Source organism: Arthrobacter sp. AIWTK1 (assembly GCF_056680535.1).
Map to the genome: position 1 here is coordinate 2447305 of NZ_CM155287.1, position 57671 is coordinate 2504975.

Sequence of the window (57671 nt, forward strand, 5' to 3'; positions counted from 1 at the left end):
CTGCTGGGGCGTGCGCGACCAGTTGCTGACCTCATACCAGCCAAGGCCTGCCGCGGTGATGAGTTCGTCGGCGAGTTCGTACTTGGCGGCGTGGTCGTCGTCGTCGATGCCGGGGACTTCGCCGCGGCGGATCTGGGCGGCCAGCTTGGTGCCGTCCTCCACGATCAGGGCGTAGGCGCTGATGTGGTCCGGGCCGTAGGAGAGGGCCGTCTCGAGCGAGTACCGCCAGTCCGCCAGCGACTCCCCCGGCGTTCCATAGATCAGGTCCAGGCTGACGGCGAGTCCGGCGTCCCTGGCCCACTGCACCACTTGCGGCACCCGGCTGGGGGTGTGCGTACGGTCAAGGACCTTCAGGACGTGCGGCACGGCCGACTGCATCCCGAAGGAAACACGGGTAAAGCCGGCATCCGCGAGCAGCTGCAGCGACTCGGGCGTGACGGAATCGGGGTTGGCTTCGGTGGTGACCTCGGCGCCCGGCTCCAGGCCCCATTCCGCTACTGCCGCGGTGAGGATGCGGGCAAGGTCCTCCGCGGGCAGCAGCGTTGGCGTGCCGCCGCCGAAGAAGACCGTACCCAGCCGGCGCGGGGGCAGTCCGCTGCCTTGCAGCACCTTCGCGGCAAACTCCATCTCGGCAATGGCAGTCGAGGCGTAGGCGTCCTGGGACGCGCCGCCACCGAGTTCGGTGGCGGTGTACGTGTTGAAGTCGCAATAACCGCAGCGGACGGCGCAGAAGGGAATGTGGACGTACAGTCCGAATCCCCGCTGCGCAGCGCCGTCAGCGGCCTGCGCGGGCAGCAGGCCGTCCGACGGCGCGGGGTCACCCAGGGGCAGGACGCTAGGCATGGGTGCGGCCTCCGGAGGTTCCGGCCACGGTCATCACTACTTCTTGGCCTTGTCCTTGGATTCGTCCGTGGTGAGCGCTGCGATGAAGGCTTCCTGCGGCACTTCCACGCGGCCCACCATCTTCATGCGCTTCTTGCCTTCCTTCTGCTTTTCCAGCAGTTTGCGCTTACGGGTGATGTCACCGCCGTAGCACTTGGCGAGGACGTCCTTGCGGATGGCACGGATGCTTTCCCGGGCGATGATGCGGGAGCCGATCGCAGCCTGGATCGGCACCTCGAACTGCTGGCGGGGAATGAGCTCGCGCAGCTTGCCCGTCATCATCACACCGTAGGCATAGGCCTTGTCCCGGTGGGTGATGGCGCTGAAGGCGTCCACCTGTTCGCCCTGGAGCATGATGTCCACCTTGACGAGGTCGGCAACCTGGTCGCCGTCGGCTTTCCAGTCCAGCGAGCCGTAGCCGCGGGTCTTGGACTTGAGGATGTCGAAGAAATCGAAGACGATCTCGGCCAGCGGGAGGCGGTAGCGGATTTCCACCCGGTCCTCGGACAGGTAGTCCATGCCGCCCATCACGCCGCGCCGGCTCTGGCACAGCTCCATGATGGCCCCGACAAACTCGTTCGGCGCCAGGATGGTGGCGGACACCATCGGCTCGCGGACTTCGGCGATTTTGCCGGTGGGGTACTCGCTGGGGTTGGTCACATGGACAACGCGCTTGTCCTCCAGGGTCACTTCGTATTCCACGTTGGGGGCTGTGGAAATCAGGTCCAGCTTGTACTCGCGTTCGAGCCGCTCCCGGGTGATTTCCAGGTGCAGCAGGCCCAGGAAGCCAACACGGAAGCCGAAGCCGAGCGCGGCCGAAGTTTCCGGCTGGTACACGAGCGCGGCGTCGTTGAGCATCAGCTTCTCCAGCGCATCGCGGAGCACCGGGTAGTCTGTGCCGTCCAGCGGGTAGAGGCCGGAGAAGACCATGGGTTTGGCGTCCGCATAACCCGGGAGGGATTCGGAGGCAGGCTTGGCCAGGTTGGTGACGGTGTCGCCCACCTTGGACAGGCGGACGTCCTTCACACCGGTAATGAGGTAGCCCACTTCGCCCACGCCCAGGCCCTTGGAGGGGGTGGGTTCCGGGGAACTGACGCCGATCTCAAGGAGCTCATGCGTGGCGCGGGTGGACATCATCTGGATGCGTTCGCGGGGGTGCAGCATGCCGTCCACCACCCGCACGTACGTGACCACGCCACGGTAGGTGTCGTAGACCGAGTCGAAGATCATGGCGCGGGCGGGAGCATCCGGGTCACCCACGGGGGCAGGCAGGTCGCGGACAATCTTGTCCAGCAGGACTTCGACGCCCATGCCGGTCTTGCCGGAGACACGCAGAACCTCGTCGGGGTCGCCGCCGATCAGGTTGGCGAGCTCCTCGGCGTACTTTTCGGGCTGGGCCGCCGGGAGGTCGATCTTGTTGAGGACCGGGATGATGGTGAGGTTGTTCTCCATCGCCAGGTACAGGTTGGCGAGGGTCTGCGCCTCGATGCCCTGGGCCGCGTCCACGAGGAGCACTGCACCTTCGCAGGCGGCCAGCGAACGGGAAACCTCATAGGTGAAGTCAACGTGCCCGGGGGTGTCGATCATGTTCAGCGCGTAGCTGGTGCCGTCAACTTCCCACGGCATGCGGACAGCCTGGGACTTGATGGTGATGCCGCGCTCACGTTCGATATCCATGCGGTCCAGATACTGGGCCTTCATGTCGCGGGACTGAACGACGCCGGTGTACTGCAACATGCGGTCGGCCAGAGTGGATTTACCGTGGTCAATGTGCGCAATGATGCAGAAGTTCCGGATGATGGCCGGATCTGTTGCGGCGGGCACCGGGGCGGTGCGGGCCATGGGAGACACGCAGGGTCCTTACTGTTGGCATTTCCGCGGCTGTGCTCAGGACGGCCGGAGCCGTCGCGGGACCTGCCGCACGTGAACTTATAGTGTCCCACGTCCTGCCGCCACTCGGTGCATTGTTTGCGCACCCGGACGGCGCGGCCGCCAAACGTCCGCCCCGGGCAGTCGAAGTATCGTTGCAGGATGGCATTTAACCTCCGCTCACTCGGCCGGGCTGTCCGCACCGCATTCCGTCTTCTGGAAGGGCGCCCCGGCACGGATCAACCGGCCCGCCCGGCGCCGTCCCGTTCCAAGCCCGCCCGCCCCAAGCCCGCCCGCTCGACGCCGCCGGCCACCGCCGCAGGGGGCATCGGTGGAAAATATCCGGGCGACTTCAAGGGTGCGACGACTATCAAGTACGCACCCTCCCCCAACGGCAAGCCGGAACCGGGCGAAGTTGTGTGGACCTGGGTCCCCTATGAGGAGGACCATTCGCAGGGCAAGGACCGGCCCGTGCTCCTGATCGGCAGCCGCGGGCAGTACCTGCTGGGGCTTATGCTCACCAGCAAGGACCACGACCAGGACCGGGACCGCCGGAACGACGATAGCTATGTGGACATCGGCACAGGCAGCTGGGACCGCCAGCGGCGCCCAAGTGAGGCCAAACTGGACCGCATCATCCAGATCAGCCCGGCGGACATCCGCAGGGAGGGCGCCGTCCTGGACCGGAAGCGCTTTGACAGCGTCGCTTCGGCACTCCGCGAACTTCACGGCTGGAGTTGACGAAGGACCGGCACAACCACAACGCAACGCCGCCTCAGCGGGGAGGCGGCAGCATTGCAGGGCGTCTGCTATTATTGACAGCTGTGTGTCCGTGCAGGTCGACGGCCACTGATGGTTGGCCGCCATAGGTATCCCCACGCCGCTCAGTCAATGGCCAATCTGAAAGCCCTCTAGACCATTTCCGCATTAAAAAAGAGAGTTCACACGTGGCTAATATCAAGTCCCAGAAGAAGCGCATCCTCACCAACGAGAAGGCTCGCCTGCGTAACAACGCAGTCAAGTCCGAGCTGAAGACGGCCATCCGCGCCGTCAACACCGCCGTTGAGTCCACCGACAAGGATGCTGCTGCTGCTGCGCTGGTTGCTGCAAGCCGTAAGCTGGATAAGGCTGTCAGCAAGGGCGTTCTTCACAAGAACAACGCTGCAAACCGCAAGTCGGCGATCTCCAAGAAGGTCAACGCACTCTAAGGTTTTCCAGTTCACCTGAACTGATGATCGTGGCCGGCACCCCCTGCGGGGTGCCGGCCACATCCAGTTAACGGACTATCGGCGGCGGCAGACCGGCGGCGGCTGCCGGCCGCCTGGCCCCTGCCCCGGACCGAACGCCGGCCTGCCGGGACTCAGTTGCGGCGGACCGACGTAGCGATGACGGTCACCGCATGCTCCACCGCGTAGACCGGATCCCGGGAGAGGCCTTTGACCTGGGCGTCCGCCTCGGCAGTCACCTGGATGGAGCGGACCAGGCCTTCAGGCGTCCAGCGCCGGACGTCCCGCTGCGCCTGTTCCACCAGCCAGGGCTGCATGCCAAGCTGGCGCGCTATCTGGGCCGAGGATCCCTGTGCACCGGCAACCTTGGCCACAGTGCGGAGTTTTGCGGCCAGTGCAGCGACGAGCGGGACGGGGTCAGCACCCGTTGCGAGGGCGTGGCGGAGAGTGGAGAGTGCCAGCGGACCGTTGCCGGCCAACGCGGCGTCGGCAACCTTGAACGCTGTTGCCTCGATCCGCCCCCCGTAGTACCGGTCCACCATGTCCGCATCAACAGCCGTGGCAGCGTCCGCGATGAGCTGGCTGCAGGCGGCAGCAAGTTCCGACAGGTTGGCTCCCACCGCATTGACCAGCGCATGGACGGCTTCGGGCTCGATGCGCCGCGAGGCAGCCTTGAATTCAGCTGCGACGAATGCCGATTTGTCCGCATCCTTCTTGAGCGGCTGGCAATCGACCACCGGCCAGCCGGCGGACTTGATGGCATCGAGCAGCTTCTTTCCCCGGACGCCTCCACCGTGGCGGACCACGAGGACGGCGTCGGGTTCAGGGTCCGCCAGATACTTGAGGGCGTCAGCGAGGAACGCGTCGTTCATTGCCTCGGCGGACTCCACCTCGATCAGCTTGGATTCCCCGAAGAGCGAAGGACTGACGTTCATGGCGAGGGCCCCGGGTTCATAGCTGCCTGCGTTGAGCCTGGTGATCTCGACATCCGGCTGGGCTGCGCGGACCTGGGCCCTGATGCGGTCCATGGCGCGGATGCCGAGGTATTCTTCGGGCCCGCCGATCAGCACGATGCGGGCCGGGGTCACATCGCGCCAGGTGGCGGTCGCTGACGTCGCCGGCTTGGATCGTGCTTTTTGCGCAGCGGCCACTCTTGGTTCCTCCCGGACATCGGATTAGTACTCCTAAGACTCCCACGGCCCGGGCGCTCATCCAAGCCAGTGAATCGCGGGCACAGTTCCAGCAGATCGATGGTTTTTCGATGCGCCGCCAGGACCAGCGCCCACACGGCCCGCGGGTGCAGCACAAGCCACAGCGCAAGCACGGTGCAGGCCGACAGTGCCACCATGGTGAAGGCGCCGAACGGCCCTTCCGGCCACGGCAGGGCAGCGCCGGGCAGGCCGGCGAAGAACCTGGCAACGGCCGCCACTCCGGCCGAGCAGCCGCCCGCAACCGCCATCGGAGCCACTGCTGCCCATGGGGCCAGCGGCACCACGGGGACGGCGGCCGTGCCGAGGATGGTCACCGGTGCCACGAGGGGGGCCGCCACCATGTTCGCGAGCAGGGCGTAGGTCGAAAACTGTGGTTGCAGCAGGACGATCACCGGGCCGCAGAAGAGCTGGGCCGAGAGCGGAACGGCAAGGCCGGCAGCCAGCCACCGTGGCACTACCGGCGGCAGCCATTCCATGATCGGGGCGCCGGCCACGACGATGCCGAGGGTTGCCAGCACGGACAACAGGAAGCTGAAGCTGGTCCCGAGTGCCGGATCGGCCATGAGAAGCCCGACCACAGCAAGGCAAAGGAAGCTCAGGCCGCGTCCGGCCCGTCCGCCGGACAGGGACACCAGCCCGATCGCCCCCATGAGTGCTGCCCTGAGGACGCTGGCGTCGGGTCCCACCATCAGGACGAACAGGCACAGGCCCGCGACTGCGGCCGCAGCGGCAGGAGCCCGGGGCAGGCGGAAACTCCGGGCGGCGAGCAGCAGCGCCCCCAGGATGAGGCTGCAGTTTGCCCCGCTGACTGCGGTCAGGTGGGTCATGCCGACAGTCTTCATGGCGCTTTCCAGCTGGTCATCCAGGTGGCTGGTGTCACCCGTCACCATTCCCGGCAGGAGACCGCGGGCATCGCCGCCAATCCATTCGGCAGCATCTGCAAACCCGCTGCGCAGGGCGCCGGGGCCCTCCTGCCATGTCGAGGGACCGACCGTCGTCGCGGGGCCCGTGGTGGCGGAGAGGGTGCCCGCCTGCGTTTGGCCCCCATCGGCCGGCTTCAGTTTTCCCGTCGTCCGGATCCGCTCTCCGGGCACCACGTGCTGCCAGTCGGCACCGCCCACAATCAACAAGCGGGCGTCCCCCTTGATGAGGCCGCCGTTGGCAGTAATCGCGAAGGCGGTGGCCTGGACTGCCCAACGGTCCGACCCGGCGCGGCCGGGAACCTTCAGCTGGCGCGGCGCACCAGTGATTTCCGCTTCGACCACCACAGCGGAACGGGCCGTGACGGCATCCGCAACCGGCCCGTCATGCTTCTGGGATGCGGCGATGGCAGAGTGGGAGGCAATGGCTGCCGACAGCACCGCGGAAATGGCGAGCGTGGTCAGGAAACTGCGGGGTGCCCGCCCGGCCCCAGGGCTCCGGAAGCGGCGACGGCGTATCGCCACGAACAGCACCACGGCAGCAAGGAGCAATCCCGCCACCAAGCCACCGAGCGCGGGCAACGGCATCCAGACACCGGCAACGGCTGCCGCCCAGGCGAGGAGGGCAGGAGCCGTCAGGCGCAGGTCGGTCCGGCGCCGGGGCCTGTCACCGGTCGAGGACGCAGCGGGTTGCCGGGCAGCGTGGGCCCGGCCCTCGGGGGCAGGAAGGAGTCGGGCTGCCAGCAGTTCACGGACGCCCGATGCGGTTCGCGGCAGGATGCCCCGGATGCCGGCGGCGCGGACGTCCGATGCGGCACGAGGGGCCGTCGCTGAGTCCCCGGGAGCGAGGGTCGGCGATCGTTGGGCCACATCCGTTTCGCCCCGGACAGCTGCGTCGACGAATCGATGCCAGGGACTCGGACTGCCCATCTCAGGACACCCGCACGAGTGGCAGCAGTGTTTCCAGCATCTTGGGGCCGACGCCGTCCACGGCGTCGAGTTCCTCAACCGTGCTGAACCGGCCGTGTTCCTTGCGCCAGTCGACGATCCGCTGGGCAAGTACCGGACCTACCCGGGGCAAGGCGCCCAGTTCCTCCGCGGACGCCGAATTCAGATCGATTTTCGCGGCGCCTGCTCCCGTGTGGCCGGTTCCTGCTTCACCAGCTCCCGCGGGGCCGGATCCGGATTCGCCGGCCCCGGTCCCGGAGGCATCCAGCGGTTCGCCGATCTGCGGAACGTGGAGCTTCTGGCCGTCGGCCAGGACGGCGGCCAGGTTCAGCCGGTCCAGATCCGCCGCCGGCGTACTGCCTCCGGCGGCCGCAATGGCTTCGTGGACCCGGCTGCCTTCCGGCAGTTCCACGACGCCCGCCCTGTTGACGGCTCCCGCTACATGGACCACGATTTTCGCACCCGCGGCGTCATCCGGCGGCTTGTCCGCTGACGGGCCGCCGGACTCCGCCGGCGGCTCCGCGCCCTGTTCTCCCCCGGGCTGCCCGCGCGCCTCCGGGCTGCTGACCTCGCTGAGCGGCACCACGTGCGGACGATTGGCTGCAACGTCCCACCAGAACCAGCCGCCCAGCAGGAGACTGAGCAGTCCCAGCAGCACGGCAACGCGGAGCCCCGTGCGCCACCGGACTTTCGCGGGTCCCGGCGTCCCGCCGCCGGCAGGGCCGTCAACCACGTGCGGTTCCGGCCGCGGGCCGCCGTCGTACGTAAAAGTTCCTTGGCCGGGAACATCGGCACCGTGCTGCAGCAGCCCCGGAAACCCTGCGTCCCCGGTTCCGTGACCATCGCTCCCGTCACCCTCATCGTCGCGCCCAAGGGAGGCCGTGAGGCGCCGCCGCGCACGGCTGGCCGCGGCAGGGGCTCCCGCTTCCGCGTTCCGGCGTGACATACCCATCACGCTAGGCAAGTGCGCGCAGGACGGACAGCACCAATGGCTGTATGTGGAAACTGCGGCCAGCGGGTGTTCCGGCGACGACGCCGGGCGGGACGGCTACTTCTGGTAGGTGATGTAAGCCTCGTATTGGACCCGCCAGGCCTCGGGTGCCTTCGGATCGGGAACCGTCGTCGTCAGGAACTGGACGCTGGTCACCTGGCCCTTGAGGTACTTCAGCCAGTTGGTGACTTCTTCGGATACGTCCTTGTCGAGCTGGGCAACGTGGTGCACTTGCATTGTCATGGGAGCCTCCTTGCTTGGTGGGGAGACTGTACTACCGGCGCCGCTATTGGGCCAGAGGGGGATCGTTCTGCGGGGTACTGCTCTCCCCCACGATCACCGCCAGGACCCCCAGTCCCGCGTGGGCAGCCAGCACGGCCGGCAGCGAACTGATTTGCGCCGGGGGCACGTCCGGAAGCGCGGCGGCCAGCCGGTGCGCAAGCTCCGCTGCCTCACCGGGGTTGCCAAAATGGTGGACGGCCAGCCTGGCCTGGCCGGCGGGCCGCGCTGCTGCATCGGCAACGACGATTTCCTCGAGCCGTGCCACGGCCCTCGCCGCGGACCTGACCTTCTCCAGCGGGACGATCTTCCCGTCGTCCACGGCAAGGATCGGCTTGATGGCAAACATCGTTCCCCACAGCGACGCCGCCGCCCCGATCCGGCCGCCGCGGCGCAGCTGTTCCAGGCTGGGTACATAGAAATAGACTTTGGTACGGGCCATGCGTTCTTCGGCAAAGGCGCGCACTTCGGCTGCCGGGCGGCCGTCCGCGGCAGCTACCACGGCGCTTTGCACGCCCATTCCCAGCGCCATGCCGACGGTTTTCGAATCGACCACTTCCACCGGGATGCCTACGCGGGATGCGGCGAGCCTGGCGGAGTCGGCAGTGCCGGACAGTGCCCCGGAGATATGCACGGAGACCACTGCCTCGAAGCCGCGGTGCAGCGCGGCGGAATACGCCTGTTCGAACTGGCCCGGGGATGGCCGCGACGTCTTGACCGGCGTTCCGCTGGCCAGCGCCACCGCGATCGTGTCCGTGATGTCGTCTTCGCCTTCGCCGTAAATCTCCGCCCCCACCATCACCGGCATGGGCACCACCGTCAGCCGCCCGTCGGCGGCGAAGTCCCTGACCCAGTCCGCAGGCAGCGCGGCAGCGGAATCGGTCACCACCGCGGTGCGCACGACGGCGGCAGGAACCACTGCTTCCGGCGCAGCCCCCGGCCTGGAAACCTGCCGCAGGCGGACAAGCCGTTCCTTTAGCCACGGCCATCCGGCCGGCTCCCGGTCGTTCACGGCGTCCCCCTGCTGCTGCGGTCAAACATCATGGCCGGCCGCCGGCGATACCGGCTGCCGGTGTCCCGGCTAGGCCGGGACGATGTTGACCAGTTTAGGGGCACGCACGATGACCGTGCGGATACCCCGCCCGTCGAGGGCGCGCTGGACGTTCTCCGACGCCAGGGCCAGTTCACGCAGTTCGTCCTCGCCAATGCCCGGGGAGACCTCCAGCCGGTCGCGGACTTTGCCCTGCACCTGGACCACGGCGGTCACGGTTTCCTGCACCAGGAGTGCTTCGTCATGCGCGGGCCAGCCGGCGTTCGCCACCGAGGCGGGATGCCCCAGCACGTTCCACATGTCCTCGGCCGTGTACGGCGCAAAGAGGCTCAAGATGACCGCAACGGCTTCCGCCGCTTCGCGGACTGCGGGATCCGCCCCGCCTGCACCCGAGTCGATGGTCTTGCGGGTCGCGTTGACCAGCTCCATCAGTTTGGCCACCACCACGTTGAACTTATTGCTGTCCAGCAGGGTGGCGGCGTCGGCAATGGTGCGGTGCGTGACGGAGCGCAGCGCCCGGTCGCCCTGCGCGGCGTCCGCGCCGGGCACGCTGGTGACGTCCTGCGCCAGGCGCCAGGCCCGGGCCAGGAACTTTGCAGAGCCCGACGGCGAAACATCCGCCCAGTCGACGTCGTCCTCCGGCGGCGAGGCGAAGATCATCGTCAGGCGCACGGCGTCCACGCCGTACTTGTCCAGCTGCTCGCCGAGGTCGACACCGTTACCCAGGGACTTGCTCATGGCTTTGCCCCCGTTGAGGACCTGGCCCTGGTTCAGCAGCGCACTGAACGGCTCGTCGGCGTCGATCATGCCGAGGTCGTGGATGACCTTGGTGAAGAACCGCGCGTACAGCAGGTGCAGGATGGCATGTTCCACGCCGCCCACGTACTGGCCGACGGGCATCCAGTCGTTGATCTTCTCGGGGTCGAACGGACCCTCGGTGTACTGCGGGGATACGAACCGCAGGAAGTACCAGGACGAGTCAACGAACGTGTCCATGGTGTCGGTGTCGCGTTTGGCAGGACCGTGGCAGTTGGGGCACTCAACGTTGACCCAGGCTTCGGCGGCGGCGAGCGGCGATGTGCCCTTCGGGGACAGGTCTTCGCCGCGCAGGTCGGCCGGCAGGGTGACGGGCAGCTGATCGTCGGGAACAGGAACCTCGCCGCAGGCAGGGCAGTGGATGATCGGGATGGGCGTGCCCCAGAAGCGCTGGCGGCTGAGCAGCCAGTCACGCAGGCGGAAGTTGACGAACTTTTCACCGGTGCCCTGCTTCTCCAGCATGTCGATCGCGGCCGGAATGGCCTCGGTCTTGGGCAGGCCGTCCAGGACGCCGGAGTTGATCAGGGTGCCTTCTCCTGCAGTCGCCGTGCCGGTCACGGCGGGGTCGTCCTCCCCCGTGTCCAGTACGGCGCGGACGGGCAGGTCGAAGGTCCTGGCAAAGTCGAGGTCGCGCTGGTCGTGGGCCGGGACCGCCATGATGGCGCCCGTTCCGTAGTCCGCCAGCACGTAGTCCGCAGCCCAGACCGGCAGCTTTTCGCCGTTCAGGGGGTTAACGGCGTACCGGCCGGTGAACACGCCGGTCTTCTCCCGCTCGGTGGACTGGCGTTCGATTTCGGAGAGTGCCTTGACCTGTTCGCGGTAGGCGTCCAGGGCAGCGGCGTGCTCGTCCGTGACCAGCTCCACTGCCAGCGGCGCATCTGCTGCCACCACGAAGAAGGTGGCACCGTACAGGGTGTCGGGGCGCGTGGTGAAGACGGTGACATCCTTGGCGGGCTTGTCGCCGGCGGCCTCGATCACGAAGTTGACGTGGGCCCCTTCGGACCGGCCGATCCAGTTCTTCTGCATGGCCAGGACGCGTTCGGGCCAGTGGCCGCGCAGTTCGTCCATGTCGTCCAGCAGGCGGTCGGCGTAGTCGGTGATCTTGAAGTACCACTGGTTCAGGGACTTCTTGGTCACCGCGGTGCCGCATCGTTCGCAGGCACCGTTGACCACCTGTTCATTGGCCAGCACCGTCTGGTCCTTGGGGCACCAGTTGACCGGGGAATCCTTCCGGTACGCCAGGCCGCGCTCGTAGAAGCGCTTGAAGAGCCACTGCGTCCAGCGGTAGTACTCCGGGTCAGAGGTGTGCAGGCGGCGTGACCAGTCAGCCGAGATCGCGTAGCGCTTGAAGGACGCCGCCTGGGTGTCGATGTTGGCGTAGGTCCACTCGCTGGGGTGCGCGTTGCGCTTGATGGCGGCGTTCTCGGCGGGCAGGCCGAAGGAGTCCCAGCCGATCGGGTGCAGGACGTCAAAGCCCTTCTGGCGCAGGTAGCGCGCGACGACGTCTCCCATGGCGAACGCTTCGGCGTGGCCCATGTGCAGGTCGCCTGAGGGGTAGGGGAACATGTCGAGGACGTAGCGGCGCTCGCGCGAGCCGTCGTCGACGGGGGTGAACACCTTGAGGTCTTCCCACACCTGCGGCCACTTGGCCTCCATCGCGGCGAAGCTGTAGGTGCCCTCCTCGGGACCTTCCGTTGCGACTGCTGCTGTTCCGGTCTCTGTCTCCGGCTGAACGCTCACTGCTGCCCTCTTCTGTTCTGTACCGCTTTTCGTACGGCCGGGCTTTCTGTTTCAGCCCCGGCCCCTGATCCCCTGCTGCCGGCCCCGAGGGGCTCCAGACACACAAAAGCCCCTCGACATGGAGGGGCTGCCGCGCGGTAATCCGAGATGGTTCCGGGATACCGGGCGGCTAGCTAAGCAGAAGGATCGCACGCATAGAACTACTTTAGCGCACCTCCACCATCACCTAAACGTAAGTCGCCACGAGCGGCTGAATAGCTGACGGATGAGTTGATGGCAGTCGCACCTCGCCCGGGTGTGGTGGGCACCCGTGCAGGGGACGGGCGGGGCAGGTGCGGCTGCCATCAACGACAGGTCAGGCTACTTCACGTCCTCGTCGACCCAGTCCATGGACTTCGTCACTGCCTTCTTCCAGAGGCGCATCTGGCGGTCCCGCTCGGCGTCGTCCATCTGCGGTTCCCAGCGCTTGTCTTCGGACCAGTTGGCCGAGCACTCGCCGAGGTCCTTCCAGAAGCCGACGGCCAGGCCGGCAGCGTAGGCGGCACCGAGCGCCGTGGTTTCCACGACCTTCGGCCGGATCACCGGAACGCCCAGGATGTCCGCCTGGAACTGCATGAGGGCGTCGTTGGCAACCATGCCGCCGTCGACCTTCAACTCCGTCAGCGGAACACCGGAGTCGGCGTTGACGGCGTCGAGCACCTCACGCGTCTGGAAGGCGGTGGCCTCCAGCGCCGCACGGGCGATGTGGTTCTTGTTCACGAAACGCGTCAGGCCAACGATGGCACCGCGGGCATCCGACCGCCAGTACGGTGCAAACAGACCGGAGAACGCCGGGACGATGTAAACGCCGCCGTTGTCCTTGACCGAGGCGGCGAGAGTCTCCACTTCAGGGGCGCTGCTGATCATGCCGAGGTTGTCCCGCAGCCACTGGATCAGGGAGCCCGTTACGGCGATGGAGCCTTCCAGCGCGTAGTGCGGTGCAGCGTCCCCCAGCTTGTAACCAACCGTGGTCAGCAGGCCGTTCTTGGAGTGGACGATTTCCTCGCCGGTGTTGAAGATCAGGAAGCAGCCTGTGCCGTAGGTGTTCTTGGCTTCGCCGGCATCAAACGCCGCCTGGCCGAACGTAGCTGCCTGCTGGTCGCCGAGGATGCCGGCAACCGGCACTTCCCGGAGCAACTGTGAGGTGTGCACGGTGCCGTACACCTCGGAGGAGGACTTGATGGCGGGCATCATGGAGGCGGGAACGCCGAATGCGTCCAGGATCTCCTGGTCCCAGGACAGCGTGTCGAGGTCCATGAACATGGTCCGGGAGGCGTTGGTGACGTCCGTGACGTGCACGCCGCCGTCCACTCCGCCGGTGAGGTTCCACAGCACCCAGCAGTCCGTGTTGCCAAAGACCAGGTCGCCGGCTTCGGCTTTGGCGCGGGCGCCTTCCACGTTATCCAGGATCCACTTGATCTTGGTGCCGGAGAAGTACGTGGCCAGCGGCAGGCCCACCTTCTGCTTGAAACGCTCCGGTCCGCCGTCCTTGGCCAGTTCATCCACGATGTCCTGGGTCCGGGTGTCCTGCCAGACGATGGCGTTGTAGACCGCCTTGCCCGTTGTCTTGTCCCAGACAACGGCCGTTTCGCGCTGGTTGGTGATGCCGACCGCGGCGATGTCGTGCCGGGTCAGGTTCGCCTTGGACAGTGCGGAGGCAATGACCTCGCGGGTGTTGTTCCAGATTTCGGCGGGGTCGTGCTCCACCCAGCCGGCCTGCGGAAAGATCTGCTCGTGTTCCATTTGGCCGGAGGAGACGATGCTGCCGCTGTGGTCGAAGACGATGGCGCGGGTGCTGGTGGTGCCCTGGTCGATGGCGATTACGTACTGGTTCATGTTGACGTCCTTGTCTGTTGTCTGAAGGGCTTGACGGGGGTGTTGAAACGCGGGGGGATCAGGAAGCTGCCGAGGCGATGATGGGCACGATTGCTGCGACAGCGCCGGCCAGGGTTCCGCCTACCAGCGGCCCGACAACCGGGATCCAGGAGTAGCTCCAGTCGCTGGAACCCTTGCCCTTGATGGGGAGCAGAGCGTGCGCAATGCGGGGACCAAGGTCACGGGCGGGGTTGATGGCGTAGCCGGTGGGACCGCCGAGGGATACGCCGATGCCAACAACCAGAAGGGCCACCGCGAGCGGGCCGAGGCCCGAGGGGGTGCCGCCGAACGTCAGGATGACGAAGACGAGCACGAACGTGCCGATGATCTCCGTGATCAGGTTCCATGGGGTGGAGCGGATGGCAGGGCCGGTGGAGAACACGGCGAGCTTGCTGGCGGGTTCCGGTTCGGCGTCAAAGTGCTGCTTGTGGGCCAGCCACATGACCACAGCGCCCAGGAACGCGCCCAGGAGTTCTCCGCCGAAGTAGGTCAGTGTGGATGCGAAGTCGACGCTAACGCCGGGAGCATATTCCGCCTTGCCGTTGACCAGCAGGCCAAGGGTCACAGCCGGGTTCAGGTGCGCGCCGGACCTGGCGGCAACATAGACGCCGGCGAAGACTGCGATGCCCCACCCCCATGTGACCATTAGGAATCCGCCGTTGTTGCCCTTGGTGCCTTTGAGCGCGACGTTTGCCACAACGCCGCAACCCAGCAGGGTCAGCATTGCGGTTCCGAATACTTCGGAAAGGAAAACAATTCCAAGAGACATCTTTGACTCCTCTATTTTCTGTTGTCAGCCCTTCGCGATTTGAAGGGCTGTTGGGCCGGCAACGCTGTTGCGTTGCCGGCCGGCTACTGCGCCGGCTGCTCCTCCAGCGGAACCGCGCAGTCCTTGCGCCCGTGCAAGTCCTCCCCGGGCACGCAAGCTTTCTAAGCGATCAGGCTGTGGACCTGGACGCCGTGGAAGCGTTCAAGCACCTCCTGGGCATAGTGGATTTCGGCTGACCTGGCTGCGGCGTCCCAGCCCAGCGGAGCAGCGAGGACCTCCGCCACCTCGTTGAGCAGTTCACCCGTGACCAGCCCCCGGAAGGCCAGGGAGGTGCGCCGGATCAGTACGTCGACGAGGTGCCCCACCTGCTCGTTCCGGGCCATGAACTCCAGTTCGCGGACACTGAGTTCACGGGTGGAGTGCAGGAGCCGGTCCGGGCCGGCGTCGAGGTACCGGAGAACTTCTTCGGCGCGGGTACCGTAGCGTGTCAGCAGTCCGGAGATCCGGTCAGCGTCGCGGCCGGCGGACATGTGGGCCTTGATCCACTGCTGGACTCCGGCCTGGCTGTCGGGGAACCCGGCGCCGCCGCCAATGGCGAGTTTCGCCGTCGAGACTTTCCGCTCCAGGCCCAGTTCCTTGAGCACGTCGTTCGTGAGGTGCTCGGCCAGCGCCCGGAACGTGGTCCATTTGCCGCCCACCAGGCTGAGTACGACGGCGCCGCTGCCGCCGGCGGCCGTTTCCTGCCCGCCGGCCCGGCGTTCGATGCGGTAGTCGCGGCTGACGAAGCCGGGCTGGGTGGCGTCGTGCTTCGGCAGCGGCCGAACACCGGCGAAGGTGTAGACGATCTGGTCCCTGTGCACTGTGACGTCCGGGAAGACGTGGCCGATCAGGTCGAAGAAGTAGTCGATCTCGGCGTCGGTGCAGACGGCGTCCTCTGCCATGTCCGCGTCCACATCGGTGGTGCCCACAAGGACGCGGTCGCCCATCGGGTAGATGAGCACGATCCTGCCGTCAGTGTGTTCGAAGAAGATTTCGCGGCCGTTGCAGGCTTCAAGCAGCTCGGGGTGGTCCAGCACGATGTGCGAGCCCTTGGTGCCGCCCATGAAGGTGGATGCGGCGCCCATGGCCTCGTTGGTCAGGTCCACCCACGCACCCGTGGTGTTGACGATGACGTCAGCCGTGAAGTCGAAGACCTCGCCGGTGAGCTCATCGCGCAGCTGGACTGTGCTGCCGCCGGTGGAACCGGCGGACGTCCCGGCAGTTCCGCCCATGGCGACGAGTGAGAGGTAGTTGCTGGCCCGCGCGTCGCTCTGGCCGCTGGCGCCGGCTTTCTCTCCGTCCTGGAGCACGTCCAGGGTGAGGCGTTCCGGGTTGTGGACCGAGGCGTCGAAGTACGTCGCCGCATATTTGATGCCGGGGTGCAGCCGCGGCAGCTCTGCCAAGGCGCGTTTGCGGCCGCGGAACTGGTGGCGGGGAACTGTGCCGCCGTCGCGTGAGAAGAAGTCGTACATGCTCAGGCCAAGCTTGATGAGGAAGGCTCCGCGTTCCTTCGGCTTGCCCTGCTGCTTGTGGGTGAGGAACCGCAGCGGCGCCGACAGCACGCCGGAGAAGGTGCTGAAGATGGGGATGGTGGTCTGGAGCGGTTTGACGTAGTGGGGAGCGATGCGCAGGAGCCTGTTGCGTTCGACGACGGACTCCTGGACCAGCCGGAACTCACCGTTTTCCAGGTAGCGGATTCCGCCGTGGATCATGTGCGACGACGCACCGCTGGCCCCCTGGCAGTAATCCCCCCGTTCAACGAGTGCAACGTCCACACCCTGCAGGGCCAGGTCGCGGAACGTGCCGACTCCGTTGATCCCGCCGCCGATGACCAGGACTTGTGCGCGGGGCCGCTTTCGCAGGCTCTGCACTGATGACCGCTGGTGGCTGGACGCCTGATGGCCGGATGAATCGTTGGTTCCCAAATCTGCTCCTTTGGGTTTGGTCCTGTGCGGCGCGCCTCACAGCGCGGCGCCGTTCATCACTATTGTTTGGAGTAATGGAAAATGGAGTCAAGCACTATGCACAAACGTGCAGAACGGAAGCCGAATGCCGCGCTCACGCCACTCAGAAGCCCTCAGGGCTGCACAACTGTATTACCTTCAGGACCTCACGATGGACGCCATAGCCAGGGAGCTCCGGACCTCCAGATCCACGGTTTCCCGCCTTCTTTCGGCTGCCCGGGAGACCGGCCTGGTGCAGATCCAGATCCGCAATCCGCTCGACACCGGACCGGAACTGGAAGACATGATCCGCGCCCAATACCGGGTAGATGTCCACGTCGTTCCGGTGGTGGACACACTGAATGAGGCGGAAACCCTTGACAGGGTGGCCATGCAGGCTGCAAGGACAATCGGGCCGCTGGTTGACTCCAACGCGATCATCGGTGTCGCCTGGGGATCCACGCTCAGTGCCGTCAGCCGCCACCTCACCCGCAAGATCACCCACGACAGCGTCATCGTCCAGCTCAACGGCGCCGGCAACATGCAGACCACCGGCATCACCTACGCGAGCGACATCATGCGCAGGTTCGGCAGCGCCTACGGTGCGCGCGTTGAACAGTTTCCCGTTCCGGCCTTCTTTGACCACGCCGCCACCAAAACCGCCATGTGGAATGAACGCAGCGTCCAGCGCATCCTTGAATTGCAGTCACGCATGAGCATTGCCATTTTCGGCGTGGGCTCGGTGGACGCCGACTACCCGAGCCACGTCTACGCGGGCGGCTACCTGGACGAAAGCGACCTCAACATCCTGGCCAACTCGGACGTGGTGGGTGACGTGGCCACGGTGTTTTTCCGCGGGGACGGATCCTCTGATGGCATCACGCTCAACGAACGGTCCACCGGGCCTGCGCTGGCGCAGCTGCGGCAGGTCAGGCGGCGGATCTGCGTTGTCTCCGGGGCCTCGAAGATCAATGGACTGCGCGGCGCGCTCGCCGCAGGCCTGGCCACCGACCTGATCCTCGATGAAGCCACCGCCCGGCGCCTGGTCAGCTTTGACGGGCTCTCTTGAAGCCTGCCGCCAGCCTCGCCCGGCCTGTCCCCGGGAGCGGACGGCGCCGAGTCGGTAGAGTCAGTCCTATGAAAAACTCGCCCCGGCTTAGCCTCAACAATGGTGTGCTGATCGACCAACTGGGCTTCGGGCTCTACAAGGTTCCCCCGGCAGACGCTGCCGGCCTGGTGACGATGGCCCTCGAGGCCGGATACCGGCACTTCGATACCGCTGCCATGTACGGGAACGAAACCGGGGTAGGCAAGGCTATCGGCGCGCTCGCCGGGTTTGCTGGCGGAGGTCCCGCAGGAGGCTCCGGCGAGGCAGCACCGGCGCTCTCCCGCGAAGACCTCTTCGTGACCACGAAGGTGTGGAACGAGGACCACGGCTACGACGCCACCATGCGGGCTTTCGATACGTCCATGTCCAACCTCGGCATGGAATACGTCGACCTCTACCTCATCCACTGGCCGTGCGCCCGCCGCGGACTGTTCGCCGAAAGCTACCGGGCCATGGAAACCCTCTATCGCGAGGGCAGGATCCGGGCGATCGGCGTGTCCAACTTCCAGCCTGCCCACCTGGAGCGGCTGCTCGAGACTGCCGAAGTGGTCCCCGCGGTGAACCAGATCGAACTCCACCCCTGGTTGCAGCAGGACGAACTCCGCCAACTCCACGACCGGCTTGGCATCCGCACCGAGGCCTGGAGCCCGCTGGGCAGGGGCCAGGTGCTGGAGGATCCGGTGGTCCTGGAGCTTGCGGCGGCGCACCGCCGGACCGCGGCGCAGATCATCCTCAGGTGGCATGTGCAGCTGGGCAATGTGGTGATCCCCAAGGCCAGTTCCTATGCCCGGATCCGGGAGAACCTGGACGTCTTTGGTTTCACGCTGGACCCCGCGGACATGGCCGCCCTCGCCGCTTTGGAACGCGGCCACCGCACGGGTTCCCACCCGGACAATGTCAACTAGGATTCGACACCATGGAACAAGTGGACACGGGGCCGGCACAGGCCCCGCCCCTCTTCAGCGGGCAACTGGATGGCAGGACGCGGGCCGCCAGCGTGGACCTGCACGGCTGCAGCGTGGACTACTGGGTATATGAACCAGTGAGCGTCACGGCAGAGACCAGGACCATCCTGGTGGTCCACGGTTTCCGGGGCGACCATCACGGCCTGCTCCGGGTGGCGGACCAGCTCCCCGACATGCGGCTCATCATGCCCGACCTGCCCGGCTTCGGCAGCTCGGATGCCTTTACTGACGGTGAGCACAGCGTCAGGCGCTACGGGCAGTTCATCAGTGATTTCATGGCTGCCCTGGGCCTTGGAGCCGAAACGGTACTCCTGGGGCACTCCTTCGGATCCATCATTGCCAGCCATTTCGTGGCGGCCAACCCCGGCGCGGTGTTCCCCCTCATCCTCATCAACCCCATTGCCGCACCGGCCTTGGAGGGGCCCAAGGGCGTCATGACCAAACTGGCCGTCCTGTACTACGAGGCCTCGGCCAGGCTCCCCCGCGCACTGGGCCTCTACCTGCTCCGCAGCCGGCTCATAGTCAGGGTCATGAGCATGGCCATGGCAAAGACCAGGGACAAGCAGCTCCTGCAGTTCATCCATGGCCAGCACAACGCCTACTTCTCCGCCTTCGCCAACCGGGAGAGCCTGCTGGAGTCGTTCAAGGCCTCCGTGGGGAGCAACGTCTCGGAGGTTGCTCCGGAGCTTGGCCTGCCGGTGCTGCTGATTGCCGGGGAGAAGGATGAGATCGCGATGCTCCCGGACCAGCACAAACTCGTGGCGCTCCTGCCGGACGGCACCCTCGAGGTGATTCCCGGCGTGGGGCACCTCATCCACTACGAGACCCCCGGGCCGGCCGCCGGTTTCATCAGACGTTTCCTAAAGGACCATCCCGCGTGAAAATCATTATCGACGCCCGATTCACCCGCCTGGACCACCACGACGGCATCAGCCGGTACGGGGCCAGCCTGATCGCGGCTACGGCCAAAATCGCCGACGTCTCGATGCTCATCAGCGACCCCCGGCAGCTGGCCCTCCTCCCGGACGTGCCCTACACGCTGATCAACAGCCCGCTGTCCCCCGCGGAGCTGTTCGTGGCCGGCAAAGTCAACAAGCTGGGCGCCGACGTTGTGGTGTGTCCGATGCAGACGATGGGGACGTTTGGCCGCAAATACGGCCTGGTGCTGACACTCCACGACCTCATCTACTACGAGCACCCTGCCCCGCCGGGATTCCTGCCGGCACCGGTGCGCCTGCTCTGGCGTCTCTACCACAAGGCGTACTGGCCGCAGCGGCTGCTCCTGAACCGGGCGGACGTGGTGGCCACCATCAGCCACACCACCGAGGCACTGATCGCGAAGCACCGCCTGACCCGGCGTCCGGTCCGGATCGTGGGCAACGCGCCCCAGCACGGCCATACGCCGCGCGATCCCGGTGCCGGCGCGGACAGGACCCTCCTCTACATGGGTTCGTTCATGCCGTACAAGAACGTGGAAACCATGGTGCGGGGAATGGCCGAACTGCCCGACATGACGCTCCACCTGCTGAGCCGCATCACGCCGCAGCGGCGGGCGGAGCTCGAAGCGCTGGTGCCGCCCGGTGCCGACGTCGTGTTCCACAACGGCGTGACGGACGCCGAATACGAGGCGCTGCTGGGCAGGACAACTGCCCTGATCAGCCTTTCCCGGGCCGAGGGTTACGGCCTCCCGCTCGTGGAGGCCATGTCCCACGGAACACCCGTGATCGCAAGCGACATCCCGATCTTCCGCGAAGTAGGCCACGACGCCGTGAGTTACGTCCACCCGGATTCCCCGTCGGAGTTCGCCGAAGCCGTCCGAAGGCTGGAAGAGCCGGGAGTGTGGAAGGAACACTCACGCCGTTCCGTGGAACGGGCCGCGGAATTCAGCTGGGACCATTCGGCCCGGCAGCTTGTGCAGCTGGCCGAGGAAGCCGCCGCCATCAACCGCCGCTGAGGCCCTGCCCGCCGGGGCGCATCCAATACGGCACGTCAGCTACAGCACGTCCACGCCGTCGAGCCTTAACTGGACGGGATCGTCGCTGCGCCGCGCCGCTGCAGCTGACTTGACTGCCCGCATCACCCGCGTGGCGCCTGCCGCCTGGGCGTAGGGAATGAACAGCAGCGTCCGGACGTCCTCGCCGGCCTCCCGCCGGGGTGCGCGTGCTTCCGTCAGCACCAGCGGCGCCGGTCCGGCGGTGCGAAGGGTGATCCCCTGCCGGGCAAGGCTCTGTTCGATGGCGTCGGTAAAGTGCCCGACGGCGGTCCGGCCGCCGGTCACGGAGGCTATCCTCACCGCCGGGGGCAGCTGGAGCTCCTGCCGCAGTGAGAGTTCCCGCTGTGCGTACCCCCCGGCATCCCAGCGAAGCAGGGCCCCTACCCCTGCTGTGTCATCGGCGGTGATAACCACCAGGCCGCCTTCGCGGGCCGGCCTGACCAGCGCGGCGGCATTGAACCAGCGCCGGACGGCGTCCTCCCCCGCGCGGAGGTTTTCGCGGCGCAGGAGCGAGTCCCCGTCCAGGAGCACTGCTGCTGCATAGCCGCCGGGCGCCACAGGCTCCGCTCCCACGGTGGCGACCACCAGGGATTTAGTGTCCGGGACAGTCGCTTTGACGTGGTCCCCTGACGAGGTGATCACAGGCTTGCCGGGAAACGCCCGGCCCAGTTCTTCCGCGGTCCGCAGCACGCCGGTAGCGGAGCGGCGCAGCCTGGGGCTGGTGCAGTGGCTGCACCGCCACTCCGGAGCAGCGGCGGAGCACCAGCGGCACTGCGGAACTGCCGAGCTGCCGGCGGCACCGGCCACAGCAAGGGGCCCGCTGCAGGCCGTGCACCGGGCCGGCTCCCGGCAGGAATCACAAACCAGTGACGGCGCATAGCCGGAACGGGCCACCTGGACCAGCACGGGGCCGCGTTCCAGGCCCTCCTTGGCCGCACGCCAGGCCGCACCCGGAAGCCTCGCGATCCTGGCCAGGGGGTCGCGCTCCTGCTCGAAACTGTCCGCCGTGTTCACGACGCGCGGCACGGTCCGGCGGACCTCCGGGCGGTCGGCTTCCACCGGCCGGGCCCAGCCTGCCTCCACCAGCCGCTGGAGTTCGGTGCTTCGTGTGTGGGCCGCCATCAGGCACGCCGCGCGGTCCTGTTCCGCCCGCAGCAGCAGGACCTCCCGCGTGTGGGCATAGGGTGCCCGCTGTTCGATATGGAGGTCGTCGCCGTCGTCCCAGCACACCACCAGGCCCAGGTTGTGCACGGGAGCATAGGCCGCCGACCGGGTGCCCACCGCAACGCCGGCACTGCCGGTGAGCACCCGCAGGTAGTTTCGGTAGCGGGGTGTAGGTCCGTCGTCGGCGGTGAGCCGCGCGATGTCTTCCCGGGGCAGCAGCTCCGCCAGCGCCTCCTCGAGGCGGTCCAGGTCCCGGTAGTCCGGAACCACCACCACAGCACCGCGGCCCGAGGCACGCACGGCCGCGACGGCTTCGGCGATGAGCGCGGGCCAGCCGGCGGGACCGAATCCCTGCAGCGCGCTCAGGACGGCCCGCGGCGACTCGCCGGCCGCAAGATGCTGCAGGAACGCCGCACCGTTGACGTAGCGCGACCAGTGGCCGGGCGAGGGAGGAATTCGGGCCTCCGCCGGTTCCGGGTTCGCCGCGGCTTCCACAGCGGGGACCGGGCTCGGGGCGAGGGTCCCGTCAGCGGCCAGTTCCTTCTCCAGCCTGGCGACCCGCGGCGGAATGGCCACCCGCAGCACGTCGCTAACGGTGCCGGCGTAGCGGGCGGCCACTTTACCGGCGAGTTCGGCCAGTTCGGGTGTAAGCACGCGCACGGGTGAGACCACCTTGTGGAGCGGCACCAGCGTATGCCCGGCGTCGGACTCGGCCAGCCGGTCCAGGATGAAGCCGCTGAGCTCCTGGCCGTTGAACTTGACCTTGACCCGGACGCCCGGCTGCGCGGCGTCGTCAATCGCTGCCGGCACGCTGTAGTCGAAGGGCCTGTCCAGGTGGGGCAGCGAAGACTCGATCAGCACCCGGGCAACAGGCAGCGACGCGGCGAGGGCCGGTCCGGATGAAGCCGCCGGACGGCCCGGCGGGAAACCATGCAGGAGTGACAGCTGGAGCGGCTCGTCGGTGGCCGATCCGTCGCCGGAAGAAGTAGCGATGGGACCAACCTCCGTTCAGCATCCAGCCAGTAATGGTGCCAGTGGTTGCGGTGCGGGAGCCCGGCAACCACCGGCCGGAAAGCACTGTAGCAGGGCCGCCCGGACGGCGGCCCTGCTACAGCCAAACACGTGGCACCGACATTTACTCCATTGCCACAACATGCGGGCACTCCGAATTGGGTGCGCCGGGGATGTTTCCGGGCGGCGGTTCTCAGGCGTTGAAGAAAGCCTTGAGCTCATCCACGCGGTCAAGCCGTTCCCAGGTGAAGTCGGGATCGTCGCGGCCGAAGTGCCCGTGGGCCGCAGTCTTCGTGTAGATGGGGCGCTTGAGGTCCAGCGCGTCAATGATCGCGCGGGGACGGAGGTCGAAGATTTCCGCAATCGCGGCGCTGATGCGCTCGGGATCCACCGTTTCCGTGCCGAAGGTCTCAACGTAGGTGCCCACGGGGCGTGCCTGGCCGATCGCGTAGGCGATCTGGATCTCGGCGCGCTTGGCCAGTCCCGCAGCCACCACGTTCTTGGCAACCCAGCGCATCGCATAGGCCGCGGAGCGGTCAACCTTGGACGGGTCCTTGCCCGAGAAGGCACCGCCACCGTGGCGCGCCATGCCGCCGTAGGTGTCCACGATGATTTTGCGGCCGGTCAGGCCGGCGTCGCCCACGGGGCCGCCGATCACAAACGCACCGGCAGGATTAAGGATGTTGCGGGTGCGGGAGATGTCCAGGTTGGCTGCCGCCAGTACGGGATCGATCACGTGCGTGGCGAGGTCGGCACGCAGCTGCTCGAGGCTGGCGCCTTCCGCGTGCTGGCTGGAAATGACGATGGTTTCGACGGATACGGGCTTGTCCCGGGCGTAGCCGATGGTCGCCTGGGTCTTGCCGTCCGGGCGGAGGTGCGGCAGTTCGCCGTTCTTGCGCACTTCAGTGAGCCGTTCCGAGAGGCGGTGCGCAATCCAGATCGGCACCGGCATGTAGGACGGCGTCTCGTCGCTGGCGTAGCCGAACATCAGGCCCTGGTCACCGGCGCCCTGGAGGTCGTAGTCGTCCTCCTGGCGGCCTTCGCGGGCCTCCAGGGAGTTGAACACACCGCCGGCGATGTCGTTGGACTGCTGGCCGATGGACACGGAGACGCCGCAGCGGGCACCGTCGAAGCCGTTGGCCGAGGAGTCGTAGCCGATCCCCAGGATGGTCTCGCGCACGATCTGCGGAATTTCAACGTAGGCGTCAGTGGTGACTTCGCCCGCTACGTGCACCAGCCCGGTGGTGGCCAGCGTCTCGACTGCCACACGGGACTCGGGATCCTTCGCCAGCAGGGCATCCAGGATCGCATCGCTGATCTGGTCGCAGATCTTGTCCGGATGGCCTTCAGTCACGGACTCCGACGTGAAGAGACGAAGGGATGGCGGCGTCGCGCCATGGGAAGCGGGAATGTGCAGCGGTAAAGTCACTCAACTACCTTACTGGTTGGGAATCGGTCAGGCTTCAGCATGTGTCCCCCTGCTAAGCAGGCTTTGCACACGCCCGCCTCTCAGGCTCTGGAAAACAGTTACGCGAAAATCAGGATCGCGGGAAAACGCGGCTCAACTCGAAGCTGATGCGGTCAATGACAGCGGCCGCAACATCATCCTTTGAACCGGAAGCCGCTTGTGGTTCGGAGCCGGCACGGGAAAGGATGACCACCGAGTTGTGGTCCTGACCGAAGACCAGGCCCTCACCCACATGGTTCACCACCAGCAGGTCGCAGCCCTTCTTGCGCAGCTTGGCCTCGGCGTAGGCGAGGACGTCACCGTCGGCGTCTCCGGTTTCGGCCGCGAAACCCACGATCAGCTGCCCGGGCTTGTTCGCCGCTCGCACTTCCACGAGCTCCTGCAGGATGTCCGGGTTGCGCAGCAGGCTGATCACCGGATCGGCGGTGTCGTCACGCTTTTTGATCTTGGTGTCCGAAACGTCCGCGGGGCGGAAGTCCGCCACAGCCGCGGCCATAATGACGACGTCGGAATCGGCTGCCGCGCGCAGCGCCTCTTCCCGGAGCTGCAGCGCCGTTTCCACCCGGACCACCTCCACGCCGTCGGGCACCGGTACCTCCATGTGGGCGGCGAGCAGCCGGACGCTTGCGCCCGCGTCGCGTGCCGCCACGGCAAGCGCGACGCCCTGCTTCCCGGAGGAGCGGTTGCCGAGGAACCGCACCGGGTCCAGTGGCTCACGCGTGCCGCCGGCGCTGATGGTGACGGTGCGGCCTGCCAGCGGCAGCTGCCCGGAAACCCTGTTGTCCTGCATCAGAGCCAAGGCGGCCGCGAAGATTGCCTCGGGCTCGGGCAGCCTGCCGGGACCGGAGTCGGAGCCGGTGAGCCGGCCGCTGGCGGGTTCGAGGACGGTGACGCCACGGCCGCGCAGCGTTTCCACGTTGGCCTGGGTGGCGGCATGAAGCCACATTTCGGTGTGCATGGCAGGCGCCATCAGTACGGGACCGCTGGCCATCAGCAGGGTGTTGGTCAGGAGGTCGTCGGCGTGGCCGCCGGCGGCACGGGCCAGGAGATCCGCGGTGGCCGGAGCCACGACGATCAGGTCCGCCTCATGCCCCAGGCGTACGTGGTTGACCGACGGAACGTCGTCGAAGACGCTGTTGCTCACGGGATTCCCGGACAGGGCTTCCCAGGTGGCCACTCCCACAAAGCGGTTGGCCGCCTCCGTGGGGATCACCGTGACGTTATGTCCGGCTTCAGTAAAAAGCCGGAGGAGCGACGCCACCTTGTAGGCGGCAATCCCTCCCCCGACTCCGAGGACTATGCGCACGTGACCTCCGTCAACAGGCAGTCTTTTAAGCTGCGGAGATCTACTCTGCAGGTTCGATCGGCGTGGAAACGAGCTTGCCTTCGTTGATCTCGCGCAGGGCGATGGAAAGCGACTTCTCGTTCAGCTTGGTGTCAACCAGCGGACCTACGTATTCGAACAGGCCCTCGTGCAGCTGGGCGTAGTATGCGTTGATCTGACGTGCACGCTTGGCACCGAAGATCACCAGGCCGTACTTGGAATCGGCTGCCTTCAGCAGCTCGTCGATCGGCGGGTTGATGATGCCTTCAAGGTTCGTGGACACGAATTCTCCAAATTCTAACGGGCCGATCCGACCCGGCGGCTAGTGCGGGTGCGGGGTCAGCCCCATGAGTGAAACAAGCTCGTCCGCTGCGCGTCGAACGTCATCATTGATGACGGTGTGATCGAACTCCGGCTCAGCGGCAAGTTCTAGTTTAGCGGTTTCCAGTCTCTGCTGCTGTTCCTCGGCTGTTTCGGTGCCGCGGCCCACCAGCCGGCGGACCATTTCCTCCCAGCTGGGCGGCGCGAGGAAGACGAACTGCGCCTCCGGAACGGCCTGTTTGACCTGGCGCGCGCCCTGGAGGTCTATCTCCAGCAGCACAGAACGGCCCTCAGCGATCGCGGCGTCCACGGTGCTGCGGAGCGTCCCGTAGCGGTTGCGGCCATGGACCACAGCCCACTCAAGCAGCTCCCCGCCGGCCACCAGGGCATCGAATTCCTCGGTGGACTTGAAGAAGTAATGGACCCCGTCCTGCTCCCCCGGGCGCGGCGCGCGGGTGGTGGCCGAGACGGAAAGCCAGACTTCGGGGTAGTTGTCCCGGATGTAGGTGGACACGGTGCCTTTGCCAACAGCCGTCGGGCCGGCGAGGACTGTCAGTCCCGGTTTCTTGCTCACATATTCCTTTGGGCGTTATTCGGATGGGCGTGATTCTCGTTCATAAAATCTACCAGCGCCCGGCGCTGGTGAATGCCGAGTCCCCGCAGCCTGCGGGACGCGGCAATGCCCAGCTCGTCCATGATGGCGGCGGCCGTGACGCGGCCGACACCGGGCAACGCCTCCAGCATCTCGGAAACCTTCATCCGGGCGATGGCGGAATCGCCGGCGCCGGCAGCGAGGAGGTCCGCCACGGAAAGCGTTCCGGACTTTAGCTGCTCCTTGGCTTCCGCCCGGGCAGCCCGGGCCGCTGCCGCCTTCCCCAGGGCGTCCGCGCGTTCCTGGTCTGTCAGGGGCCGCAAGCTCACTCAAGTCACCCCCGAATCGTCCCATCTGAACAACGGCAAGGGCCGTTGGAGTCCTCCTGAACCTACCCTTTGCCCGGCGCGGAAATCAATGGATCAGCTGGTCAGTAGGGGTTCCAGGGTACGCAGTGCAGCATCCCGGAGGCCGGCGGCGGAGGGGCCCGCTGAGAGGATGTCGCGGCTTGAGGTGCCCAGGACCTGCGAATAGGCGGCACCGAACGTTGCCCGCAGATCAGCAGCCGTGGCGCCCTGCGCGCCGAGCCCGGGCGCGAGGATGATTCCGCGCACCGCGGCCAGGTCCAGCTGGAGGTCCTGCAATGCAGCGCCTACGGTGGCGCCAACCACCAGGCCCACCGAGCCCAGGGTGCCCGGGTAGCGGGCGTTCTCCCCCGCTGCGGCCTCGGTGATCCGGCGCGCCACTGAATCCGCGCCGCCCACGTGCTGGACGGACGCGCCTTCCGGATTGGACGTCAGTGCCAGGACGAAGACGCCGCGGCCGTACTCTGCCGCAAGGTCCAGCGCCGGCCGTAGCGACTCGAAGCCGAGGTAGGGGCTCAGGGTCACCGAGTCCGCGGCCAGTGAAGAGCCGTCCCGGAGCCAGGCGTCGGCGTAGGCCGCCATGGTGGAGCCGATGTCGCCGCGCTTGGCGTCCGCAATGGTCAGCACGCCGGCTTCGGCGGCAGCTGCGAGCGTACGTTCGAGTACAGCCATGCCCACGGAGCCGTGGCGTTCGTAGAGCGCCACCTGCGGCTTCACGGCGGCAGCGAGCGAACCCACTGCCTCCACGACGGTGAGCGAGAAGCGTTCCAGGCCGGCGGCGTCGTCGTTCAGTCCCCAGGCCTTCAGCAGCGCCGGGTGCGGATCGATCCCCACGCACAGCGGACCGCGGTCCGCCATGGCGCGGCCGAGCCGGGAGCCGAAGGACTCCCGGCCGGCCGTCGTTGCTGCCGCTGGCTCAGCCATTCTGCAGGGCCTTCAGGTTCTCGGCGTGTTCCTGCAGGCTGGTCACGGACCATTCGTAGGTGCGCTGCGCTTCGATGGCCTGGACGGCTGCGTTGAACTCGGCCACCGTGGTGATGCACGGAATGCCGATGGAGGTTGCCGCGGCGCGCAGTTCGTAGCCGTCGATGCGGGCCTCGCCGCCGGAGGGCGTGTTGAAGACCATGTCGATCTCGCCGGCGATGATGAGGTCCGCAATGGTGCCTTCACCCTCGGCGCTGCTGCCCTCGGCGACCTTGCGGACCGGGGTTGCCTGGATGCCGTTACGGCGCAGGACGTCCGCGGTGCCGCCGGTGGAGACGATCTCGAATCCGAGGTCGGAGAGGCGCTTCACGCCCATGATCACCGAGCGCTTGTCCCGGTTGGCCACGGACACGAAGATCTTCCCTTCGGTGGGCAGCGCGTTGTTGGCGGCGGCCTGGCTCTTGGCGAAGGCGGTGTCGAAGTGCTTGTCGATGCCCATGACCTCGCCGGTGGAGCGCATCTCCGGGCCGAGGAGCGAGTCCACAACCTTGCCCTCCGGCGTGCGGAAGCGGCTGAACGGCAGCACGGCTTCCTTGACCGAGACAGGGGCGTCGAACGGCAGGGTGGAGCCGTCACCCGTTTCCGGCAGCATCTTGTAGGCGCTGCGGAGCTGGTTGATGGTGACGCCGGTGCCGATCAGCGCCGCCGCCTTGGCCATCTGGACGCCCGTGGCCTTGGACACGAAGGGCACCGTGCGCGAAGCGCGCGGGTTGGCTTCGAGGACGTACAGGACGTCCGAAGCCAGGGCGAACTGGATGTTGATGAGGCCGCGGACGCCCACGCCCTCGGCGATGGCCAGGGTGGCCGTCCGGACGCGTTCGATCACATTGTTGCCCAGCGTGATCGGCGGAAGGACGCACGCGGAGTCGCCGGAGTGGATGCCGGCCTCTTCGATGTGCTCCATGATGCCGCCGAGGTACATATCGGTTCCGTCGTAGAGCGCGTCGACGTCGATTTCGACGGCGTCCTCCAGGAACCGGTCGATCAGCACGGGGTGCTCGGTGGTGATCTCGGTGGCGTTGGCGATGTAGCGGGAGAGGTTGGGCTCGTCATAGACGATCTCCATGCCCCGGCCGCCCAGCACGTAGGACGGGCGCACCAGGACCGGGTAGCCGATTTCGTCGGCGATCTTCTTGGCGTCCTCGAAGGACACGGCGGTGCCGTTCTTGGGCGAGATCAGCCCGGCCTCGTCCAGCACCCGGGAGAAGGCGCCCCGGTGTTCGGCGAGGTCGATCGCTTCAGGTGACGTGCCCAGGATGGGCACGCCGGCGTCGGCAAGCTGCTGCGCGAGCTTGAGGGGGGTCTGGCCGCCGAGCTGGACGAACACACCCATCACCCCGCCGGTGCGCTCCTCCGCCGCGATGACTTCCAGGACGTCCTCGAGGGTCAGCGGCTCGAAGTAGAGGCGCGTGGAGACGTCGTAGTCGGTGGAGACGGTTTCCGGGTTGCAGTTGACCATGACGGTCTCGTAGCCGGCCTTGCGGAGTGCCATGGAGGCGTGCACGCAGGAGTAGTCGAATTCGATGCCCTGGCCGATGCGGTTGGGCCCGGAGCCCAGGATGATGATGGACGGCTTGGAGTGCAGCGCAACCTCGTCCTCCTCGTCGTAGGACGAGTAGTGGTACGGGGTGTAGGCGGCGAATTCGGCGGCGCAGGTATCCACGGTCTTGTAGACCGGCCGGATGCCCAGGGCCTGGCGGACGCCGCGGACCACGGCTTCCGGGTTGTTGGTGAGCGCGCCGATCTGCTCGTCGGAGAAGCCGTGGCGCTTGGCGCGCTGCAGCATTTCCTGCGTCAGGGCGGTTGACCTGCGGATCTCCTGCGAGATCTCGTTGAGCAGCTGGAGCTGGTCAAGGTACCAGGGGTCGATCTTGGTGGCCTCGAAGAGCTGCTCCACGGTGGCGCCGCCGAGCAGGGCTCGCTGCACCTGGTGCAGGCGTTCGGTGGTGGGCCGCTTGGCCTTTTCGATCAGCTCCGGGACTTCCCATTCCGGAACGTGGCTGAAGTCCAGCTGAGAGCCCTTCTGTTCCAGGGAACGCAGGGCCTTCTGCAGGGCTTCGGTGAAGTTGCGGCCCATGGCCATGGCCTCGCCGACGGACTTCATGGTGGTGGTGAGGGTGGGGTCCGCTGCCGGGAACTTCTCGAAGGCAAAACGGGGAACCTTCACCACTACGTAGTCGAGCGTCGGCTCGAAGGAGGCCGGCGTCTTCTGGGTGATGTCGTTGGGGATCTCGTCCAGCGTGTAGCCCAGGGACAGCTTGGTGGCGATCTTGGCGATCGCGAAGCCGGTGGCCTTGGAGGCCAGCGCCGAGGACCGGGAGACGCGCGGGTTCATTTCAATCACCACGACGCGTCCGGTGTGCGGTTCGACGGCGAACTGGATGTTGCAGCCGCCGGTGTCCACGCCCACTTCGCGGATGACCGCGATGGAGATGTCGCGCAGGCGCTGGTATTCACGGTCCGTGAGGGTCAGCGCGGGAGCCACCGTGATGGAGTCGCCGGTGTGGACGCCCACGGGATCGAAGTTCTCGATGGAACAGACAACAACAACGTTGTCGTTCTTGTCCCGCATCATCTCAAGCTCGTATTCCTTCCAGCCGAGGATGCTCTCTTCGAGCAGGACCTCGCTGGTGGGGCTGTACTGCAGGCCCTGGCCGACGATCCGGCGCAGGTCATCCTCGCTGTAGGCCAGGCCGGAGCCGAGGCCGCCCATGGTGAAGGACGGGCGGACCACCATCGGGTAGCCGAGGTCCTCGGCAGCCTTCAGTGCTTCGTCCATGCTGTGGATGATGTGGCTGCGGGCGGACTCCGCGCCGCAGCGCTCCACAACGCCCTTGAACTTCTCGCGGTCTTCGCCGAGTTCAATCGCCGCGATGTTCGCGCCGATGAGTTCCACGTTGTACTTTTCCAGCACACCGTTCTTGTCCAGCGCAATGGCGGTGTTGAGGGCCGTCTGGCCGCCCAGGGTGGGCAGGATCGCGTCCGGCCGTTCCTTGGCGATGATCTTCTCCACCACCTCGGGGGTGATGGGCTCCACGTAGGTGGCATCCGCGAACTCGGGGTCCGTCATGATGGTGGCCGGGTTGGAGTTGACCAGGATTACACGCAGGCCTTCCTCCTTGAGGACGCGGAGAGCCTGGGTACCGGAGTAGTCGAACTCGGCGGCCTGGCCGATCACGATGGGGCCGGAACCGATGACCAGGACGCTCTTAAGGTCAGTTCTCTTGGGCATTACTTCTTGTCCTCAGTCTTGGATTCGGTGGGAGTCTTTGTGGACGCTGCCTTCTTCGTGTCCGCCATCAGGTCGATGAAGCGGTCGAAGAGGTAGGCGGCGTCGTGCGGTCCCGAGGCTGCTTCCGGGTGGTACTGCACCGAGAAGGCGGGGATGTCGAGGCAGGAGAGGCCCTCGACGACGTCATCGTTCAGGCTGACGTGGCTGACTTCGACGCGGCCGTACCGCTCCTCGGGAGCCTGGGTGGCGCCGTCGAGCGGTGCGTCCACGGCAAAGCCGTGGTTCTGGGAGGTGATCTCCACCTTGCCGGTGCGGCGGTCCATGACGGGCTGGTTGATGCCGCGGTGTCCGTAGCGGAGCTTGTACGTGCCGAAGCCGAGTGCGCGGCCCAGGATCTGGTTGCCGAAGCAGATGCCGAAGTACGGCAGCTTTTCGTCCAGCACCGAGCGGAGCAGCTTGACCTGGTTGTCCGCCGTGGCGGGGTCGCCGGGGCCGTTGGACATAAAGAATCCGTCCGGGTTGACCGTCTGGACGTCCGCCAGGGTGGCGGTTGCGGGCAGGACGTGGACGCGGACTCCGCGTTCGGCGAAACGGATGGGGGTCATGCGCTTGATGCCGAGGTCGATTGCGGCGATCGTGAAGCGCGGCTCGCCGTCCCAGCCCCAGTCCTTGGGCTCCACCACGTAGGCCTCGTCAACACTGACTTCCTCGGCGAGGCGGGAGCCTTCCATGGGGGCGCTGGCCAATACGGCGTCGAGGAGTTCCTTGTCCGTGGCGCGGGCGGCCTCGCCGGAGAAGATGCCGGCCCGCATGGTCTTGTGCTCGCGCAGGTGGCGGGTGATGGCGCGGGTGTCTACGCCCTGGATCCCCACGATGCCCTGTTCAACGAGTTCGTCGTCCAGGGAGCGCTCCGAGCGCCAGTTGGAGGGCCGGCGCGCCGCATCGCGGACAATGTAGCCGGCCACCCAGATGCGGCGTGATTCGGCGTCGTCCTTGTTGACGCCGGTGTTGCCGATGTGCGGTGCGGTCTGCACCACGAGCTGGCGGGCGTAGGAGGGGTCCGTGATGGTTTCCTGGTAGCCGGTCATGCCGGTGGCGAACACCGCCTCGCCGAGGGCGGTGCCGGTGGCGCCGTAGCTGCTGCCGCGGAACGTGCGGCCGTCCTCGAGCACCAGCACCGCGGGCGCGGAAGCCCCTCGTTCGGGTGCAGTATCTGCGTTTGCTGTTACTTCGGTTTCTGTCACGTTGTTACTTTCCACTATCGGCATCTGCCTGAGGGGCTGCGGAGATCAATTCTTGAAAAGCTGCGAGGACCGCGGGTTTGTCGGCGGCGCGGCGGGTCCGGAATCCGGTATCGAGTTCCCGGCCACCCAGGGTCCAGCTGGCCACCAGGAGTCCGTCTTTCTCGACGAACTTCCCCGCCATGCCGCTGTCCTGCCGGACTCCGGTGAGCCGGTCCGCCGGGATGAAGAGCGGCGCGGCTCCGGAACGCTCGAACAGGACACCCTCCGGGTGCACGGTGAGTTCGGCGTTGGTGCGGATCCCCAGGCCGTGGACGGCGATGCGGTCCAGCCAGTCGCCGGCCGTGGTGGTGGCAACATACTGGCCGTCGGCGGTGGCCAGCGGCAGGCTCAACCCGGCCGGGACCGCGGGCAGCTGTTCGACGTCGGACTGGCGCCGCAGGCGGTTCCGCCAGCCAACGCCGAGCAACACGAAGACCACCGCGATGATCGCCAGCATCGCGATTCCGGGGAGTACTTTGTCCATCAGTACCCGCCCGCGGGGGCCGTTGATTCGCCGTGGGGCCCGTGGCGGTACGGGGTGTTGAGCTCGCCGTTCAGGACGGTGGGGTGGCCCTTGAAGAACGTTGCCACCACCCTGCCCGGGAGTTCCCTCCCGGCGAACGGAGAGTTACGGCCCATGGTTGCCATCTTAGAAGGGTCCACGGTCCAGCGCGCAGCCGGGTCCACCAGCGTGACGTTGGCGGGTTCGCCTACCTCCAACGGACGTCCCTGGTCGGCCACCCGTCCGATCACGGCAGGAGCGGTGGACGTCACCCGGGCGAAATCCTCCCAGCCCATGAGGCCCGTCTCGATCATGGTCTCCTGGACCACGGACAGCGCCGTTTCAAGGCCGGTCATGCCCATGGCAGCCTGCGCCCATTCGCACTCTTTGTGTTCGCTGGGGTGCGGGGCGTGGTCCGTGCCGACGACGTCGATGGTGCCGTCCGCCAGGGCGGCCCGCAGCGCCTGGACGTCAGAGTCCGTGCGCAGCGGCGGGTTGACCTTGTACACGGGATCGTAGCTGCGGACCAGTTCGTCGGTCAGGAGCAGGTGGTGCGGCGTCACTTCGGCTGTCACGTTGATCCCGCGGGCTTTGGCCCAGCGGATGATCTCCACCGAGCCGGCCGTGGAAACGTGGCAGACGTGCAGCCTGGACCCGACGTGCTGGGCCAGCAGGACGTCCCGGGCAATGATGCTTTCCTCTGCCACTGCCGGCCAGCCAGTGAGCCCGAGAACGGCGGAGACGTCGCCTTCGTTCATCTGGGCGCCGGCGGTGAGCCTGGGTTCCTGCGCGTGCTGTGCCACCACGCCGTCGAACGCCTTGACGTATTCAAGCGCACGGCGCATGAGCACGGGGTCGTGGACGCAGATGCCGTCGTCGGAGAAGACGCGGACCTGGGCGCGGGAATCTGCCATGGCACCGAGCTCGGCCAGCTGTTCGCCTGCGAGGCCGACGGTGACCGCGCCCACCGGGCGGACATCCACCCAGCCGGCCGTTCGTCCGAGGGTGTGCACCTGTTCCACGACGCCGGCCGTGTCCGCAACAGGGTTGCTGTTGGCCATGGCATGCACTGCGGTGTAGCCGCCGAGGGCGGCGGCGCGGGTGCCGGTTTCCACCGTTTCGGCGTCCTCCCGGCCGGGCTCGCGGAGGTGGGTGTGGATGTCCACCATGCCGGGCAGCGCCACCAGGCCCGCGGCCTCGATGACGGTGGCTCCGTCAGCTGCGTCTGTGCCTGCCAGGTCGGTGCCCCGTGCGGCGATGATGCCGTCGCGGATCAGGAGGTCTTCGGCTGCGCCGCCGAGAATTGATGCGCCGCGGACGAGGTAGGCCCCGGTGGTGGCTGCATCCTGTTGATCGTGTGCCATCAGTGGCTCTCCTTGGTGGAATAGGCGGCGTTGGGGGTCGCAGCTGGTTCGCGGGTGTCCCCGGAGAGCAGCAGGTACAGTGCGGCCATCCGGACGGACACACCGTTGCGCACCTGTGCCAGCACTGTGGAACGGGGTGAATCCGCGGCTGCAGAGGAAATTTCCAGTCCCCGGTTCATGGGGCCGGGGTGCATGATGATGGTGTCCTTCAGGCCCAGGCTGTCCAGGGCGCGGAGGCGGTTGTCGTCGAATCCCCAGCGGCGGGAGTATTCGCGGGTCGTGGGGAAGAAGGAGGCATTCATCCGCTCCCCCTGGACGCGCAGCATCATCACCGCGTCCACACCCTTCGCCAGGGTTTCGTCCATGTTGTAGCTCACGCTGCAGGGCCATTGTCCGACGCCGATGGGCAGCAGGGTGGGCGGCGCCACCAGGGTGACCTTTGCTCCGAGCGTGCGCAGCAGCCAGACATTCGAGCGGGCCACGCGCGAGTGCAGGACATCGCCGGCAATCGCGACGCGCATCCCTTTCAGGTCCGCCCCGGCAGACGGCGTCCCGTGCAGCCGGGCCCAGTGCCGGCGCATGGTGAACGCGTCGAGCAGCGCCTGGGTGGGGTGTTCGTGGGTGCCGTCGCCGGCGTTGATGACAGCGGCGTCGATCCAGTCCGTGGCTGCCAGCCGGTGCGGCGCACCGGAGGCCCAGTGGCGGATGACGACGGCGTCCGCGCCCATTGCGGCGAGCGTCTGGGCCGTGTCCTTGAGGGATTCGCCCTTAGAGACGGAGGACCCTTTGGCGGCGAAGTTGATGACGTCCGCGGAGAGCCGCTTCGCTGCGGCTTCGAAGGAGATGCGGGTGCGGGTGGAATCCTCGAAGAAAAGGTTCACCACGGTACGTCCCCGAAGCGCGGGAAGCTTCTTGACTTCCCGGTCACCCACCGCCGCCATTTCCTCTGCCGTGTCCAGGATGCGGATGGCGTTGGCCAGGCTGAGGTCTTCCGTTGAGAGCAGGTGTTTCATGCGCCTGCCTCGATGACCACTTCGTTGACGGGCGTGCCGTCAACGGAATCGGTCTCTTCGAGCCGGACCCGGACCTTTTCAGAGGACGAGGTGGGGAGGTTCTTGCCAACGTGGTCCGCGCGGATGGGCAGTTCGCGGTGGCCGCGGTCGATCATGACGGCAAGCCGGACGATGCGCGGACGGCCGAGGTCCACGATGGCGTCGAGCGCTGCGCGGATGGTCCTGCCCGAATAGAGGACGTCATCGATCAGGACAACAACCTTGTTGTCGATGCCGGTGCGGGGAAGTTGCGTGGGGTACGGCGGCCGGGTGGGCTGGTGGGAGAGGTCGTCCCGGAACATGGTGACGTCCAGCTGGCCGACGATTGCGGCGGCATCCACGGTGGAATCGGCGGCGGCGATTTTCTTGGCCAGGCGGACGGCCAGCGGGTAGCCGCGGCGCGGAATGCCCAGCAGCACCAGATCCTGGGAACCTTTGTTGGCCTCGAGGATCTCATGGGCGATACGAGTGAGTGCACGGTCAATGTCCGCAGAGTTGAGCACAACCCTGGCCGGAACCGGTGCTTCTGTGACTGATGTCAACGCTCGTCTCCCCTTTCCCCGCCTCACGGGACGGAATTAAAAAAGGAACATTTGCCCTTCAAAATTACCACACGCTGCATCCCCGGCCCGCTGCCCGCCGGGCGCCGGTAAGGCGTTTAACATCACACCCGGCCGGTGGTGAGGGCTGCAACGTCCCCGCGCCTGTCGCCTTGGTAGCAGCAGTTACAGGGACATAGGCTCAGTTCCATGACATCGAACGCGCCCTGGCCGCAGCACGATCCGTCCGGCGGCCACGGATCCGGGCAGCAGCCCGCCTGGCCCCGGCAGGACCTTCCGCAGCAGACCAACCCCACCTGGATGGGCCAGGTCCGGCCCGATCATTACCATGCGGCGCCTGCCAGCAACTACGCGGCTGCGGTGAACACCATGATGCCTCCGGCCGCGGTGCGCAGCCGCTCCGGTGCAGGAGTGATCGGCCTCGTGGGCGGCGGCGGCTTCCTGGCTTTCGCCAGCCTCTTCCTGTCCTCCCCTACCTCGTGGGCAACACCGGCGTCACCGGGTTCGTGATCGGTTTCATCGCTTCCCTGATTCCCTTGAGCGCCGTACTCCTGGCCGTCTACATCATTGACCGCTGGGAGCCCGAGCCCAAGCGCCTGTTGCTCTTCGCCTTCGTGTGGGGCGCCGCCGTCTCCATTTCCGTCACGCTGCTGCTCCAGCCTGTCTTTGCGCTGGCGGCGGCGCCGCCTGTCGGCATGGACTACACGACCTTTGCCGTCACCGTGCAGGCTCCGGTGGTGGAGGAATTCGCCAAGTCCCTGGGCCTGTTGCTGCTCCTGGTGCTCGCGCGAAAGCATTTTGACGGCCCCGTGGACGGCGTGGTGTTTGCCTTCACCATTGCCGGCGGCTTCGCCTTCACGGAAAACATCCTCTACTTCGGCCGCGCCATTGCCGAGTCCGCCACGCCGGGGACTGACCTGGCGATGGTGTTCTTCCTGCGGGGTGTGATGTCCCCGTTCGCCCACGCCATCTTCACGGGCACCACAGGACTCATCCTCGGTTTCGCTGCGCGCCGCTGGCACCCCGGGTTGTCCGTCGTGGCGGTCGCCGTCGGGCTGGTACCCGCGATGCTCCTGCACAGCATGTGGAACAGCATGGGACAGGACTTCCTGGTGCAGTACATCGTGGTCCAGGTGCCCATCTTCCTGGTGGCAGTCGTCGTTATTGTGCTGCTGCGCGTGGCGGAAAGCCGGCTGACCCGGCAGCGCCTCCTGGAATATGCCGCCGCTGGATGGTTCACGCCGCCGGAAGTGGAGATGCTGGCTACGGCTGGCGGACGCCGTTCCGGGGTCCGCTGGGCGAAGCAGTTCGGCCGGGGGCCGCAGATGAAGGCTTTCCAGCGCTCCGCCACACGGCTTGCCTTCATCCGGCAACGGATCCTGAGCGGGCGGGACGTTCGGGCCCACCAGTTGGACGAACACCGCCAACTCGCGGAAATCGTGGCCCGTCGGGACGCCGTGCTCCGCTAGCGGGCGTAAAGGAAAGGACCGGCACCCGCCTGAAACGCGGATGCCGGTCCTTTGTCTTGTTGCTACGCCAGCAGCGAGGGCTTCAGCTGCTGGAGCCGGCCGAGCAGGCCGTTAATGAACGACGGCGACTCGTCCGTGGACAGCGTCTTGGCCAGGGCGACTGCTTCGCTGACCGCCACGCCGTCGGGAACGTCGTCGTTGTAGAGCAGCTCCCACGTGCCGATGCGCAGGATGATGCGGTCCACCGACGGCATGCGTTCCAGCGTCCAGCCCTGGGAGTAGGTCTCCAGAAATTCGTCGATGGCAGCCTGGTGGGATACCACGCCTTCGACGATCTCAAGGGTGTAGGGGTTGACGATCTGGTCGGTTTGTTCGCGGCGCGACCGCAGCACATCGAAAGCCGAGAGGGAGCGCTGCTCCGCCTCGAAGAGAACATCCAGGGCCCGGTTACGGGCCTTACCGCGGGCGCTCACTACTCGCTGACCCGGCCAAGGTAGCTGCCGTCGCGGGTGTCGACCTTGACTTTGGTGTTGTTCTCAACGAACAGCGGCACCTGGATCTCGTAGCCGGTTTCCAGCGTGGCCGGCTTGGTGCCGGCAGAGGAGCGGTCGCCCTGCAGGCCCGGCTCGGTGTACGTGATTTCGAGCACGACGCTCGGCGGCAGTTCGATGTACAGGGGGGTGCCTTCGTGGATGGCGATGTTGACCATCTGGTTTTCGAGCATGAAGTTCGTGGCGTCGCCTACCGTAGCGCCGGAGACGGTGATCTGGTCGTAGTCCTGGGTGTCCATGAACACGAAGTCTGCGCCGTCCTGGTACAGGTACTGGTAGTCGCGGCGGTCCACCGTGGCAGTCTCGATCTTGAGGCCGGCGTTGAAGGTCTTGTCGACCACCTTGCCGGACATAACGTTGCGCATCTTGGTGCGGACGAAAGCGCCGCCCTTGCCCGGCTTGACGTGCTGGAACTCGATGATGTTCCAGAGCTGGCCCTCAAGCTTCAGCACGGTTCCGTTCTTGATGTCGTTTGTGGTTGCCACGGGTATCCTCTGGTTTGTATCTGACTGCTTCTAGCCGCCAGCCGGTTATGTCAGGCAGGCACGCCAAAAGGCAGCCAGCGAGTATTTGTCAAAAATCCAAGAACCATTCTACCGGTAATGCCGGCGGGCTGCTGCGACGTCCCCTAGGACGACATTTCCAGGACTTTCCTGGCCCGCTGCAGCGCAACGGTGGACGAGTAGATCAACGCGGCGTCCGCGGCCCCCGCCACGCGCAGGTCCAGGGCCTTGGCGAACTCGTCGACAGCCGCTGCGGTGTTGCCGCCGGCGTAATAGGCACGTCCGAGGTGCTGGTGCGCCATGGCCTCCAGCTCGGTGCCCTGGACCTCTGCCAGCAGCTGGCGGTAGAGATCCACGGCACGGTCATAGCGCTTGGAAACCCGCAGGACCTCGGCTTCGAAGGCACGGAGCCGGAAGGACTCGGGATCGTTGTATCGTGCCTCAGCCAGGAGCTCCGCGGCATCGCCGGCGTGGCCTTCCGCCAGGAGGACCATGATGCGGTCCGCGGGGTCGGAGGACGCCTGCAGCGCCAGGTTGCAGGCTTCTTCATTGACGATTCCGGGCATGAGGGTGTCAGGGTTGATCTTGACACCCGGGAATCCGCCGTCCGGCCACTCGCTCGTGCCGCCCATGGCATCAATCATGACGTCGCCCATCATCAAGAGGCAATCTCCTGGTACGCGGCGAACAACAGGGACGTGTCCGGGACGTCCAGGATTCCAGGGCGTGCAACGCCGTCGAGCACCACGAAACGGAGGAGGTCGCCGCGGGACTTCTTGTCCCGGCGCATCCCGTCCAGCAGCCCCTGCCACCGGTCCCGGCGGTAGGTGATCGGGAGTCCGAGCAATTCCAGGATGGTGCGGTGGCGGTCGGCGTCGGCGTCGCTGAGGCGCCCCACGCTGCGGGCGAGTTCGGCCGCGAACATCATCCCCACCGAGACGGCCGCGCCGTGGCGCCAGGAGTAACGCTCCACCAGTTCGATCGCGTGGCCCAGGGTGTGACCGTAGTTGAGGATCTCGCGCCGGCCCGTTTCCTTGAGGTCCTCAGACACGACGTCGGCCTTCACGGCGATGGCGCGCTCGATCAGTTCGCGGAGGACCGCCGACTGCGGGTCGGTCACGGCGGACGGGTCCTTCTCCACGAGGTCCAGGATGGCGGGGTCGGCGATGAACCCGCACTTGATGACCTCAGCCATGCCCGAAATAAGCTCGTTCTTAGGCAGGGTGCTGAGCGTATCGAGGTCGGCGAGGACCGCGGCCGGAGGGTGGAATGCACCCACCAGGTTCTTGCCCTCGGCCGTGTTGATGCCGGTCTTGCCGCCAACGGAGGCATCCACCATGCCGAGGAGGCTGGTGGGCATGTGGATGACCTTGACCCCGCGGAGCCAGGTGGCAGCCACGAAGCCTGCGAGGTCCGTGACGGCGCCGCCGCCGACGGCGACTACGGCGTCGGAGCGGGTGAAGTCGTTTTGTCCCAGGACCTGCCAGCAGAACGCGGCGACCTGGATGTGCTTGCCTTCTTCGGCGTCCGGGATTTCCGCAGTCAGCGCAGTGAAACCGGCCGACTCCAGTTCGTCGCGGACAGTGTCGCCGGTGAGCCGCAGGGCACGCGGGTGGATGACCAGGACCCGTTTGACCCGCTCCCCCAGCAGCGCCGGAAGGCGTTCAAGCAGGCCGCGGCCCACAACGACGTCGTAGTTCTCAGCCGGCGACTTGCCGGTGACTTTGATGACGGTTGATTCGCTACTCACTTTTCAACTTCCTTTGTTGCGGCCACTGGCTCCGCCGCCGCGGTTTGTGCCGCCGCGTACTCACGCAGCGCCTCTTCGAGCCGAGGCCCAAGATCCGCGACGGATCCGTGGCGGACATCGAAGACAAGGTCGGCAAGCCGTTCATACACGGGCTGGCGGGTGGCGAAAAGCGCACGCCATCGTCCCATGGCGTCTCCGGCCAGGAGCGGACGGCCCGAGTTCCGGGCAATCCGCTCGGAAACTGTGTCGGCGTCGCACTCAAGGTAGACAACGGTGCAGCGCCGAAGCAGCTGCTGGGTGCCGGAGTCGAGGACGGCACCGCCTCCGAGGGAAATGACGGTTCCGGTGTTCGCAGCCTCCTCGATGATGCGGGCGACGGTCCGGGCTTCAATTTCCCGGAACGCACGCTCGCCGCGGGCGGCGAAAATGTCCGGAATGGTTCCGTGGTTTTCGACGATCACGACGTCGGTATCCACAAACGCCGCCCCCAGCTGTTGCGCAAGCTGGTGGCCGATTGCCGATTTGCCGACGGCCATGGGTCCGATAAGCGCAATGGGCCGCCGGGCCGCAGCGCCGTTCCTGCTGCTGGCCGGCACTACTGGCCGATCGAGTCCAGGGACGCCGGAATGTTGTCCAGGTAACCCTTGATATTGCGTGCCGTTTCCGCGACCGAGTCGCCGCCGAACTTCTCCGCCACTGCCTCGGCCAGCACCAGCGCCACCATGGCCTCAGCCACTACGCCGGCGGCCGGAACAGCACAGACATCCGAGCGCTGGTGGTGGGCCTTGGCTGCTTCCCCGGTGCTGACGTCGATGGTCTTCAGTGCGCGCGGAACGGTGGCAATGGGCTTCATCGCCGCACGGACGCGGAGGACGTCGCCGATGCTCATGCCGCCTTCGATGCCGCCGGCCCGGTTGCTGGTGCGGATGATCCGGCCGTCGGAGTCCTTGACGATTTCGTCGTGGGCGGCCGAGCCACGGCGGGAGGCGGTCAGGAAGCCGTCGCCCACTTCAACTCCCTTGATGGCCTGGATGCCCATCAAGGCGGCGGCGAGGCGGGAGTCCAGCCGGCGGTCCCAGTGGACGTAGCTGCCAAGGCCGGGCGGAAGGCCGTAGGCCAGCACCTCCACCACTCCGCCGAGGGTTTCGCCTTCCTTGTGGGCGGCGTCCACCTCGGCCACCATGGCGTCCGAGGTTTCCCGGTCAAAGCAGCGGAGGGGATCCGCATCCAGGGCGATCACGTTGGCGGGTACGGGCAGCGGGCGCCCTTCCGGCACGGCGACGCTGGCGATGGACACCGTGTGGCTGACCAGTTCGATGCCCAGTTGCTTGAGGAACTGCGACGCCACGGTGCCCAGTGCGACGCGGGTGGCGGTTTCGCGGGCACTGGCGCGCTCCAGTACCGGGCGTGCTTCATCGAAGCCGTATTTCTGCATTCCCGTGAAGTCCGCGTGGCCGGGACGCGGACGCGTCAGCGGTGCATTGCGCGCCTGGTCGGCGAGGACTTCAGGGGCGACCGGGTCCGCAGACATGATCTGCTCCCACTTGGGCCATTCAGTGTTGCCCACCTGGATGGCCACGGGGCCGCCCTGGGTCATGCCGTGGCGCACACCGCCGAGGACGGTCACCACGTCCTGCTCAAACTTCATCCGGGCACCGCGGCCGTAACCGAGGCGCCGACGGGCCAGGGCATCGGCGATCTGGCTGCTGGTGAGTTCAACACCGGCAGGCACGCCTTCAATAATTCCGACCAGTGCCGGTCCATGGGATTCACCGGCAGTCAACCAACGCAACATAAAATCCATCCTGCCACGTAGGGCGGTTAGAACACTCGTCGGGGTGCCCCGACTGCGTCACACATCACATCTATGACTTCGGCCGTGACGCGGTCGCCGAGGCCGCTGAAGAACCGGACCTGCTCCACCGCCTGGTACAGCAGCATCTCCAGGCCGGGGACGACGGCGCCTCCTCCGTCCTGCCAGACCGAGGCAATCCGGCTGGGCCAGGGATCGTAGGCGACATCCAGCAAAACCCCGGGAGTCCGGGTCCCGAGGGCCGCGAGCTCATCGGCCAGGGCGTCGGCCCCGCGGGGCGGGAGCGTGGAAATGACGACGTCGGCGGCGGCCATTGCCGCGGCCGCCCCGGAAAGCGGCAGGATGCGGACAGGAAGGCCCACACCTTCGGAGGCGGCGCGGGCTTCCGCCGCCCGGCCCACGTCACGTACGAAAACATCGGCAGACGGGGCGCCGAGATCCTTGAGCGCAGCGATCGCCGCGGCAGCGGTGCCGCCGCCGCCCAAGACAACAGCTGACGGCGCGGACACCACGCCGGCATGCTGCACGGCGTTGACGATGCCCGCGACGTCGGTGTTGTAACCGATCCGCCGCACTGATGCCCCGTCGGCTTCAAACACAACGGTGTTGACGACTCCGAGGATGCCGGCCACGCCGCGCACCTCATCCACCTCGGAAACCATGGCGGTCTTGAGCGGCATGGTGACGGACAGGCCGCGCCAGCCGGGCTCGTCGCGGACCGACGCCATGAACGCGGGAAGGTCCGGGACGGTCACATCGATGGCGGAGTACTCGACGTCCACGCCCAAGCGGGCGTAGGCAGCGCGGTGCAGGGCCGGGGACTTCGAATGGCCGATCGGGTGCCCAAGGACGGCAGCCTTCAAGGTCACGTGCAACGTCCTGCGTTGGCGGCGCACCAGGCGTTGTACTGCTCCACATACTGGTTGTGCTCAGCCAGCGTCTTGGAGAACTTCGTCTCCTTGGTGTCCAGGTTGATGGTCACCCAGTACATGTAATCGTTCGTCTTCGGCTTGGCCGCCGCATCGATGGCGTTCTTGCCCGGCGACCCGATGGGGCCCACCGGAAGTCCCTGGTTGGCGTAGGTGTTGTAGGGGTTCGACTTGTCAGCCTTCTGGTCCTCGTCGATGTGGAAGCTCTTGATTCCCAGCCCGTAGGTCACCGTGGCATCGGACTGGATCAGCCCGGCCGTCTCGGTGTTGTTCGGCTTGAGCCGGTTGTAGATGGCGCCGGCCACATCGCCGTACTCGGCCTGCCCGCCCTCGGCCTGGACGATGCTGGCGACCGTGACCACGTCGTATTGCTTCGCGGGATCGGTGACCCCCTGGGCCTTGAGCTCGTCGGTGGTGGTGGTCACGAGGTTCTGGAGGATCTCCTTGGCCGGCGTCCCCAGCGGGAAGCGGTGCTCGCCGGGTGCCAGGTAGCCCTCAAGGTTCTTGGCCTTGGCCGGCAGCCCGAACTGGGCCGGGGAATCACTGAGTGTCTTGAGCTGGGCAATCGGAATACCCGACCCCTGGGAGATGGCCTGCAGCGATTCGCCGATCCGCAGTCCGGCGCTCAGGGCAAAGTACATGACCTTGCCTTCGCCCTTGCCCAGCAGCACGGCCACGGCGTCGGAATTCTTCATCTCCTGGCGGAACTGGAATTCGCCCGGGGCGATGGTGCCGCCGGAAGCCGTGAGCTCCCGCAGGAACGTGTCCGCGTTCGCAACAACTTTCTGGTCAGCGAGCTTGGTGGCAACGGACCTGGTGCCTTCACCGGGCTCAACGGAAACGTTCACCTCGCCGGTGCCCGGCCCCGGGTAATCGGCGATGGTGTCGCCGCCCAGTAGGGGTTTGAGGAACTGGGCTCCTACCACCAATGCGGTGACGAAAACCGTCAGCGTCAGCAAAAGCGCCAGCCAGCGGCGACGGCGGCGGACCTTTTTGGACTTGGCCGGAACGACAGCCACTGACGAACTGCCAGCCATCAACTGGTGTGCCGGCTCCTCATAGTGCTCGTCGGCGTGCTCCCCCGCCGCGTAGAGGTCGGCGTCGTCGTAGACATGGTGCGCCTCGTCCTCGTGGTGCCCTGCGTCCTCGTGGTGCCCTGCGAAGTCGTGGTGCCCTGCGTCCTCGTGGTGCTCCGCGTAGTCCTGGTGCCCGGCAAAGTCCTGGTGCTCCGCGTAGTCCTGGTGCGCCCCGTCCTCGTGGTGAACGGCGTCTCCGTGCTGCTCAGCCGGCGCCCCATGGGCATGCGGAGCCAACTCCGCGGAGCTTTCGTGGTGCACAGTCTCGTCGTGGTGAAGTTCCGCGTCCTGCTGGACTGTGGGCGGCTCCGCCGGCATGGCCGGCGGGACCTGCGGCGAGTGGCCGGTTTCGAACGCCTGCGGTGGGACCACGTCATTGCCTTCGGTGGTCAGGGATTTCTCCCTGGCACGGACTTCCTTGCGCGTCAGCTGACGTCCGGAGTCACTGAATTCCTCACCTGAGGACTCGCCGCTGTTAACCGGGCTCACTGTTGCCTTCCATTTTCTGAAGATTGCACATTGACTCCGGGGACTGCCCGCTCAGCGTTTTCGGCTGCGGCGTCCCCGGGAAGCCCCGGCTGGGAGACCGCGAACACGCGGCTTCCTACATCCGTTCCCCTGGCTTTTTGCATGTCGATTGCGTGCTGGAGTATTCCTGCTGCCGCAACCTGATCCACTACCTTACGGTGGTTCCGGCTGCTCATGCCAGCTTCGTGCAGGTTGCGGTGGGCCGTCACCGTGCTCAAGCGCTCGTCCACGAGCTGTACCGGAATGTCACAGCCGTTGGCCGCAAGCGCGTCCGCCAGCAACTCCGCGTAGTCCGTGGCCATCCGCGCCGAAGCATGCTCTTCGCCCTTGAGCGTCCGGGGCAGCCCGACGAAGACCTGCACGGCACCAAGCTCGGCGGCCAGGGCCGCAAGGACACGGACATCCGTATTCTTCCTGGCGTTCCGTTCCAGCGTCTTCAACGGTGTGGCCAGGATGCCGTCAAGGTCGCAGACGGCCACGCCCACACGGACCGTGCCTACGTCCACCCCCAGTTTGATGCCCCGGGGGTAGGCGTCGGTTGCAGCAGATTGATTCACGGTTCAGCTATCGCCTCGTGATGGCGTCCACGACGGCGGTCAGCGCCGCCGGCACCTTCGACGCATCGGTACCGCCGCCCTGCGCGACGTCGTCCTTGCCACCGCCGCCGCCGCCGAGGATTCCGGCTGCGAGCCGGACGAGGGCTCCGGCCTTCACGCCCGCCGCGCGGGCCGCCTCGTTGGTGGCGACCAGGATTACGGGGCGGTCGTTGCTCACACCGGCCACCGCAACTGCGGCGGCCTCGGAGCCCAGGCGGCTGCGCAGGTCGAGGGCCAGCCCGCGGAGGTCGTCAGCGCCGCTGACCTGTCCGGCGTCATGCGCAATGACCTTCACCCCCGCAGCGTCCTTGGCCGTACCGACCAGCTGCGCAGCGGCAGCCGTCAGCTGCTCCTTGCGCAGGCGCTCCAGTTCCTTTTCCACGGTCTTGAGCTTGGTCAGGGTGGTGGCAATGCGGTCTGCCAGCAGGCCTGAGGGCACCTTCAGCATCTCGGTGAGCTCCGTGACCAGCGCGCGCTCGGCGGCGAGGTGGCGGAACGCCTCCATTCCCACGAAAGCTTCCACGCGGCGGTTGCCCGAGCCCACGGACTGGTCGCCCAGCAGGGACAGGCTGCCGATGAGTGAGGTGTTGGCCACATGGGTGCCGCCGCAAAGCTCGCGGGACCAGGCGCCGTCGATCTCCACGACCCGGACTTCGTTGCCGTAGTTCTCGCCGAACAGCGCCATGGCGCCGAGGGCCTTGGCTTCGGCCAGGGCCATGACCTTGGTCTCCACCTGGAAGTTGTTGCGAATGGCAAGGTTGGAAACTTCTTCGATCTCGGACCGCGTTGCGGCGCTGAGTCCCTCGCCCCAGGCGAAGTCGAAGCGCAGGTAGCCGGCCTTGTTGTAGGAACCGCGCTGCAGGGCCTCAGGGCCAAGGATCTGGTGCAGGGCTGCGTGGACGATGTGCGTGCCCGTGTGGGCCTGTTCTGCGGAGTGGCGCCGCTCGCGGTCCACTGCTGCCTGCACGAGCGAGTCGGCACCGATTTCGCCCTCGCGGACGATCGCCTTGTGCACGCTCAGGCCCTTGACGGGACGCTGGACATCCAGGACCTCGACGACGAATCCGTCACCCGTGATGAGCCCGGTGTCGGCGGCCTGGCCGCCGGCTTCCGCGTAGAACGGGGTCTCTGCAAGGACGAGCTCGATTTCCTCGCCCGTGGAGGCCTGGGACACCTTGCGGCCGCCGGACAGGATGCCGCGGACCTTGGACTCGCCTGCGAGCTCGGTGTAGCCGGTGAAAACCGTCTCACCCTCGGCCAGCAGCTCCTGGAAGGCGCTGAGGTCGGCGTGCGCACCCTTCTTGCCCTTGGCGTCCGCCTGGGCGCGCTGGCGCTGCTCGAGCATCAGCTTGCGGAATTCGGGTTCGTCAACCTTAAGTCCGGCTTCTTCCGCCATTTCCAACGTCAGGTCGATCGGGAAGCCGTAGGTGTCGTGCAGGGCAAAGGCATCGGCACCTGAGAGCGGCTGGCCGGCTGCCTTGGAATCCTTCACGGCGTCCTCGAGGCGGGCCGTGCCGGACGCGATGGTCCGCAGGAACGCCTTTTCTTCGGCGTAGGCGATGCGGCTGATGCGGTCGAAGTCGGTCTCCACCACCGGGTAGACGCCCTTCATGGCGTCGCGGGAAGCGGGGAGGAGATCCGGCAGGCAGGCCTTTTCGACGCCGAGCAGGCGCATGGACCGCACGGCACGGCGGATCAGGCGGCGCAGCACGTAGCCGCGGCCTTCGTTGGAGGGGGTGACGCCGTCGGCGATCAGCATCAGGGCGGACCGGATGTGGTCCGCCACCACCCGCATCCGGACGTCGTCGGTGTGGTGCGGATCGTCGGCGGACTCGGCCGAGGTGTATTCCTTGCCGGAGAGTTCAGCGGCCTTGTCGATGACGGGACGGACCTGGTCGGTCTCGTACATGTTCTCGACGTCCTGCAGGATCATTGCCAGGCGTTCCATGCCCAGTCCGGTGTCGATGTTCTTCTTGGGCAGTTCACCCGTGATGTCGAAGTCCACCTTCGAGCGGACGTTGTCGATCTGGTACTGCATGAACACGAGGTTCCAGATTTCGACGTAGCGGTTCTCGTCGGCAATGGGGCCGCCCTCGACGCCGTAGGACGGGCCGCGGTCGTAGTAGATCTCGGAGCAGGGGCCGGCCGGGCCGGGCTGGCCGGTGGACCAGTAGTTGTCCGCCTTGCCCATCCGCTGGATCCGTGCGGCGGGCATGCCGGTGTTCTTGAGCCAGAGCTGCTCGGCCTCGTCGTCCTCTTCGTAGACGGTGACCCAGAGCTTCTCGGGCGGCAGTCCGTATCCGCCGTCGTCGACACTGGTGGTGAGCAGTTCCCAGGCGAACTTGATGGCGTCTTCCTTGAAGTAGTCGCCGAAGGAGAAGTTGCCGCACATCTGGAAGAAGGTGCCGTGGCGGGCGGTCTTGCCAACTTCCTCAATGTCGCCCGTGCGGATGCACTTCTGCACGCTGGTGGCGCGGTTGTAGGGCGCCTCTTCGCGGGCCGTCAGGTACGGAATGAACGGAACCATGCCGGCCACCGTGAACAGCAGGGAGGGGTCGCTGGAGACCAGTGATGCGGAAGGCACCGCCGTGTGGCCCTTACTGACAAAAAAGTCGATCCAGCGCTTGGTGATCTCCTGCGACTTCATAACCTGGTTACTTACCCTTCTTGGTGTACTGCGTGTAGTTCTGATGCGTGTGGTTCACGCAATGAAACGCCTGGCTGCCCTGGCACATGCCGGAGCCACCGGTTTAATTCTCCCCTACGCCGGGCATTGCGATGTCCGCGCGGGTACCGGATTCGCTACCAGGCCGCCCTGGGACGGCTTTTCGCGCTGCGGGCTAGCGGCGCACCAGGTCCTGGCTGTCGATGCCCAGCGCTGCCCTCAGGTCCGTTTCCCGTTCCTGCATTCCATCGCGGACTGCGTCAGCGAAGTCGTAGATGCCGTCGGCCAACCGTCCCACCGCGCGGTTGAGGCCTTCGGGGCCCAGGGTGGACTGGGCCTCGGTGATCTTGCGGAAGGCGATGACGCCAATGGCGACGCCGATTCCCATCCAGAGGATTCTTTTCATTGAGTGCTCCGTCGGGATTAGCGGCTGCGGCGGCCGGTGGCGGGTTTCTTCTTGGCAGAGAGGGCGGAGCGGACTCCGTAGCTGAAGGCTGCCACCTTGATCAGCGGAGATCCCACGGTTGCCGCCACGAGGGACGAGAGTGCGGAGATATTGGCTGAGGCGTCCGAGACATTGGATGAGATGCCGTCAACTTTTTTGAGCTGCTGGTTCGTGGTGGAAACCGTGGCGGTGACTTCGTCCATGAGTGGCGTGGCACCGTCGCTAATGGAACGGATGGACGTCCGGACTTCGTCAAAAACCCGTCCGAGCTTCAGGATCGGCACGGCGAGTAGCAGCACGAGGAGCGCAAACACCCCTGCCGCGATCAGGCCGGCAATATCGCCACCAGACATAGACGTTCATCTCCTTGTATTTCCGTGGACTGCTGCGGGTTCGGCACTGGCTCCGTGGCCGCTCTTGCGGAACTCCCCCCAGTACCTTACATACAAAGAAGCCCGCGGCGCTTGCCACGGGCTTCTTTGTATACGCTGCTTTTATTTAGCGTGCGTAGAATTCGACGACGAGCTGCTCTTCGCAGGTTACGGGAACCTCGGAGCGCTTCGGGCGGCGAACCAGGCGTGCCTGCAGGGCGTCAAGCTTGACGTCCAGGTAGGCCGGAACCTGGGGCAGGACGTCGCGGTGAGCGCCGGCTGCTGCAACCTGGAACGGGGGCATGGTTTCGCTGCGGCTGTGGACGTGGACCAGCTGGCCCTCGCCGACGCGGAAGGACGGGCGGTCAACGCGGATTCCGTCAACCAGGATGTGGCGGTGCACAACCAGCTGGCGGGCCTGGGCGATGGTGCGGGCGAAACCGGCACGCAGCACGAGGGCGTCGAGACGCATTTCGAGCAGTTCGATCAGGTTTTCACCGGTCAGGCCCTTGGTGCGACGTGCTTCTTCGAAGGCACGGGTCATCTGGGCTTCGCGGATGCCGTACTGGGCGCGCAGACGCTGCTTTTCGCGCAGACGTACGGCGTAGTCGGAGTCCTGCTTCTTGCGGGCACGGCCATGCTCACCGGGGCCGTACGGGCGGCGCTCCATGTACTTGGCGGCCTTGGGGGTCAGAGCAATGCCGAGTGCACGCGAAAGGCGTGCGGTACGGCGAGCACGAGTGTTGTTAGCCACTTGTGTCCTTCCAATATCTGCGGTGTGTCAGTGTTACTGGCCTCCACGATGGAGAGCATCGGCCAACCGCTGCCTTTTGCTACTGGGCACCGGGCGACAGCCCACCAAAAACATCAAGACAGCATGAAATGCTGAATAATCAGTGAATTGTGCGTCCGTGCCTTGCCAGACAACGAACTATCCTACCATGATGCGGCCGGCCGCCCCGGACGCTTGCTGTCCGGGCTTCCTTCAGGTCCGCGCGTGGCCGCCGTGGCTGGCCCGGCCGAAGGAAGCGGCGCCCAGGAACTCGACGGCGATGAAGGGCTCGCTACCCACCACCCACTCATCATGCCCGGGAGGCAGGGTGTACGTGTCGTTGGCGCGGATGACGGAACGGACGCCGTCGGGGGTTTCCACTTCCAACACTCCGGAAACGCAGAAGCCGAGGTGGTTGTGCTGGCAGAAGTCGGTCTTTTCGAAAGGCTTGATGCTTTCGGACCACCGCCAGCCGGGATCAAGGATCAGCCGGGCCACCGAATAGTCATTGACGGTGACGAGGTCGAACTCCGCTTTGTCGGGGCAACGCTTTTTGTCCGGGACATCGAAGGACTTCACGGACATTGCTGTGACGAAATTTACGGACATGTGACACGACCTGGGAGATGGGAGGGGGCGCATGAGGGTTGTGCCAAGGCGATTCCATGCCGGCCGCCGACTTGGGGCCTGGGTGTATGAACAACCGGCATGTGTGCTGATGTCCCCCTCAAGACACGCACGTACAACAGATCCATGCTGACGTAATTCAACGTTAGCCCTCCGCCGCCGGAAGTCAACGGCACATTGTCCAGGCCTGTCCGGACAGGCCGCTCAGCCGCCGCGGATGATCTTCCGGAGCCGCTCCAGCCGGGTGGAAATATCGCGTTCGGCGCCGTTGGCCGTGGGCTGGTAATAGTCCCGGCCAACCAGGTCGTCCGGCGGGTATTGCTGGGTGGCAACCCCGTGCGGGGCGTCGTGCGCGTATTTGTAGCCCTGCCCGTGACCGAGCTGTTTGGATCCGGGGTAGTGCGCGTCCCGCAGGTGGGCGGGGATGCCGTTGCCCAGGCCGGCGCGGACGTCGGCGGTGGCTTTATTGATGCCCATGTAGGCGGCGTTGGACTTCGGGGCCGTTGCCAGGTGGACCACGGCCTCAGCCAGCACGATCCGCCCCTCGGGCATGCCGATGAGCTGCACGGCCTGCGCCGCCGCGACGGCGGTCTGCAGGGCCGTGGGGTCCGCCATCCCGACGTCCTCCGCGGCCGAGATCACGATGCGCCGGGCGATGAACCGGGGGTCCTCCCCTGCTTCCAGCATGCGGGCCAGGTAGTGGAGTGCGGCGTCCACGTCGGAACCGCGGATCGATTTGATGAAGGCGCTGGCGACGTCGTAGTGCTGGTCCCCTGCGCGGTCGTACCTGACCGCGGCAACATCCAGGGCGCGCTCGGTGTGCCGCAGTTCCACGGCGACGGGACCGTCGTCGGCGTCGTCGGCATCACCAAAAGCCACGCCGGCGGCCGCCTCCAGCGCCGTCAGCGCACGGCGTGCATCGCCACCGGAAAGCCTGACCAGATGCGCCAGCGCTTCCTCGCTGAGCTTCACCTTTCCGTTCAGCCCGCGGGGATCAGCCGCGGCACGCTGGACCAGGCCCTCGATGTCCGCATCGGTCAGCGGGCGGAGCGTCAGCAGCAGCGAGCGGGACAGCAGCGGGGATACCACCGAGAAGGAGGGATTCTCGGTGGTTGCGGCCACGAGCACCACCCAGCGGTTTTCCACGCCCGGCAGCAAGGCGTCCTGCTGGGCTTTGTTGAATCGGTGGATCTCGTCGAGGAAAAGCACAGTGGTGGTCTTGTAGAGGTCCCGCGCCGTGAGCGCTTCGTCCATGACCCGGCGGACGTCCTTCACACCCGCGGTGATGGCGGAGAGTTCGACGAACTTGCGACCGGGCCCCTTGGCGATCACATGCGCGAGCGTGGTCTTGCCGGTGCCCGGAGGACCCCACAGGATAAGCGAGGTGGGGCCGGCAGGTCCGGCGGAGTCGGCCCCGGCGCCGGCGGCCAGCTGACGCAGCGGGGACCCCTGTCCCAGCAGGTGCTGCTGGCCCACAACGTCGTCGAGGGTACGGGGCCGCATCCGGACCGCCAGCGGGCTTCGGGGCTGCGTCCGGCCGGCGGCCGGCCCGGAAACGGACGACCCGGACGGCGTCACCGTCCCGCCGTCGTCGTTATCCGGCCCTTGGCCAAAGAGATCATCCACATAGATAGGCTACTTCTAGTTCATGACGCCACTAACAACGGAGAATCACGCGATGCCCACCCCAGAGTCCCGCGTGACGTTCGTCTCCGGTGCGCGGCTGCCGGGGTGGGTGGAGCGTTTTGCCGCGAGCCACGGCCCCCTCGCCGACGAAGAGGTCGACGCCGGCCTGCAACTGTCCGCAGCGGACGGCGCCGTGGCGCTGCTGCAGCCGCCGTGGCCGGCTGACGGCCGGCCGGGCCGCGGCGGAGATGCCGTGGCGCGGCTGGCTTCCCTGGCGGCGCAGTCCCGGATGCTCGGGCTGGTGCTGGTCCGCCGCGGCGGCTACTCCGTGGCTGTGGTGAGGGACGGCGCCGCGCTGGCCTCGAAAACCGGAACCCGCCACATCCAATCCAGGACCGCTGCCGGCGGATCGTCCCAGCAACGGTTCGCCCGGCGCCGCACGAGCCAGGCGGACGCGCTGGTGGAGGCGGTCGCCGGGCACGCCGACCGGATCTTCGCGGATCACAGGATCGAATACCTGGCGCCGGGCGGTGACCGGCCCCTTGCCGAACAGGTCCTCGGCGAACCGTCGCTGAAACGCTACGCTGCGCTGACGCGGCTGCCGTTCCTGGATGTCCCGGATCCGCGCGCCTCAGTGTTGAAGCAGGCCGCAGCCGACGCGTGCTCAGTCCGGATCCTGGTCACCGACCCGCCGGCTTAGCGCCGCCCCTGCCGCTCCTAGTCCTCGGGTGCCAGGGTGACGGTTACTCCGTTGAGTTCCCGGCTGAAGTCGAGCTGGCAGGAGAGCCTGGAACCGCACTCCTGGTAGCCCTCCGCTTCGACGAGCAGTTCCAGTTCGTCCTCGCTGCGTTCACCCAGCGTGTCGAAGACCTCCTTCTCGAGGAAGACGTGGCACGTCGCGCACGAGGCGGTGCCGCCACAGGAGGCCAGGACGGGCAGGTCGTTGTCACGGAGGGCCTCCATCAGCGTCTGGTCCGGCTCCCATTCAAGGCGGTGGGTGGAGCCTTCGCGGTCGATAACGGTGAGTTCGTTGTTGCTCATGCTGGTGGTTCCTTTAGATTCGGGCCGGTGCAAGGTCGGCGTGTGCGGGAGCGGGGGCGTCGAGAATGGTGTCCGCAAGGGGGACGCCGGGGTCCGCCGCGAGCCCTGGGTCTATCAGGGCTCCCTGGGCGATCAGTTTCCGGGCCGGCCGGAAGTCGGCGAGGCCTGCGACGGTGTCCACCGCGGCGAGGCGCCCGTCCCGGGCATAGATCACGGAGAAACTGCCGCCGGCGGGATCGCCCCGCACGATCACGTCGTCTTCCGGACGGCGCACCCCGGCAGTTTGCAGCCGGACGCCGTGCTGGACGGTCCAGAACCAAGGGATTTCCGGCGCTGCTGCCGGCTGGCCGGTGATGTGGGCGGCGACCCGGTCTGCTTGCGCCTGGGCGTTCTGGATGCATTCCAGGCGCTGGCTGGCGCCGTCAATCGGGCTGGTGAACCGGGTGACGTCACCGGTGGCGTAGATCGCCGCATCGGACGTCAGGCAGTCTTCATCCACGAGGATGCCGTCCCGGCACTCGAGACCGGCTTCCGCGGCGAGTTCCTGGTTGGGGATGACGCCGATCCCGGCCAGTACGACGTCGGCGTGGAACACGGCGCCGTCGGCCGTGACCACGCGTTCGGCGCGCTGGCCGCCTTCAATTTCCGTCACCGCTGCGCCGAAGACGAACCGGACACCGTGCCGCTCGTGGAGTTTTTCGAAGTGCCGCGATACCGGCGCTGAGGTGACGCGGCTCATCACCCGGTCCTGGAACTCCAGTACCGTGACGTTGCAGCCCTTCGCGGCCGCCGCGGCGGCTACTTCCAGGCCGATGTATCCGGCACCGATGATGGCAACCCGTGTTCCGGCCACCAGGAGCCGCTTGAGCTCCAGGGCGTCGTCCCGCGTTCTCAGCGCTTGCACCCCGGGAAGGCGGGCGCCGGGCACCGTAAGGGGGCGGGCCCGGGAACCCGTAGCGAGGACCAGCCGGTGGTAGGCGTGGCGGCTGCCGTCAGACAGGAGAACTGTCCGACCCTGCCGGTCAACCGATTCGGCGGCGGCGCCGGCAACACGCTGGATGCGCTTGTCCTGGTAGAACTTCTCCTTCCGCAGCACGGCAGACTCATCGGGCGCGCCGGCCTTCAGGAGTTCCTTGGACAGCGGGGGCCGTTCGTAGGGTGTCTCCTTCTCCGCTTCGAGCAGCAGGATGCCGCCTTCCCAGCCCCGGGCCCGGAGCCCGGCGGCCACCGCGACACCGGAATGGCCGGCCCCCACGATCACCACGGGCGCGGTGGCCGCAGATGCGACATGGGCCATGTGGTCCTGGATCGCTGTCTGCTCACGCATTGGACTCCTCCAACAGGACGTGGAGGTGTTCAGGACCCGAGTTGGTCAGATTGTTGCCCCGTACGTATTCAATGGGCTTCTCCGGGTCCAATGCCAGGGATCCCAGCTTGTCGGCGAGGAGCTTCACGGTCACCAGGACCTCAAGCCGTGCAAGGGGCGCGCCGAGGCAACTATGGACGCCGTGGCCGAAGCCGAGATGGCCGTCGGTGCTGCGGTCCATATCGAAGCGCTCGCCGTCGGGGTATTTGTTGCTGTCCCGGTTAGCTGCGGCAGGCAGCAGCCGGACGATGGCGCCTGCCGGAATCGTCACCCCGGCAACCTGTACTTCTTCCGTGGTGATCCGGCTGGCCCGCTGCACCGTGCCGCGGTAGCGGGCAAGTTCTTCGACAAAGAGGTTCGCGTCCTCCGGATTCCTGCGGATCCGTTCCAGCAGTCCGGGCTGCTCGCTGAAGACGCGGAATGCATTGGCCAACAGGATGGTGGTGGTGTCGTGCCCGGCGACGAAAACAAAGGCGCAGAGTTCCTTGGCTTCCTTCTCGCTGAGCAGGCCATCCTTCCACATCCGGGCAATGTGGCCGCCCACGGAATCGCTGTCCTCCCGGTAAAGGCGCTCCATGGTGTCCTTCAGATACGCGAAGAACTCGAAGGTGCTTTGTTCGTCGGTGCCGGTGCCCTGCGCATTGCGGGCAAGCCGGCCGAAGTAGCTGAACGTCTCGTCGGACCAGAACTTCATCTTCTCGAAATCCTCGGCCGGTACATCGAGGAGGGCGCTGATGGTGGACATGCTGAGCGGAATGGCGTAGTCGTCCACGGCGTCGCCGCCGCCGGCGGCGAGCATCGGAGCCAGGTATTTTTCGGCGTTTTCGCGGACGCGGTCCTCGAAGCGGGCTATGGCCTTCGGGATAAAGGCCTGCGCCACCACCTGGCGCAGCCGGGTGTGGTTGGGGGCGTCGAAGAGGGTCAGGAAGGTCAGCGGAACCGGGTCCACCACCTGGGAGGAGAAGACCTTCGGGGCACGCATTGCCTTGCGGACATCGTCATAGCGGGAAATGAACCACACATCCGATACCGGCGAGTGGGCACGGAGCACAGGGGCGTTGTCCCGCATCCATTCATAGTGGGCGTATGGGTCACCCTGGGTCCCGTCATCGACCACCTTGAACGGGGCCATGCCCTCGGGCCAGCTCAGTTCGTGCGAATAGGGAGGCAGTTCCGAAGCCTCGGCATGCCGGCTTCCGAACGTATGGGTTGCTGAAATCTCTGTCATGGCGGAAGACATCGTTGTCCTTCTTTCGGAGTTTTCGGACGTGATTTACGTCTCAACCCAACAATGCCGACCGCTCCCCCGCCGGCCCCATAGGACTTCCGTTCATCGGATATGAAAGACCTGCGAAGGCTAGCGCCGGGGCGGCCGGGCGGTCTTCAAAGCCCGCGAAATCCCGTGCGCGGCGGTCAGCAGCGCGGGCACGGTCAAGGGGACGGCGGCTTCCTGCCGGGGAACGATGGCATTGAGCGCGGCGGCGATGGCATTGTCAGGGCCGAAGACGGGCACAGCGATGCCGGTCCACTCCGTGACGCCAATGCCTGGCAAAGCCACATAGCCGCGCTGCCTGATTTCTGCCAGATGCTTCCGGATGAGCGCCGGGTCGGTGATGGTCTCGGCGGTCACCGCCGCCAGGGGGCGGCTGAGCAGCTCGTCCTGGACGGCAGGCGGCGCGAAGGCCAGCAGCACCAGCCCGGACGAGGCCGCGTGGATCGGCATCCGCTGGGCAATATGGGCCGCATCCAAGCTGGACTCAGGCGACGACAGGCGTTCCACGTAAAGCACGGTGCCGTGGTCAAGGACGGCCAGTGTGGTGTGCTGGTGCACGGCCGCCTGGACATCGCCCATGAAGGGAAGTGCCAGTTCACGAAGATTCAGCGCACGTGATCCCCGGGCGGCGAGTTCCCACATGCGCATGCCCGGACGCAGGTTCCCGTCCGGGAAGCGCTCAATCAGGCCGTGCAGTACCAGGTCATCCACGAGCCGGTGGACCGTGGTCAGGGGCAGGTCTGCGCGGCGGGCGAGGCCGGAGAGCGTCATGGCGGGCAGGTCCCGGTCGAACGCGCTCATGAGCCGCACGACGCGGCTGATGACCGATTCACCCGATGGTGAGTTTGCCATTGACGCCTCCGGCCCGCTGCCCTAGCCCGCTACGACGCTGGCGGCGCGGTCCGCGTCCCGGGCGGCTGCGAGGCTGGCGATGTCACGGCCCGCCCGGTAACCGAACACGAGGGCCGGCCCGATGTGCGAGCCGTACCCCGGATAGCCGCCGCCGAAGACGCTCACGGCGGCCGCACCAACGGCGATCAGGCCGGGAATGGCGGTTCCTTCGCCTGTCACCACCTCGGAGCGTTCGTTGACGCCGATGCCCGCGAAGGTGCCCAGGTCGCCCATCTGGATCTTGGCCGCGTAGTACGGGCCCTTGCCGACCGGGGCGAGGTTCGGGTTCGGCTTGTGCTCAAGGTCCCCGCGGAAGTGGTTGTAGAGCGTGGAGCCCCGCCCGAAGGCCGGATCCTCACCGCGCTCCGCTGCAGGGTTGAATTCAGCCACTGTCGCCTGCAGGCCGGCGGCGTCAATGCCAAGTTTGCCGGCCAGCTCCGCCAGGGTGTTCGCCTTCACGAGGTAGCCGGTCCTGTAGAAGTAGCCGCGCGGCATCGGCCACGGCTTGGCATAGCCGATGCCGTACTTGTGCATCGTCTTCGCGTCGCCGATCACATACCCGAACGTCTTGTCCTCGTCCTTGTTGTGCCCGATCATTGCGCCACCGAAGTCGTGGTAGCTCAGGGCTTCATTTCCGAAGCGCCTGCCGTGGCGGTCGACGGCGATCAGGCCCGGCAGGCCGATGGCCCGCAGGTGCGGAAAGAGCCGCTCCTTCCCGTTGAGGTACTTGAAGACTGTCACCGGGGCCCAGGAGCCCACGCTGAACACCGAGTCATCGATGTGGCCTCCGGCCCTGATCGCCAGGGTGGCGGCATCCCCGCCGTGGCCCACCGTCGGCGTGAAGTGGTCGTCGCCGTCGGCGTCGTGCGGGAAGTACTGCTGCCGCAGTTCCCTGTTGCCCGAAAAGCCGCCGGCGGCAAGGATCACGCCGAGCCGTGCCGTCACCGTGGTGGCGTGCTCGCCGCCGATGACAGCCCCGGTGATGGTGCCGGAGCCGTCCCGGGTCAGGGAAAGTGCGGGCGAAGACTTCCACAGCCGCACACCGAGGTCATCGGCGCTCTTCACCATGCGGGTCATGAGGGCGTTGCCATTGGACCGCAGGACGGGACGCTTGTAACGCGCGGCGTCGGCCCACGTCCGCAGCAGCTTCTTCGCCACATAAATGAAGGATTTGACCGACTGGTTCACGTGGAAGAACTCGTTGATGTCAGGGCCCACCTGCGGCATGTAGCCGAACACGGTGTAGGAGCTCATGTACGGCTGCATCAGGAGCCGCTTGTCCCCCAGGACGCGCGCATCAACGTCCTGCGGCAGGATGGCGCGGCCGGAGAGCTTCGCTCCGGGCAGGTCCATCTGGTAGTCCGGGGACTTTTCCGGGTAGGTGAACTTGACCTCGGTTTCGTTCTCGAAAAAGGAGATCGCCTCGGGCACGGTGTCCAGGAAGTTCCTGACGCCCGCTTCGTTGAACGTCTCCGGGGCCAGGTTCTTCAGGT

Annotated in this window: 53 protein-coding genes (2 of these 53 only partly in view); 9 read left to right on the forward strand and 44 right to left on the reverse strand. The window is 66.5% G+C overall.

Annotated elements, in window-relative coordinates; translation table 11 throughout:
• Positions 1-843: the 5' portion of a radical SAM family heme chaperone HemW gene (hemW, locus tag AC1MDG_RS11180; RefSeq protein ID WP_479803933.1), read on the reverse strand. Its footprint begins 387 nt before the window's first position; only the first 843 of its 1230 coding nucleotides appear in the window; the start codon lies at positions 841-843; the stop codon falls past the left edge of the window.
• 36 nt (positions 844-879) lie between these two features.
• Positions 880-2733, reverse strand: a complete 1854-nt coding sequence (gene lepA / locus AC1MDG_RS11185; RefSeq protein ID WP_200891005.1) for a translation elongation factor 4 — start codon at positions 2731-2733, stop codon at positions 880-882.
• A gap of 180 nt (positions 2734-2913) precedes the next feature.
• Between lepA and AC1MDG_RS11190 the strand changes: the two genes are divergently transcribed.
• The gene (locus tag AC1MDG_RS11190; protein WP_479803934.1) at positions 2914-3492 is read left to right on the forward strand and encodes a type II toxin-antitoxin system PemK/MazF family toxin; all 579 of its coding nucleotides are present in this window, start codon (positions 2914-2916) and stop codon (positions 3490-3492) included.
• Positions 3493-3698: 206 nt separating this feature from the next.
• Positions 3699-3959, forward strand: a complete 261-nt coding sequence (gene rpsT, locus AC1MDG_RS11195) for a 30S ribosomal protein S20 (protein WP_011692086.1) — start codon at positions 3699-3701, stop codon at positions 3957-3959.
• A gap of 152 nt (positions 3960-4111) precedes the next feature.
• Here rpsT and holA read toward each other — a convergent pair whose 3' ends face one another.
• The 9 genes from holA to AC1MDG_RS11240 all read right to left on the reverse strand — a co-directional run bounded on the left by holA (position 4112) and on the right by AC1MDG_RS11240 (position 16580).
• A complete protein-coding gene (gene holA, locus AC1MDG_RS11200; RefSeq protein ID WP_479803935.1) occupies positions 4112-5128 on the reverse strand; it encodes a DNA polymerase III subunit delta in 1017 nt (338 codons plus the stop codon).
• On the reverse strand, positions 5062-7038 hold the full coding sequence (locus AC1MDG_RS11205) for a ComEC/Rec2 family competence protein (RefSeq protein WP_479803936.1): 1977 nt from the start codon (positions 7036-7038) through the stop codon (positions 5062-5064). The genes holA and AC1MDG_RS11205 overlap by 67 nt, the downstream gene beginning before the upstream one ends.
• Position 7039: 1 nt before the next feature.
• Positions 7040-8002, reverse strand: a complete 963-nt coding sequence (locus AC1MDG_RS11210) for a ComEA family DNA-binding protein (protein ID WP_479803937.1) — start codon at positions 8000-8002, stop codon at positions 7040-7042.
• 102 nt (positions 8003-8104) lie between these two features.
• Positions 8105-8290, reverse strand: coding sequence for a hypothetical protein (locus AC1MDG_RS11215; protein ID WP_043481757.1), 186 nt, complete (start codon positions 8288-8290; stop codon positions 8105-8107).
• A 43-nt stretch (positions 8291-8333) separates the two neighbouring features.
• Positions 8334-9338: a DegV family protein gene (locus AC1MDG_RS11220; RefSeq protein ID WP_479803938.1), complete on the reverse strand. Its 1005-nt coding sequence runs from the start codon at positions 9336-9338 to the stop codon at positions 8334-8336.
• 69 nt (positions 9339-9407) lie between these two features.
• Complete coding sequence (gene leuS, locus AC1MDG_RS11225; protein WP_479803939.1) at positions 9408-11933, reverse strand: leucine--tRNA ligase; 2526 nt, start codon at positions 11931-11933, stop codon at positions 9408-9410.
• 360 nt (positions 11934-12293) lie between these two features.
• Positions 12294-13808: a glycerol kinase GlpK gene (gene glpK / locus AC1MDG_RS11230; protein WP_479803940.1), complete on the reverse strand. Its 1515-nt coding sequence runs from the start codon at positions 13806-13808 to the stop codon at positions 12294-12296.
• A 58-nt stretch (positions 13809-13866) separates the two neighbouring features.
• The gene (locus tag AC1MDG_RS11235) at positions 13867-14616 is read right to left on the reverse strand and encodes an MIP/aquaporin family protein (RefSeq protein ID WP_043481767.1); all 750 of its coding nucleotides are present in this window, start codon (positions 14614-14616) and stop codon (positions 13867-13869) included.
• A 161-nt stretch (positions 14617-14777) separates the two neighbouring features.
• A complete protein-coding gene (locus AC1MDG_RS11240) occupies positions 14778-16580 on the reverse strand; it encodes a glycerol-3-phosphate dehydrogenase/oxidase (RefSeq protein WP_479803941.1) in 1803 nt (600 codons plus the stop codon).
• 124 nt (positions 16581-16704) lie between these two features.
• On the opposite strand from AC1MDG_RS11240, the gene AC1MDG_RS11245 reads away from it, so the two are divergent.
• From AC1MDG_RS11245 to AC1MDG_RS11260, 4 genes are all read left to right on the forward strand, one after another.
• Positions 16705-17667: a sugar-binding transcriptional regulator gene (locus AC1MDG_RS11245; RefSeq protein ID WP_479803942.1), complete on the forward strand. Its 963-nt coding sequence runs from the start codon at positions 16705-16707 to the stop codon at positions 17665-17667.
• Between the two features lie 68 nt (positions 17668-17735).
• Positions 17736-18611, forward strand: a complete 876-nt coding sequence (locus tag AC1MDG_RS11250) for an aldo/keto reductase (RefSeq protein ID WP_479803943.1) — start codon at positions 17736-17738, stop codon at positions 18609-18611.
• Positions 18612-18622: 11 nt separating this feature from the next.
• Positions 18623-19552, forward strand: a complete 930-nt coding sequence (locus AC1MDG_RS11255; protein ID WP_479803944.1) for an alpha/beta fold hydrolase — start codon at positions 18623-18625, stop codon at positions 19550-19552.
• Positions 19549-20625 (forward strand): glycosyltransferase family 4 protein, encoded by a 1077-nt coding sequence (locus AC1MDG_RS11260; protein WP_479803945.1) that lies wholly within the window; start codon positions 19549-19551, stop codon positions 20623-20625. The genes AC1MDG_RS11255 and AC1MDG_RS11260 overlap by 4 nt, the downstream gene beginning before the upstream one ends.
• Before the next feature lie 39 nt (positions 20626-20664).
• On the opposite strand, the gene AC1MDG_RS11265 is transcribed toward AC1MDG_RS11260, so the two are convergent.
• From AC1MDG_RS11265 to pyrR, 13 genes are all read right to left on the reverse strand, one after another.
• Positions 20665-22821, reverse strand: a complete 2157-nt coding sequence (locus tag AC1MDG_RS11265; protein WP_479809079.1) for a primosomal protein N' — start codon at positions 22819-22821, stop codon at positions 20665-20667.
• Between the two features lie 211 nt (positions 22822-23032).
• A complete protein-coding gene (gene metK / locus AC1MDG_RS11270; protein ID WP_479803946.1) occupies positions 23033-24268 on the reverse strand; it encodes a methionine adenosyltransferase in 1236 nt (411 codons plus the stop codon).
• 109 nt (positions 24269-24377) lie between these two features.
• Positions 24378-25613, reverse strand: a complete 1236-nt coding sequence (coaBC, locus tag AC1MDG_RS11275) for a bifunctional phosphopantothenoylcysteine decarboxylase/phosphopantothenate--cysteine ligase CoaBC (protein ID WP_479803947.1) — start codon at positions 25611-25613, stop codon at positions 24378-24380.
• 40 nt (positions 25614-25653) lie between these two features.
• On the reverse strand, positions 25654-25914 hold the full coding sequence (rpoZ, locus tag AC1MDG_RS11280; RefSeq protein WP_011692102.1) for a DNA-directed RNA polymerase subunit omega: 261 nt from the start codon (positions 25912-25914) through the stop codon (positions 25654-25656).
• Between the two features lie 39 nt (positions 25915-25953).
• Positions 25954-26526 (reverse strand): guanylate kinase, encoded by a 573-nt coding sequence (gene gmk / locus AC1MDG_RS11285; protein ID WP_479803948.1) that lies wholly within the window; start codon positions 26524-26526, stop codon positions 25954-25956.
• Positions 26523-26873, reverse strand: coding sequence for an integration host factor, actinobacterial type (mihF, locus tag AC1MDG_RS11290; RefSeq protein ID WP_479803949.1), 351 nt, complete (start codon positions 26871-26873; stop codon positions 26523-26525). Before mihF ends, gmk begins: the two co-directional genes overlap by 4 nt.
• A 93-nt stretch (positions 26874-26966) precedes the next feature.
• The gene (gene pyrF / locus AC1MDG_RS11295; RefSeq protein ID WP_479803950.1) at positions 26967-27833 is read right to left on the reverse strand and encodes an orotidine-5'-phosphate decarboxylase; all 867 of its coding nucleotides are present in this window, start codon (positions 27831-27833) and stop codon (positions 26967-26969) included.
• Positions 27826-31125 (reverse strand): carbamoyl-phosphate synthase large subunit, encoded by a 3300-nt coding sequence (gene carB, locus AC1MDG_RS11300; protein WP_479803951.1) that lies wholly within the window; start codon positions 31123-31125, stop codon positions 27826-27828. Before carB ends, pyrF begins: the two co-directional genes overlap by 8 nt.
• Positions 31125-32393 (reverse strand): glutamine-hydrolyzing carbamoyl-phosphate synthase small subunit, encoded by a 1269-nt coding sequence (gene carA, locus AC1MDG_RS11305; RefSeq protein ID WP_479803952.1) that lies wholly within the window; start codon positions 32391-32393, stop codon positions 31125-31127. The genes carB and carA overlap by 1 nt, the downstream gene beginning before the upstream one ends.
• Positions 32374-32892 (reverse strand): PH-like domain-containing protein, encoded by a 519-nt coding sequence (locus AC1MDG_RS11310; protein WP_479803953.1) that lies wholly within the window; start codon positions 32890-32892, stop codon positions 32374-32376. The genes carA and AC1MDG_RS11310 overlap by 20 nt, the downstream gene beginning before the upstream one ends.
• Positions 32892-34274, reverse strand: coding sequence for a dihydroorotase (locus AC1MDG_RS11315; RefSeq protein WP_043481803.1), 1383 nt, complete (start codon positions 34272-34274; stop codon positions 32892-32894). Before AC1MDG_RS11315 ends, AC1MDG_RS11310 begins: the two co-directional genes overlap by 1 nt.
• On the reverse strand, positions 34274-35287 hold the full coding sequence (locus AC1MDG_RS11320; protein ID WP_479803954.1) for an aspartate carbamoyltransferase catalytic subunit: 1014 nt from the start codon (positions 35285-35287) through the stop codon (positions 34274-34276). Before AC1MDG_RS11320 ends, AC1MDG_RS11315 begins: the two co-directional genes overlap by 1 nt.
• A complete protein-coding gene (pyrR, locus tag AC1MDG_RS11325) occupies positions 35284-35868 on the reverse strand; it encodes a bifunctional pyr operon transcriptional regulator/uracil phosphoribosyltransferase PyrR (RefSeq protein WP_479803955.1) in 585 nt (194 codons plus the stop codon). Before pyrR ends, AC1MDG_RS11320 begins: the two co-directional genes overlap by 4 nt.
• Before the next feature lie 207 nt (positions 35869-36075).
• Here pyrR and AC1MDG_RS11330 point away from each other — a divergent pair, with 207 nt between their 5' ends.
• Together AC1MDG_RS11330 and AC1MDG_RS11335 are read left to right on the forward strand one after the other, a co-directional pair.
• A complete protein-coding gene (locus AC1MDG_RS11330; RefSeq protein WP_479803956.1) occupies positions 36076-36396 on the forward strand; it encodes a hypothetical protein in 321 nt (106 codons plus the stop codon).
• Positions 36366-37355 carry a PrsW family intramembrane metalloprotease gene (locus AC1MDG_RS11335; protein WP_479803957.1) on the forward strand — a complete coding sequence of 330 codons (990 nt, stop codon included), beginning with the start codon at positions 36366-36368 and terminating at the stop codon, positions 37353-37355. The genes AC1MDG_RS11330 and AC1MDG_RS11335 overlap by 31 nt, the downstream gene beginning before the upstream one ends.
• A 62-nt stretch (positions 37356-37417) precedes the next feature.
• On the opposite strand, the gene nusB is transcribed toward AC1MDG_RS11335, so the two are convergent.
• From nusB to AC1MDG_RS11410, 15 genes are all read right to left on the reverse strand, one after another.
• Positions 37418-37828, reverse strand: coding sequence for a transcription antitermination factor NusB (nusB, locus tag AC1MDG_RS11340; protein WP_043481810.1), 411 nt, complete (start codon positions 37826-37828; stop codon positions 37418-37420).
• Entirely contained in the window at positions 37828-38391 is a 564-nt protein-coding gene (gene efp, locus AC1MDG_RS11345; protein WP_056635236.1) for an elongation factor P, read from the reverse strand. Before efp ends, nusB begins: the two co-directional genes overlap by 1 nt.
• Before the next feature lie 143 nt (positions 38392-38534).
• Positions 38535-39068: a tetratricopeptide repeat protein gene (locus AC1MDG_RS11350; protein ID WP_043481814.1), complete on the reverse strand. Its 534-nt coding sequence runs from the start codon at positions 39066-39068 to the stop codon at positions 38535-38537.
• Positions 39068-40159: a 3-dehydroquinate synthase gene (gene aroB, locus AC1MDG_RS11355; protein WP_479803958.1), complete on the reverse strand. Its 1092-nt coding sequence runs from the start codon at positions 40157-40159 to the stop codon at positions 39068-39070. Before aroB ends, AC1MDG_RS11350 begins: the two co-directional genes overlap by 1 nt.
• Complete coding sequence (locus AC1MDG_RS11360; RefSeq protein ID WP_479803959.1) at positions 40156-40755, reverse strand: shikimate kinase; 600 nt, start codon at positions 40753-40755, stop codon at positions 40156-40158. Before AC1MDG_RS11360 ends, aroB begins: the two co-directional genes overlap by 4 nt.
• Entirely contained in the window at positions 40755-41954 is a 1200-nt protein-coding gene (gene aroC, locus AC1MDG_RS11365; protein ID WP_043481820.1) for a chorismate synthase, read from the reverse strand. Before aroC ends, AC1MDG_RS11360 begins: the two co-directional genes overlap by 1 nt.
• 26 nt (positions 41955-41980) lie before the next feature.
• Complete coding sequence (locus AC1MDG_RS11370) at positions 41981-42841, reverse strand: shikimate dehydrogenase (RefSeq protein ID WP_479803960.1); 861 nt, start codon at positions 42839-42841, stop codon at positions 41981-41983.
• A complete protein-coding gene (mltG, locus tag AC1MDG_RS11375) occupies positions 42838-44466 on the reverse strand; it encodes an endolytic transglycosylase MltG (RefSeq protein ID WP_479803961.1) in 1629 nt (542 codons plus the stop codon). Before mltG ends, AC1MDG_RS11370 begins: the two co-directional genes overlap by 4 nt.
• Positions 44463-45062 carry a Holliday junction resolvase RuvX gene (ruvX, locus tag AC1MDG_RS11380; protein WP_043481827.1) on the reverse strand — a complete coding sequence of 200 codons (600 nt, stop codon included), beginning with the start codon at positions 45060-45062 and terminating at the stop codon, positions 44463-44465. The genes mltG and ruvX overlap by 4 nt, the downstream gene beginning before the upstream one ends.
• Positions 45063-45069: 7 nt before the next feature.
• Positions 45070-47748: an alanine--tRNA ligase gene (gene alaS, locus AC1MDG_RS11385; RefSeq protein WP_479803962.1), complete on the reverse strand. Its 2679-nt coding sequence runs from the start codon at positions 47746-47748 to the stop codon at positions 45070-45072.
• Between the two features lie 193 nt (positions 47749-47941).
• The gene (locus tag AC1MDG_RS11390) at positions 47942-48172 is read right to left on the reverse strand and encodes a DUF6167 family protein (protein ID WP_235347369.1); all 231 of its coding nucleotides are present in this window, start codon (positions 48170-48172) and stop codon (positions 47942-47944) included.
• Between the two features lie 17 nt (positions 48173-48189).
• The gene (locus AC1MDG_RS11395; protein WP_043481831.1) at positions 48190-48564 is read right to left on the reverse strand and encodes a DUF948 domain-containing protein; all 375 of its coding nucleotides are present in this window, start codon (positions 48562-48564) and stop codon (positions 48190-48192) included.
• 145 nt (positions 48565-48709) lie between these two features.
• On the reverse strand, positions 48710-49336 hold the full coding sequence (gene rpsD, locus AC1MDG_RS11400; RefSeq protein WP_011692125.1) for a 30S ribosomal protein S4: 627 nt from the start codon (positions 49334-49336) through the stop codon (positions 48710-48712).
• A 231-nt stretch (positions 49337-49567) separates the two neighbouring features.
• The gene (locus AC1MDG_RS11405; RefSeq protein WP_479803963.1) at positions 49568-49963 is read right to left on the reverse strand and encodes a cupin domain-containing protein; all 396 of its coding nucleotides are present in this window, start codon (positions 49961-49963) and stop codon (positions 49568-49570) included.
• A 222-nt stretch (positions 49964-50185) separates the two neighbouring features.
• Complete coding sequence (locus AC1MDG_RS11410) at positions 50186-51607, reverse strand: replication-associated recombination protein A (protein ID WP_479803964.1); 1422 nt, start codon at positions 51605-51607, stop codon at positions 50186-50188.
• 52 nt (positions 51608-51659) lie between these two features.
• On the opposite strand from AC1MDG_RS11410, the gene AC1MDG_RS11415 reads away from it, so the two are divergent.
• A complete protein-coding gene (locus tag AC1MDG_RS11415; protein WP_479803965.1) occupies positions 51660-52307 on the forward strand; it encodes an acVLRF1 family peptidyl-tRNA hydrolase in 648 nt (215 codons plus the stop codon).
• Between the two features lie 17 nt (positions 52308-52324).
• Here AC1MDG_RS11415 and AC1MDG_RS11420 read toward each other — a convergent pair whose 3' ends face one another.
• The 5 genes from AC1MDG_RS11420 to chcC2 form a co-directional block, all read right to left on the reverse strand.
• Positions 52325-52648, reverse strand: a complete 324-nt coding sequence (locus AC1MDG_RS11420) for a 2Fe-2S iron-sulfur cluster-binding protein (RefSeq protein WP_479803966.1) — start codon at positions 52646-52648, stop codon at positions 52325-52327.
• Between the two features lie 13 nt (positions 52649-52661).
• A complete protein-coding gene (locus AC1MDG_RS11425) occupies positions 52662-53975 on the reverse strand; it encodes an NAD(P)/FAD-dependent oxidoreductase (RefSeq protein ID WP_479803967.1) in 1314 nt (437 codons plus the stop codon).
• Complete coding sequence (locus AC1MDG_RS11430) at positions 53968-55242, reverse strand: cytochrome P450 (RefSeq protein ID WP_479803968.1); 1275 nt, start codon at positions 55240-55242, stop codon at positions 53968-53970. Before AC1MDG_RS11430 ends, AC1MDG_RS11425 begins: the two co-directional genes overlap by 8 nt.
• Positions 55243-55371: 129 nt before the next feature.
• Positions 55372-56139 (reverse strand): IclR family transcriptional regulator, encoded by a 768-nt coding sequence (locus tag AC1MDG_RS11435; RefSeq protein WP_479803969.1) that lies wholly within the window; start codon positions 56137-56139, stop codon positions 55372-55374.
• Between the two features lie 21 nt (positions 56140-56160).
• On the reverse strand, positions 56161-57671 hold the 3' portion of the coding sequence (gene chcC2 / locus AC1MDG_RS11440) for a 4-oxocyclohex-2-ene-1-carboxylate 5-dehydrogenase (RefSeq protein ID WP_479803970.1). It continues 232 nt past the right edge of the window; only the last 1511 of its 1743 coding nucleotides appear in the window; the start codon falls outside the window, past its right edge; the stop codon is at positions 56161-56163.

Excerpts from the sequence above, each read along its gene's own strand:
- AC1MDG_RS11190 (WP_479803934.1), top strand. The coding sequence starts at position 2,914 with ATGGCATTTAACCTCCGCTCACTCGGCCGGGCTGTCCGCACCGCATTC.
- AC1MDG_RS11205 (WP_479803936.1), bottom strand. The coding sequence starts at position 7,038 with ATGGGCAGTCCGAGTCCCTGGCATCGATTCGTCGACGCAGCTGTCCGG.
- AC1MDG_RS11210 (WP_479803937.1), bottom strand. The coding sequence starts at position 8,002 with ATGTCACGCCGGAACGCGGAAGCGGGAGCCCCTGCCGCGGCCAGCCGT.
- AC1MDG_RS11215 (WP_043481757.1), bottom strand. The coding sequence starts at position 8,290 with ATGACAATGCAAGTGCACCACGTTGCCCAGCTCGACAAGGACGTATCC.
- glpK (WP_479803940.1), bottom strand. The coding sequence starts at position 13,808 with ATGAACCAGTACGTAATCGCCATCGACCAGGGCACCACCAGCACCCGC.
- AC1MDG_RS11235 (WP_043481767.1), bottom strand. The coding sequence starts at position 14,616 with ATGTCTCTTGGAATTGTTTTCCTTTCCGAAGTATTCGGAACCGCAATG.
- AC1MDG_RS11245 (WP_479803942.1), top strand. The coding sequence starts at position 16,705 with ATGCCGCGCTCACGCCACTCAGAAGCCCTCAGGGCTGCACAACTGTAT.
- AC1MDG_RS11250 (WP_479803943.1), top strand. The coding sequence starts at position 17,736 with ATGAAAAACTCGCCCCGGCTTAGCCTCAACAATGGTGTGCTGATCGAC.
- AC1MDG_RS11255 (WP_479803944.1), top strand. The coding sequence starts at position 18,623 with ATGGAACAAGTGGACACGGGGCCGGCACAGGCCCCGCCCCTCTTCAGC.
- pyrF (WP_479803950.1), bottom strand. The coding sequence starts at position 27,833 with ATGGCTGAGCCAGCGGCAGCAACGACGGCCGGCCGGGAGTCCTTCGGC.
- carB (WP_479803951.1), bottom strand. The coding sequence starts at position 31,125 with ATGCCCAAGAGAACTGACCTTAAGAGCGTCCTGGTCATCGGTTCCGGC.
- carA (WP_479803952.1), bottom strand. The coding sequence starts at position 32,393 with ATGCCGATAGTGGAAAGTAACAACGTGACAGAAACCGAAGTAACAGCA.
- AC1MDG_RS11310 (WP_479803953.1), bottom strand. The coding sequence starts at position 32,892 with ATGGACAAAGTACTCCCCGGAATCGCGATGCTGGCGATCATCGCGGTG.
- AC1MDG_RS11315 (WP_043481803.1), bottom strand. The coding sequence starts at position 34,274 with ATGGCACACGATCAACAGGATGCAGCCACCACCGGGGCCTACCTCGTC.
- AC1MDG_RS11320 (WP_479803954.1), bottom strand. The coding sequence starts at position 35,287 with ATGAAACACCTGCTCTCAACGGAAGACCTCAGCCTGGCCAACGCCATC.
- AC1MDG_RS11330 (WP_479803956.1), top strand. The coding sequence starts at position 36,076 with ATGACATCGAACGCGCCCTGGCCGCAGCACGATCCGTCCGGCGGCCAC.
- AC1MDG_RS11350 (WP_043481814.1), bottom strand. The coding sequence starts at position 39,068 with ATGATGGGCGACGTCATGATTGATGCCATGGGCGGCACGAGCGAGTGG.
- aroC (WP_043481820.1), bottom strand. The coding sequence starts at position 41,954 with ATGTTGCGTTGGTTGACTGCCGGTGAATCCCATGGACCGGCACTGGTC.
- alaS (WP_479803962.1), bottom strand. The coding sequence starts at position 47,748 with ATGAAGTCGCAGGAGATCACCAAGCGCTGGATCGACTTTTTTGTCAGT.
- AC1MDG_RS11390 (WP_235347369.1), bottom strand. The coding sequence starts at position 48,172 with ATGAAAAGAATCCTCTGGATGGGAATCGGCGTCGCCATTGGCGTCATC.
- AC1MDG_RS11395 (WP_043481831.1), bottom strand. The coding sequence starts at position 48,564 with ATGTCTGGTGGCGATATTGCCGGCCTGATCGCGGCAGGGGTGTTTGCG.
- AC1MDG_RS11405 (WP_479803963.1), bottom strand. The coding sequence starts at position 49,963 with ATGTCCGTAAATTTCGTCACAGCAATGTCCGTGAAGTCCTTCGATGTC.
- AC1MDG_RS11415 (WP_479803965.1), top strand. The coding sequence starts at position 51,660 with ATGCCCACCCCAGAGTCCCGCGTGACGTTCGTCTCCGGTGCGCGGCTG.
- AC1MDG_RS11420 (WP_479803966.1), bottom strand. The coding sequence starts at position 52,648 with ATGAGCAACAACGAACTCACCGTTATCGACCGCGAAGGCTCCACCCAC.
- AC1MDG_RS11425 (WP_479803967.1), bottom strand. The coding sequence starts at position 53,975 with ATGCGTGAGCAGACAGCGATCCAGGACCACATGGCCCATGTCGCATCT.
- AC1MDG_RS11430 (WP_479803968.1), bottom strand. The coding sequence starts at position 55,242 with ATGACAGAGATTTCAGCAACCCATACGTTCGGAAGCCGGCATGCCGAG.
- AC1MDG_RS11435 (WP_479803969.1), bottom strand. The coding sequence starts at position 56,139 with ATGGCAAACTCACCATCGGGTGAATCGGTCATCAGCCGCGTCGTGCGG.